This is a genomic window from Hymenobacter nivis, from assembly GCF_006439025.1.
Taxonomy (GTDB): domain Bacteria; phylum Bacteroidota; class Bacteroidia; order Cytophagales; family Hymenobacteraceae; genus Hymenobacter; species Hymenobacter nivis_A.
In genome coordinates this window covers 565,835-623,505 of sequence record NZ_RCYZ01000002.1, presented here as the reverse complement: position 1 = coordinate 623,505, position 57,671 = coordinate 565,835, and the positions used below count along the sequence as shown (strand labels likewise).

General features: G+C 64.1%; 44 protein-coding genes (2 of these 44 running past the window's edge). 30 read left to right on the top strand and 14 right to left on the bottom strand.

The window, feature by feature from the left end; genetic code table 11:
• From truB to EAH73_RS07075, 18 genes are all read left to right on the top strand, one after another.
• Window positions 1-135, top strand: partial view of a tRNA pseudouridine(55) synthase TruB gene (gene truB, locus EAH73_RS07160; RefSeq protein ID WP_140465788.1) — the final stretch only. Its footprint begins 666 nt before the window's first position; only the last 135 of its 801 coding nucleotides appear in the window; the start codon falls outside the window, past its left edge; it ends in the stop codon at window positions 133-135.
• Window positions 136-211: 76 nt separating this feature from the next.
• Window positions 212-1,159: a bifunctional riboflavin kinase/FAD synthetase gene (locus EAH73_RS07155; protein WP_140465787.1), complete on the top strand. Its 948-nt coding sequence runs from the start codon at window positions 212-214 to the stop codon at window positions 1,157-1,159.
• A 56-nt stretch (window positions 1,160-1,215) separates the two neighbouring features.
• Window positions 1,216-2,544: a carboxypeptidase-like regulatory domain-containing protein gene (locus EAH73_RS07150; RefSeq protein ID WP_140465786.1), complete on the top strand. Its 1,329-nt coding sequence runs from the start codon at window positions 1,216-1,218 to the stop codon at window positions 2,542-2,544.
• Window positions 2,541-3,236 (top strand): CoA transferase subunit A, encoded by a 696-nt coding sequence (locus EAH73_RS07145; RefSeq protein WP_140465785.1) that lies wholly within the window; start codon window positions 2,541-2,543, stop codon window positions 3,234-3,236. Before EAH73_RS07150 ends, EAH73_RS07145 begins: the two co-directional genes overlap by 4 nt.
• 57 nt (window positions 3,237-3,293) lie before the next feature.
• Window positions 3,294-4,427 carry an acyltransferase family protein gene (locus EAH73_RS07140; RefSeq protein ID WP_140465784.1) on the top strand — a complete coding sequence of 378 codons (1,134 nt, stop codon included), beginning with the start codon at window positions 3,294-3,296 and terminating at the stop codon, window positions 4,425-4,427.
• Between the two features lie 9 nt (window positions 4,428-4,436).
• A complete protein-coding gene (locus tag EAH73_RS07135) occupies window positions 4,437-5,102 on the top strand; it encodes a CoA transferase subunit B (protein ID WP_140465783.1) in 666 nt (221 codons plus the stop codon).
• 284 nt (window positions 5,103-5,386) lie between these two features.
• Entirely contained in the window at window positions 5,387-7,921 is a 2,535-nt protein-coding gene (locus tag EAH73_RS07130) for a BamA/TamA family outer membrane protein (RefSeq protein ID WP_140465782.1), read from the top strand.
• 282 nt (window positions 7,922-8,203) lie between these two features.
• Window positions 8,204-9,523: an inositol-3-phosphate synthase gene (locus tag EAH73_RS07125; RefSeq protein ID WP_140465781.1), complete on the top strand. Its 1,320-nt coding sequence runs from the start codon at window positions 8,204-8,206 to the stop codon at window positions 9,521-9,523.
• Between the two features lie 19 nt (window positions 9,524-9,542).
• Window positions 9,543-9,992: a phosphatidylglycerophosphatase A gene (locus tag EAH73_RS07120; RefSeq protein WP_140465780.1), complete on the top strand. Its 450-nt coding sequence runs from the start codon at window positions 9,543-9,545 to the stop codon at window positions 9,990-9,992.
• Window positions 9,993-9,997: 5 nt separating this feature from the next.
• On the top strand, window positions 9,998-10,381 hold the full coding sequence (locus EAH73_RS07115; RefSeq protein ID WP_161599466.1) for a GtrA family protein: 384 nt from the start codon (window positions 9,998-10,000) through the stop codon (window positions 10,379-10,381).
• Window positions 10,378-12,948 (top strand): DUF5686 and carboxypeptidase-like regulatory domain-containing protein, encoded by a 2,571-nt coding sequence (locus EAH73_RS07110; protein WP_140465778.1) that lies wholly within the window; start codon window positions 10,378-10,380, stop codon window positions 12,946-12,948. The genes EAH73_RS07115 and EAH73_RS07110 overlap by 4 nt, the downstream gene beginning before the upstream one ends.
• An 11-nt stretch (window positions 12,949-12,959) precedes the next feature.
• A complete protein-coding gene (locus tag EAH73_RS07105) occupies window positions 12,960-14,252 on the top strand; it encodes a DUF4833 domain-containing protein (RefSeq protein WP_140465777.1) in 1,293 nt (430 codons plus the stop codon).
• 66 nt (window positions 14,253-14,318) lie between these two features.
• Window positions 14,319-15,272, top strand: a complete 954-nt coding sequence (locus EAH73_RS07100; RefSeq protein ID WP_140465776.1) for a phosphatase PAP2 family protein — start codon at window positions 14,319-14,321, stop codon at window positions 15,270-15,272.
• A gap of 181 nt (window positions 15,273-15,453) precedes the next feature.
• Entirely contained in the window at window positions 15,454-17,157 is a 1,704-nt protein-coding gene (locus EAH73_RS07095; RefSeq protein ID WP_140465775.1) for a bifunctional GNAT family N-acetyltransferase/carbon-nitrogen hydrolase family protein, read from the top strand.
• A 192-nt stretch (window positions 17,158-17,349) separates the two neighbouring features.
• The gene (locus EAH73_RS07090; RefSeq protein ID WP_140465774.1) at window positions 17,350-18,693 is read left to right on the top strand and encodes a gluconate:H+ symporter; all 1,344 of its coding nucleotides are present in this window, start codon (window positions 17,350-17,352) and stop codon (window positions 18,691-18,693) included.
• 152 nt (window positions 18,694-18,845) lie between these two features.
• The gene (locus tag EAH73_RS07085; protein WP_140465773.1) at window positions 18,846-19,553 is read left to right on the top strand and encodes an SDR family oxidoreductase; all 708 of its coding nucleotides are present in this window, start codon (window positions 18,846-18,848) and stop codon (window positions 19,551-19,553) included.
• A 459-nt stretch (window positions 19,554-20,012) separates the two neighbouring features.
• Complete coding sequence (locus EAH73_RS07080; protein ID WP_140465772.1) at window positions 20,013-23,231, top strand: SusC/RagA family TonB-linked outer membrane protein; 3,219 nt, start codon at window positions 20,013-20,015, stop codon at window positions 23,229-23,231.
• A gap of 22 nt (window positions 23,232-23,253) precedes the next feature.
• Window positions 23,254-24,750, top strand: coding sequence for a RagB/SusD family nutrient uptake outer membrane protein (locus EAH73_RS07075; protein ID WP_140465771.1), 1,497 nt, complete (start codon window positions 23,254-23,256; stop codon window positions 24,748-24,750).
• A gap of 149 nt (window positions 24,751-24,899) precedes the next feature.
• Here the strand turns inward: EAH73_RS07075 and EAH73_RS07070 are convergent, their stop codons facing one another.
• A complete protein-coding gene (locus EAH73_RS07070; RefSeq protein WP_140465770.1) occupies window positions 24,900-25,613 on the bottom strand; it encodes an RDD family protein in 714 nt (237 codons plus the stop codon).
• Between the two features lie 130 nt (window positions 25,614-25,743).
• On the opposite strand from EAH73_RS07070, the gene EAH73_RS07065 reads away from it, so the two are divergent.
• The 9 genes from EAH73_RS07065 to EAH73_RS07025 all read left to right on the top strand — a co-directional run bounded on the left by EAH73_RS07065 (window position 25,744) and on the right by EAH73_RS07025 (window position 36,612).
• Entirely contained in the window at window positions 25,744-26,706 is a 963-nt protein-coding gene (locus tag EAH73_RS07065) for a stage II sporulation protein M (protein ID WP_140465769.1), read from the top strand.
• 60 nt (window positions 26,707-26,766) lie between these two features.
• Window positions 26,767-27,708 (top strand): hypothetical protein, encoded by a 942-nt coding sequence (locus EAH73_RS07060; RefSeq protein WP_140465768.1) that lies wholly within the window; start codon window positions 26,767-26,769, stop codon window positions 27,706-27,708.
• Window positions 27,709-27,929: 221 nt separating this feature from the next.
• Window positions 27,930-28,757, top strand: a complete 828-nt coding sequence (locus tag EAH73_RS07055) for a DUF4129 domain-containing protein (protein ID WP_161599465.1) — start codon at window positions 27,930-27,932, stop codon at window positions 28,755-28,757.
• 19 nt (window positions 28,758-28,776) lie between these two features.
• Window positions 28,777-30,150 (top strand): DUF4350 domain-containing protein, encoded by a 1,374-nt coding sequence (locus EAH73_RS23370; RefSeq protein ID WP_193560189.1) that lies wholly within the window; start codon window positions 28,777-28,779, stop codon window positions 30,148-30,150.
• Window positions 30,151-30,279: 129 nt separating this feature from the next.
• On the top strand, window positions 30,280-31,356 hold the full coding sequence (locus EAH73_RS07045; protein WP_140465766.1) for an AAA family ATPase: 1,077 nt from the start codon (window positions 30,280-30,282) through the stop codon (window positions 31,354-31,356).
• 20 nt (window positions 31,357-31,376) lie between these two features.
• Entirely contained in the window at window positions 31,377-31,907 is a 531-nt protein-coding gene (locus EAH73_RS07040) for an NADAR family protein (protein WP_240047169.1), read from the top strand.
• Window positions 31,904-33,253: a DUF58 domain-containing protein gene (locus EAH73_RS07035; protein WP_140465764.1), complete on the top strand. Its 1,350-nt coding sequence runs from the start codon at window positions 31,904-31,906 to the stop codon at window positions 33,251-33,253. Before EAH73_RS07040 ends, EAH73_RS07035 begins: the two co-directional genes overlap by 4 nt.
• A 95-nt stretch (window positions 33,254-33,348) precedes the next feature.
• Window positions 33,349-35,385, top strand: a complete 2,037-nt coding sequence (locus EAH73_RS07030; protein WP_161599464.1) for a beta-N-acetylhexosaminidase — start codon at window positions 33,349-33,351, stop codon at window positions 35,383-35,385.
• A gap of 102 nt (window positions 35,386-35,487) precedes the next feature.
• Window positions 35,488-36,612, top strand: coding sequence for a TlpA disulfide reductase family protein (locus EAH73_RS07025; RefSeq protein ID WP_140465762.1), 1,125 nt, complete (start codon window positions 35,488-35,490; stop codon window positions 36,610-36,612).
• A 113-nt stretch (window positions 36,613-36,725) separates the two neighbouring features.
• Here the strand turns inward: EAH73_RS07025 and EAH73_RS07020 are convergent, their stop codons facing one another.
• Together EAH73_RS07020 and EAH73_RS07015 are read right to left on the bottom strand one after the other, a co-directional pair.
• On the bottom strand, window positions 36,726-37,943 hold the full coding sequence (locus EAH73_RS07020; protein WP_140465761.1) for a Gfo/Idh/MocA family protein: 1,218 nt from the start codon (window positions 37,941-37,943) through the stop codon (window positions 36,726-36,728).
• Window positions 37,940-38,944: an FAD:protein FMN transferase gene (locus EAH73_RS07015; RefSeq protein WP_205012966.1), complete on the bottom strand. Its 1,005-nt coding sequence runs from the start codon at window positions 38,942-38,944 to the stop codon at window positions 37,940-37,942. The genes EAH73_RS07020 and EAH73_RS07015 overlap by 4 nt, the downstream gene beginning before the upstream one ends.
• A gap of 287 nt (window positions 38,945-39,231) precedes the next feature.
• On the opposite strand from EAH73_RS07015, the gene EAH73_RS07010 reads away from it, so the two are divergent.
• From EAH73_RS07010 to EAH73_RS07000, 3 genes are read left to right on the top strand one after another with little or no spacing between them, the layout of a single operon-like run.
• Entirely contained in the window at window positions 39,232-40,611 is a 1,380-nt protein-coding gene (locus tag EAH73_RS07010) for a DUF1080 domain-containing protein (protein WP_240047168.1), read from the top strand.
• A gap of 34 nt (window positions 40,612-40,645) precedes the next feature.
• Entirely contained in the window at window positions 40,646-42,010 is a 1,365-nt protein-coding gene (locus EAH73_RS07005; protein WP_140465760.1) for a Gfo/Idh/MocA family protein, read from the top strand.
• A gap of 15 nt (window positions 42,011-42,025) precedes the next feature.
• Complete coding sequence (locus EAH73_RS07000; RefSeq protein WP_140465759.1) at window positions 42,026-43,090, top strand: PmoA family protein; 1,065 nt, start codon at window positions 42,026-42,028, stop codon at window positions 43,088-43,090.
• A gap of 125 nt (window positions 43,091-43,215) precedes the next feature.
• On the opposite strand, the gene EAH73_RS06995 is transcribed toward EAH73_RS07000, so the two are convergent.
• From EAH73_RS06995 to cyoE, 11 genes are all read right to left on the bottom strand, one after another.
• Window positions 43,216-43,722: a phosphoheptose isomerase gene (locus EAH73_RS06995; protein ID WP_140465758.1), complete on the bottom strand. Its 507-nt coding sequence runs from the start codon at window positions 43,720-43,722 to the stop codon at window positions 43,216-43,218.
• Between the two features lie 134 nt (window positions 43,723-43,856).
• Window positions 43,857-45,551 carry a sodium/sugar symporter gene (locus EAH73_RS06990; RefSeq protein WP_140465757.1) on the bottom strand — a complete coding sequence of 565 codons (1,695 nt, stop codon included), beginning with the start codon at window positions 45,549-45,551 and terminating at the stop codon, window positions 43,857-43,859.
• A 216-nt stretch (window positions 45,552-45,767) separates the two neighbouring features.
• Window positions 45,768-49,730, bottom strand: coding sequence for a hypothetical protein (locus tag EAH73_RS06985; protein WP_140465756.1), 3,963 nt, complete (start codon window positions 49,728-49,730; stop codon window positions 45,768-45,770).
• A gap of 67 nt (window positions 49,731-49,797) precedes the next feature.
• Window positions 49,798-53,622, bottom strand: a complete 3,825-nt coding sequence (locus tag EAH73_RS06980; protein ID WP_140465755.1) for a sensor histidine kinase — start codon at window positions 53,620-53,622, stop codon at window positions 49,798-49,800.
• Between the two features lie 103 nt (window positions 53,623-53,725).
• Complete coding sequence (locus tag EAH73_RS06975) at window positions 53,726-53,983, bottom strand: hypothetical protein (protein ID WP_140465754.1); 258 nt, start codon at window positions 53,981-53,983, stop codon at window positions 53,726-53,728.
• Between the two features lie 62 nt (window positions 53,984-54,045).
• Entirely contained in the window at window positions 54,046-54,615 is a 570-nt protein-coding gene (locus EAH73_RS06970) for a DUF420 domain-containing protein (RefSeq protein WP_140465753.1), read from the bottom strand.
• Window positions 54,599-55,270 (bottom strand): hypothetical protein, encoded by a 672-nt coding sequence (locus EAH73_RS06965; RefSeq protein WP_140465752.1) that lies wholly within the window; start codon window positions 55,268-55,270, stop codon window positions 54,599-54,601. The genes EAH73_RS06970 and EAH73_RS06965 overlap by 17 nt, the downstream gene beginning before the upstream one ends.
• 3 nt (window positions 55,271-55,273) lie before the next feature.
• On the bottom strand, window positions 55,274-55,624 hold the full coding sequence (locus tag EAH73_RS06960) for a cytochrome C oxidase subunit IV family protein (RefSeq protein ID WP_140465751.1): 351 nt from the start codon (window positions 55,622-55,624) through the stop codon (window positions 55,274-55,276).
• Window positions 55,625-55,718: 94 nt separating this feature from the next.
• Window positions 55,719-56,489, bottom strand: coding sequence for a cytochrome c oxidase subunit 3 (locus tag EAH73_RS06955; protein ID WP_140465954.1), 771 nt, complete (start codon window positions 56,487-56,489; stop codon window positions 55,719-55,721).
• A gap of 21 nt (window positions 56,490-56,510) precedes the next feature.
• Entirely contained in the window at window positions 56,511-57,098 is a 588-nt protein-coding gene (locus tag EAH73_RS06950) for a heme-copper oxidase subunit III (protein ID WP_140465750.1), read from the bottom strand.
• 80 nt (window positions 57,099-57,178) lie between these two features.
• Window positions 57,179-57,671 carry the 3' portion of a heme o synthase gene (gene cyoE / locus EAH73_RS06945; protein WP_140465749.1) on the bottom strand. It continues 380 nt past the right edge of the window, so the window shows 493 of its 873 coding nt (coding positions 381-873); its start codon lies beyond the right edge, outside the window — the gene reads right to left on this strand; it ends in the stop codon at window positions 57,179-57,181.

The following is a 57,671-nucleotide window of genomic DNA, read 5'->3' as shown; positions in this document are numbered from 1 at the left end:
CTGGCCCCGCCCCGCCCCGAGGGCCCCGTGGCCGAGGCGCGCCCCCGCCGCGGGGGCCCCCGCCCGGCCCGCGCCGGCCTCGATTTTTACGCCGCCCAGCAAGCCGCTGGGGCCCCCACCGACGGCCCGGCGTAGCCCGCCGGAAAAAAACGCGGCGCATTGCCGATTACGGGCGAATTTTGCAGCTTCGTTACCACGCCGCCCGGTTTATATGCTTGTTATCCGCGACCCCGCCGACTTCCCCCGCTTGCAAAACGCCGTCGTCACGTGCGGTACCTTCGACGGGGTGCACCGCGGGCACCAGCGCATTCTGGCGCGGCTGCGCGAGGCGGCCGACGCGGCGGGCGGGCCGGCAGTGGTCATCACTTACTGGCCGCACCCGCGCTTGGTGCTGGGGCCCCCACCCTCGCACCCCGAGCTACTGGAGCTGCAACTGCTCAACACCTTAGACGAGCGCATTGCCCGCCTGGCCGCGTTCGGCGTCGACTACTTGTTGATCGTGCCCTTCACCCGCGAATTCGCGCAGTGGACGTCGGAAGAATACGTGCAGCAGCTGCTGCTCGACACCGTGGGCACCCGGCACCTGGTCATCGGCTACGACCACCGCTTTGGCAAGGACCGGGCGGGCGGCTTTGATTACCTCAGCCAGCACGCGGCCCGCTTCGGCTTCAGCGTGGAAGAGATTCCGCGGGCCGACATTGATGCCGTGGGCGTGAGCAGCACCCGCATCCGGGCGGCGCTGCGCGGGCGCGACGTGGCCACCGCCACCCGCTACCTGGGCTACGAGTACCCCGTGACCGGCCGCGTGGTGACGGGCCAGCAGCTGGGCCGCACCATCGGCTACCCCACTGCCAATCTGCACGTTGAGGAACCACTGAAGCTGGTGCCGGCCCAGGGCATCTACGCGGTGTGGGCCACCACGGCGGCTGGCACCCGGCACCAAGGCATGCTCAGCATCGGGGTGCGGCCCACCATCGGGGCGGGCCTGGCCCAAACCGTTGAGGTGAACCTGCTCGACTTCAGCGGCGACCTCTACGGACAATTACTGACCCTAGAATTCGTTGCCTGGCTGCGCGGTGAGGAGAAATACAACGGCCTCGACGCCCTCAAGGCCCAACTCGCCCTGGACGCCGAGGCCACCCGGGCGGCGCTGGCATAGTCGTTGTTTTGTCGCTTTAATTACTCTTCCCTTATCTACCACCTATTCTTTTGACGATGAATATTTTGCGGTTATTCCTAATTTCCTGCTTGTGCCTGGGGGCCCTGGGCGCGGCCCGGGCCCAGGGCAAGCTCAGCGGCGTGGTGCAGGATTCGGTGACGCACGAGCCGCTGGCGTTTTCGAGCGTGTTTCTGGCCAATACCACTCTGGGCGTCACCACCAACGAGCTGGGCAAGTTTGAGTTTGCCAAAGTGCCGACGGGTACTTACAGCGTGGTGGGCTCGTACGTGGGCTACCGCTTGGCTAAGCAGGTGATAACCATTACCAATGCTCCCCAGCAGATTACGCTGGCCCTGGCCGCCACCGGCAACCAACTGGCCGAAGTGGTGGTCGAATCGACGCCCAACGACCCCAAGGAGTACCAAAAATTCACAGACCAATTCCTGGGCCGCACCGCGTTTTCGGACCAGTCGCACATCGTGAACCCCAAGGACGTCATCGTGAGCTACAACGACTCGACGAAGGACCTGACGGCCCGCTCGCGCAAGTTTGTGCAGATCGACAACGACGCGCTGGGCTACCACGTGAAGTATTACGGCATGCGCTTCAGCAGCAACGACGAGGACGGCTCGCTGAGCTTTTATGGCGAGCCAGTGTTTGAAGAAATGACCCCGCGCGACGAGCGCCAGCAGCGCCAGTGGGCCGCCAACCGCGCCGCGGCCTACAACGGCTCGTTCAACCACTTCCTGAAAAGCGTGTACGACAACCGCGTGGTGGCCGAGGGCTTCCTCACCCAGCAGGTGCGCGTGGTGGTGAATAACCGCTTCGACCTGACCGACAGCCTGCGCCGCACCCTGCTCACCCAGCGCCCCAACGGCCCGTTCAGCAAGCCCGAGCAGGACTCGCTGCGGAAGTGGAGCCGGGCGCAGCCCGTTACGGCCACGGTGTACCCCGAAGCGCGGCCCATCGACAGCATCCGCCAGGTATCGGCCGACGGCCGGCACGTGTACCTGCGCTTCACGGGCGAGCTGCAAGTGGCCCACTTCGGCGAGGCCCCCGACCCCAAGTACGGCCGGCCGATGTCGCCGCTGGGGGCCACGGCCAAGCCCTACCCGGCCCTGCGGCAGGTATCGCGGCTGCGGCTGCAAGGGCAGGAGGCCGAAATTCAGGCCAACGGCTCGCTGGTGAACCCGTTCGACGTGTCGGCCGGTGAGTACTGGGCTTTCGAGAAAATCGGTGAATTTTTGCCCCTCAACTACGTACCGCCCGTGACGTTGGCCCCTGCGCCCGCGCCGGCCCCCGCCCGCGCCGCGGCCCCCGCTCGTACCGCGGCTCCCACTCGTTCTACTCCTCCCACCCGCGCTTCCGCTTCCGCCCGCCCATGATTAATAAAGTAGTTGAGGGCCCCCAGGCCGCCCTCCAGGGACTGGCCGACGGCATGACCCTGATGCTGGGCGGCTTCGGCCTGTGCGGCATCCCCGAAAATTCCATTCAGGAGATTTTGCGCCTGGGCGTGAAGGACTTGACCTGTATCAGCAACAACGCGGGCGTCGATGACTTTGGCATCGGGCGGCTGCTGCAAACGCGGCAGGTGCGCAAGATGATTGCCAGCTACGTGGGCGAAAACGCCGAGTTTGAGCGCCAGCTGCTGAGCGGCGAGCTGGCCGTGGACCTGGTGCCGCAGGGCACGCTGGCCGAGCGCATTCGGGCCGGCGGAGCGGGCATCCCGGCCTTTTACACGCCGGCGGGCTACGGCACGGAGGTGGGCGAGGGCAAGGAAAGCCGCGAGTTCGGCACCAAAATGTACCTACTCGAAACTGGCCTGACGGCCGATTTTGCCTTTGTGAAAGCTTGGAAAGGCGACACCGCTGGTAACCTTATTTACAAGGGTACGGCCCGCAACTTCAACCCGATGATGGCCACGGCCGGCAAAATCACGGTGGCCGAAGTGGAGGAATTGGTGCCCGCCGGGGCCCTCGACCCCAACCAAATCCACACGCCGGGCATCTTCGTGCAGCGCATTTTCGAAGGCCGCGGCTACGAGAAGCGCATCGAGCAGCGCACGGTGCGCAGCTGAGCCGGTAAGTAGCACCCGCGTGCGCCAGTATTTTGCAGCTGACTTTACTCCCTAATAATGGCGAAAAGCAACGCTTCGGCTGCGTTCGCAGACACCAAGCCCCATTACCACATCCTGGACGGGCTACGCGGCGTTGCGGCCATTACGGTGGTGTGTTTTCATTTATTTGAAGCCTACGCAACCAGTCATTTAGACCAGAGAATTAACCACGGATATCTAGCCGTTGACTTTTTCTTTATCCTGTCCGGCTTCGTAGTGGGGTATGCTTACGACGACCGTTGGAAAACGCTGGCGGTAAAAGAATTTCTCAAACGCCGGCTTATTCGCTTGCACCCCTTGGTGGTTATCGGGGCCATTATCGGGGCCGCGGTGTTTTATTTTCAGGGCTGCGCCGCCTGGGATGTTTCCCAAGTATCAGGGGCCCGGCTGTTGGGGGCTACGCTCCTCAACGCTGGCCTTATTCCGGCAACCCCCGGGGCTGAGATTAGGGGAGTTGGCGAAATGTTCCCGCTGAATGGCCCGAGCTGGTCGTTGCTGTTTGAGTACGTTGGCACCCTGCTGTACGCCTTCTTTATCCGCAGGCTCTCGACCAAAGCACTGGCGGCCTTGGTGTTGCTGGCTGGATTTGGGTTGGCGGCCTTTGCCATCTGGGGGCCCTACGGCGATATCTGCGTGGGATTTTCGTTGACCGGGGACAACGTACTTGGCGGCACTTTGCGCATGTTGTTCTCCTTTTCGGCAGGCTTGCTGCTGGCGCGCGTGTTCAAGCCCGTTCCGGTAAAAGGAGCTTTTTGGCTGGGCAGCTTGACCATTATTATTTTATCTGCAATGCCTCGCCTCGGCGGCAGTGAAAATTTGTGGCTGAACGGGTTGTACGAAACGGTCTGCTTTGCTATTGTTTTTCCGGCACTTGTTTGCCTCGGCGCTTCCGGGAAAATAACGGATAAAATAACGGCCCGGGTATGCCATTTTCTGGGCGATATTTCTTACCCGCTGTACATGGTACACTACCCTTTTATTTATCTCTACTATGCTTGGGTTAAAAACCAAAACCTCACCTTTACCCAGTCGTTGCCCGGCGCTTTCGCCCTGGTTGTTGGCTCGGTGCTGCTGGCTTATTTGTGCTTAAAATTATATGACGAACCTGTGCGCAGGTTTTTAACGCGGCAGTTTTTACAAGTACCCCATTAATTCCTGTTTATGCTCGACAAACACGGCATTGCCCGGCGCATTGCGCAAGAAGTGCAGGACGGCTCCTATGTCAACCTTGGCATCGGCATTCCGACGCTGGTGGCCAACTACATCCCGGCCGGCATCCAGGTCGAGCTACAATCCGAGAACGGGCTGCTCGGCATGGGGCCCTTCCCCACCGAGGCTGAGGTGGACCCCGACCTCATCAACGCCGGCAAGCAGACGGTGACCACGCTGCCGGGCTCCAGCCTGTTTTCGTCGGCCGACTCGTTTGCCATGATCCGCGGCGAACACGTGGACCTGACCATCCTCGGGGCGATGGAGGTGAGCGAAAACGGCGACATTGCCAATTGGAAAATTCCGGGCAAGATGGTGAAGGGCATGGGCGGCGCCATGGACCTGGTGGCGTCGGCCAAAAACATCATCGTGGCCATGCAGCACGTGGCCCGCGACGGCTCCAGCAAGCTGCTCCCCGCCTGCACCCTGCCCCTGACGGGCCTGCGGTGCGTGAAGAAAATCGTGACCGAGCTGGCCGTGCTCGACGTGACGCCCGACGGCTTTGTGCTGCGCGAGCGGGCCCCCGGCGTGAGCGTGGCCGCCATCCGAGCCGCCACCGCGGGCCGGCTGGTGGTGCACGGCCCCGACGCCGACGTGCCGGAAATGGTGCTGCACTAGGGCCCCGGGGGCCCAGGCGCGGCACTACTGCCGGGCTTACCGGGGCCCTGGTGCTTGAAATATATCTATTATCTTAGTTTATACTCTTTCCAGTTAGCGCCTGGGTTTTGCTGGCCCGCAGGGGCCGCGCTGGAAATATAATTACCAATTCTGAGCGAAATTTGTATCAGCAGTGGTGGCCTTTTATTTTATTAACACTTATCGAAGGCTAATAAATTGCCTTTATTCAATTGATTACTAAATACTTACTTCTTGATAAGAAGCACATATTAGCGGCGGCACTTATGGGGCTGTCGGGTGGGGCCTTGGCACAAGCGCCGGCCCGGCCCGACAGCATTACGGTGGCCATCGAGCCTACTTACAACGACGTGACGGCCGTGCACCGCTGGCTGCTGGGCTCGAGCTACCGGCAGCAGTGGGCGGCTCCGGTGAAGATGCGCGTGTTTCACCTGGCTGCCGAGAAGGGCGGGCTGAAAATACTGGAGCGCGGCGGCGGACTGCAAACCAAGTCGCTGCGGATGCAGGACGCCACCGGGCAGCAGTGGGTGCTGCGCACCCTGCAGAAGTACCCCGAGCGGGGCCTGCCGCCCGCGCTGCGGCCCACCATCGCCAAGGATATTTTGCAGGACCAGGTATCGGCCTCGCACCCTTACGCGGCCGTGGTGGTGCCTCCGCTGGCCGCTGCCCTGGGCATTCCGCACGCCAACCCAGAAATCGTGTACGTGCCCGACGACCCCGCCCTGGGGCCCTACCGCGCCGATTTTGCCAACCAAGTGTTTCTGTTTGAGGAGCGCGAGCCGCTGGATGCCGACAAAACGGACAACACCGTGAAGGCCCAGGGCCGCCTGCAAAAAGACAACGACAACCGCGTGGACCAGGCCACCGTGCTCCGCGCCCGCCTGCTCGACATGCTGCTCGGCGACTACGACCGCCACGAGGACCAGTGGCGCTGGGAGCGCCGCGCCACCGCCAAAGGCAGCGTGTACGAGCCCGTGCCCCGCGACCGCGACCACGTGTTTTACAAGCCCACCGGCCTGCTGCCCTCCACCCTCTCGCTGCACTTGCTGAAGGCCAACGTGCAGGGCTACAACAGCCACATCCGCTCCATCAACCGCTGGAACGACAAGGCGCGCGACTTTGACCGCTACTTTTTGAACGGGCTGGGCGAGGCCGACTGGCGGGCGCAAGTGGCCTACGTGCAGCAGCACCTGCCCGACAGCCTGCTGGTGCGGGCGGTGCAGCAGCTGCCGCCCAACATTTACCAAATGGGGGGCCCCCAGCTGGTTCGCAACCTGATCGGGCGCCGCAACGACCTCACCAAGCAGGCCCTGAAGTACTACCGCTTCCTGGCCCGCACGGTGTCCATCCCGGCCTCCGACAAGCGCGAGCGCCTGGAGGTGGCCCACGAGGCCGGCGGCCGGCTGCACGTCACGAGTACCAAAATCAAGCAGGACGGCACCGCCGGGGCCCTGCTCTACGACCGCACCTTCGACCCGGCCGTGACCCGTGAGCTGCGCCTCTACGGGCAGGGCGGGGCCGACAGCTTTGCCGTGACGGGCACGGCGCACTCCCCCATCCGGGTGCGCCTGATTGGCGGCACAGGCGACGACACGTTTGCCGTGGACGAGGGCCTGCACCAGCGCAGCAAGCTCCTGATTTACGACCGTTCCGACGAGCCCAACACGCTGCCGGCCGCCAGCCGCGCCCGCATCCACACCGCGGCCGACAGCGCCGTAAACCGCTTTGAGCCGCTGGGCTTCAAGTACGATTTCTTGCAGCCGCTGTTCTTGGCTGGCTACAGCAAGGACTACGGGGTGCAGCTGATTGGCAACTTCATCTACCAAAAGCAGGGCTTCCGCCGGGCCCCTTACGCCTCGCGGCAGAACCTGCTGGTCAATTACGGCTTCGGCAACAACTCGCTGCTGCTCAGCTACACCGGCGAGTTCAAGCGGGCCGTGGGGCGGCACGACCTGCTGGTGAACGTGGTATCCAAGGGCCCCAACTACACCAGCAACTTCTTCGGCGTCGGCAACGAAACCGAGTTCATCAACGAGGGCAACCGGCGCATTCGCTACTACCGCAGCGTGTACAACCTGGTGACGGCCGACGTGCGCCTGAGCCAAGTCTACGGGCGCTGGCACGTAAGCGCCGGCCTGCTTGGCCAGTATTATTCGAGCAGCCGCGAGAAAAACGAGGACCGTTTTCTGAGCCGCTACGACGCGCAGCACCCCGCCGACGAAGTGTTTGCGCCCCAGCTCTACGGGGGCCTCGACGCTACCGTCACCTTCGACACCCGCGACAAGGGGCTGGTAGCCCGCCGGGGCGTGTACTGGACCACCGCCCTGAGCGGGCTGCGCCGGCTCGACGCCGACGTGCACGCGCTGGGGCAGGCCCTCACCGAGTTCACCTTCTACGCCAGCCCCACGCGCGACTCCAGCCTGGTCATCGCCAACCGCACCGGGGCGGGCATCACGCTGGGCAAGGCCACTTACTTCCAGCAGCTCAAGCTGGGGGGCCCCCAGAGCCTGCGCGGCTTCTACCTGTGGCGCTTCACGGGCAACAACATGGTGTACAACAACCTGGAGCTGCGCCTGAAGCTGCTCGACTTCACCTCCTACCTGCTGCCCGGCACGCTGGGCCTGGTCGCGTTCAACGACGTGGGGCGGGTGTGGTCGCCGGGCGAAACGTCCAGCAAGTGGCACGACGGGTACGGCGGCGGCCTCTATTTTCTGCCCGCGCAACTCCTGCTGGTGCAGGCCGTTGTTGGCTTTTCCAACGAAGGCACCTACCCCTACATCTCCGCCGGGTTCCGGTTTTAGCGCCGCGGGGCCGCGGGGCTAGGCTGGCCGGGGCCTCCAGGGGCTCCGGCCAGCCTTTTTTTTGGCCGTACTAAAATATCTCACTTCGCCGTTCGTCACCGACCTTTGCCGGCCCTTTGCGCGGGCAGCAAGTGCGCCCCGCCCTGGGCATAACTTTTTGCTCGCTCCTTGTTATACCTTTCCCGTGCGAATGAAGGCGGCCTGAATTCCTTGCCAAGCAACCGGATTTTGCCAGGCCCCGCAGCCGCCACTTCCCCCATACCCACCGCTTACCCTTTTCCAATGAACAACCAACAAGGGCCACTTGCCCCCGCTGAAGGCAAACTAGGCATCCTGCTCCCCGGCATGGGTGCTGTGGCCACTACCCTCATCGCCGGCGTGCTGGCAGCGCGCAAAGGCACCGCGCAGCCCATCGGCTCGCTCACGCAGATGGGCAAGCTCCGCACGTCGACGGGCAACCCCCTGATCAAGGACTACGCTCCCCTCACCCCCCTCGACGACATCGAGTTTGGCGGCTGGGACGTATACGAGGACAACGTGTACGAGGCGGCCCTGAACGCCGGCGTGCTGGATTACAAGACGTTGAAGGGCGTGCGCGCCGAGATGGAAGCCATTGTGCCGATGAAGGCCGCCTTCGACCTCCACTACGTGAAGAACCTGGATGGCACGCACATCAAGACCTACACCACCAAGGAAGACCTGGCCCAGCAGGTAATCGACGACATCCGCAACTTCAAGGCCGAGCGCGGGTGCAGCCGCTTGGTGATGGTGTGGTGCGGCTCGACGGAGATTTACCACCAGCCCACCGAAACGCACCGTACCCTGGCGGCCTTTGAGGAAGGACTGCGCAACAACGCGTCCAACATTGCCCCGAGCATGATTTACGCCTACGCCGCCCTCAAGGAAGGCGTGCCGTTCGTGAACGGGGCCCCCAACCTGACCGTGGACGTGCCCGCCCTGCTGGAGTTGGCCGCCACTACCCAGACGCCCGTAGCCGGCAAAGACTTCAAAACGGGCCAGACCCTGATGAAGACCATCGTGGCCCCCGGCCTCAGCGCCCGCTCGCTGGGCGTGCGGGGCTGGTTCTCGACCAACATTCTGGGCAACCGCGACGGCCTCGTGCTCGACGACCCGGACAACTTCCGCACCAAGGAGGTATCGAAGTTGAGCGTACTCGACAGCGTGTTCCACCCCGAGGAAAACCCGGAGCTGTACGGCAACATGTACCACAAGGTGCGCATCAACTACTACCCGCCCGCCGGCGACAACAAGGAGAGCTGGGACAACATCGACATCTTCGGGTGGATGGGCTACCCGATGCAGATCAAAATCAACTTCCTCTGCCGCGATTCCATCCTGGCCGCGCCGCTGGTGCTCGACCTGGCCCTGTTCATCGACTTGGCCAAGCGCGCCGGCTGGTCAGGCATTCAGGAGTGGCTCTCGTTCTACCTGAAGGCCCCGCAAACCGAACCCAATATTCGTCCCGAGCACGATATCTTCAAGCAACTCGTGACGCTGCACAACACCCTGCGCCTGCTGATGGGCGAAGAGCCTGTGGCCGCCGCCAGCCAGGAGGTTTACCAAGACGGGCCCCAGGCTTAGGTAACGACCACTTTTAGTCGTGTTTAAGCTAATTGCCTCCGTCCTGGGCATCGGGTACTCGAAGGGCGGGGGCACGGTGGCGGCCGCCGCCACCTGCCTCGCGCTGTACCTGGCCCGGGCCGGGGGCCCCACGGTGCGGCCCTGGCCAGCGGTTCTGCTCACGGCGGGGCTGCTGGCTGGGGGCACCCTGGCCGCCCAGCGCGTGGAGGCCGAGTGGGGCAAAGACAGCTACCGCGTCGTCATCGACGAGGTGGCGGGCATGTGGGTGGGCCTGCTGCTGGTGCCCATCACGGGGCCCCGGCTGCTGCTGGGGCTGGTGCTGTTTCGGTTTTTTGATATTGTCAAGCCCCTGTTCATCAAGGATATGGAACGCCTGCCAGGCGGGGTAGGCGTGATGATGGACGATGTGCTGGCGGGCGTTTATACCAACCTGCTACTGCAAACCGCCGTGCAACTCGGCTACGTATAAAGGCCGTGCGCTACCCGACAATCCTCAAGGCGCAGGCGGCTTCGGCGGTCAGCACGGCCGTCGATTTCTTGGTCACCATCGGCTGCGTGGAGGGGCTGCACGCTTGGTATTTGCTGGGCACTGTGCTGGGCAACGCGGCGGGCGGTGCTACTAATTTTTACCTCGGCCGGCACTTCGTTTTTAGGGCCCCGGAGCAGGGCGCACCGGCCCAGGGTGTGCGGTACTTTATTGTGTGGCTGGGCAGTATGGCATTGAACGCCGCTGGGGTTTATCTGTTTACCCAGCTATTGCACCTCAATTATGTGTACAGCAAAGTGGTGGTTTCGCTGCTCGTAGGCGTGGGCTTCAACTACTTTTTGCAGCTGCACTTCGTCTTTAGAAAGCCATGAAACCTCTGTTTAGCCAGCCCCGCGGCTTTGCCGTGCCTTATTGGCTGGTGCTGCTACTGCTGCTGGGGGCCCCAGCCGGGGCGCGGGCCCAGACCCTGCTGCGGGGCGTGGTGACCGACGCCAAGACCAAGGAGAAGCTCCCCTTCGTCAGCGTGTCGGTGCCGCAGGCCGCCATTGGCACCAACACCGACGAGAACGGGCGCTTTACGCTGCAAGTACCGGCCCAGTACACGTCGGTGGCCTTCACGTACTTGGGCTACCGCACGGTGGTCAAAACCTTCGCCGCCGGCCAGGCCCAGGACCTCAACGTGCAGCTGGCCACCAACACGGCGCTGCTCAACGAGGTAGTAGTGAAGGGCACAAAGGGGCCCCGCTACAAGAACAAAGACAACCCGGCCGTGGCCCTCATCCGCCAGGTAATCGAGCACAAGGAGCAAAACCGCCCCGAAAGCTACAACTACGTCGAGTACGAGAAGTACGAGAAGATGACCTTCTCGTTCAGCAACTTATCCGACAAATTCAAGGACCGCAAGATTTTCCGCAACTACCAGTTCCTGTTCAAAAAGCAGGACTCGCTGGCGGCCGGCGGGGTCAACATTTTGCCCATCTACATCGAGGAAAAGCTCGCCCGGGAGTACTACCGCAAAGACCCCGAGGCGCGGAAAACCATCGAGCTGGGCAACAAGCAGGTGGAGTTCGACAAGCATTTTATTGACAATGAGGGCCTCAGCACTTATTTCAATCGGATGTACCAGGACATCGACATCTACGCCAACAACGTGGCGCTGCTCGGCAACCAGCTCCTGAGCCCCATCGCCAACAACGCGCCCACCTTCTACCAGTTCTACATTTCCGACACGCTACGCCAGCACGTGCCGCAGCTCGTGGAGCTAAGCTTTTTCCCGCGCAACAAGGGCGACATGCTCTTTGCCGGGAAGCTCTACGTGACGCTCGACGGCAACTACGCCGTGCAGCAGGCCAACCTGTCGGTGGACAAGCGCATCAACCTGAACTTTGTCAAGAGCCTGAACGCCAACCTCCAGTTTGCCGAAAACCCCGACAAGCGCTACCACCTGAGCAAGAGCTTTTTGGGCATTGACTTCGGCCTGTCGGACAAAGGCTCGGGCTTTTACGGCGAGCGCACCGTGTCGTTCGACAAGTACCGGGTGGACCAGCCGGGCCCCGCCGGCGTGTACGAGGGCCCCGCGCGCGTGCCCGTGGACAGCCTAGCCCTGCGCGACCCCAACTTCTGGCAACTCAACCGGCCCGACAGCCTGACGCTGAACGAGCGCGCCATCTACAAAAACGTTGATACTCTTCAGACCATCAAGTCGTTCCAGCGCACGCTCACGCTGTTCACGTTCCTCATCTCGGGCTACAAATCGTTCGGGCCCTTCGAGGTGGGGCCCTCCAACACGTTCTACAGCTTCAACCCCGTGGAGGGCTTTCGGCTGCGCGTGGGCGGCCGCAGCACCCCCGAGCTCAGCAAGCGCATCTACTTCGAAACGTACTCGGCCTACGGCTTCAAAGACGAGAAGTGGAAGTACTTTCTGAGCTCCACCTACGCCCTCAACGGCAAGTCCATCTACACGTTTCCGCAGCACTTTGTGCGGGCCAGCTTCCAGCGCGACACCCGCATTCCGGGGCAGGAGCTGGAGTTTGTGCAGGAAGACAACTTCCTGCTCTCCTTCAAGCGTGGCGTCAACGACCGCTACCTCTACAACGACGTGTACCGGCTCGACTATATCCGCGAGTTCCGCAACCACTTCTCCTACACCCTGGGCTTTAAGAAGTTGCAGCAGTCACCGGCCGGGGGTCTGTACTTCCGCAACGTTGTGGGCGACCAGCCCAACCTGGTCACTACCCTGGCCACCGCCGAGCTGTCGGTGCTGTTGCGCTGGGCCCCCAACGAGAAGTTTTACCAGGGCAAGCTCTACCGCTCGCCTATTATCGGGCCCTATCCCATCTTCACGGCGCGGCTGGCCACGGGCATCAAGGGCTTTTTTGGGGGCGAGTACAACTACCAGAACCTGGCCGCCAACGCTACCAAGCGCTTCTACCTCTCGCAGCTGGGCCATGCCGACGTGACGCTGGAGGGCGGCTACGTGGTGGGGCAGGTGCCGTTTCCGCTGCTCGACGTGCACCGGGCCAACCAAACGTACTCGTACCAGTTGAATTCGTATAATTTGATGAATTTTCTGGAGTTTTCGAGTGACCACTACGCCAGCCTATTCATCGATCAAAATTTCAACGGGTTCTTTTTCAATAAATTGCCCCTTATCAAGACCCTCAAGCTGCGCGAAACCGCTTCGCTGAAGCTGCTCTACGGCGGCATTCGCGCCGAAAACGACCCGGCCCTGCACCCCGCGCTCTACCAGTTTTTGCGCGATGCCCAGGGCCAGCCCACTGCCTTCGCCCTCGGCGCAATGCCCTACGCGGAAGCCAGCGTGGGCATTGCCAACATTTTCAAGCTGTTCCGGCTCGACATCGTGAAGCGCCTCACCTACCTCAATAACCCGAACGTATCGGAGTGGGGCCTGCGGGGCCGCTTCAAAGTCGACTTTTAACCTCCCCTCGCATGACTTTCGACGCCCTCCGCAACGCCCTGCAAGCCGGGATTTATACCGTCATCAACCCGTTTGTTCGCCTGCTCATCAAAATCGGCTTCACCCCCAACGGCGTGACCCTTACTGGCTTGGCCCTGAACGTGGGCGTGGCCGTGCTGTTCATCGTCGGCGGCGAAGAGGGCAACCGGGGCGACCTGCGCTACGTGGGCTGGGGCGGGGCCCTGATTTTGTTCGCCGGGCTGTTTGACATGCTGGATGGGCAAGTGGCGCGCCTCGGCAACATGAAAAGCGACTACGGCGCCATGTTCGACTCGGTGCTGGACCGCTACAGCGAGCTGTTCACCTTTATGGGCATCTGCTACTACCTGGTGGCGCACCACTACCTGCTGAGTTCGCTCTTCACCTTCATCGCCCTCATCGGCTCGATGATGGTGAGCTACACCCGCGCCCGTGCCGAGGGCCTGGGCGTGGAGTGCAAGGGCGGCCTGATGCAGCGACCCGAGCGCGTAGTACTCATGGGCGTCAGTGCGTTAGCTTGCGGCGTTGCTTCGGCGTTCATCGGCGGCGACTACAAGCTGTTTGTGCCCGGCGTGCCGTTCCACGTCTTCGAAACCATGTCCATCCTCACCTTGCCGCTCGCGGTGCTGGCCGTGCTTTCCAACATTACGGCCGTGTCGCGGCTGCTGCAAGCCAAGCGCGCCTTCGCGCTACGGGCGGCCCCGGTGGGGGCCCCAGCGGCCGCCCCCGCCCCCAAGGTGGCCGCGCCGGCCGCACTGCTGCTGGCCGCGGCGCTGTTCTTCAGCAACCCGTCGGTGGCGGGGGCCCCGGAGCCGCGCCTGGTGTTCCCCACGCCCAGCGGCGTGGCCAACCAGCTGTTTTATTTGCAGCGCGAGCCCAACACCAACACCGTCATCTACCAGCTGAACGTGAATAGTGCGGGCCAGCTCGACGAAGACGAGCCCATCAACGTGTTCTGGATTCGATACCCCGAAGGCGGCCAGCGCAAAGACCTGAACTTCATCCAACGCAAGTTTGCCTACGGCCTCAGCGCCAAGCATGTGGGCCCCAACAAGTTCGAGCTGAAGTTTGCCGCCTACGACAAGGTGCCGTTCTACCTGATGAAATCCGGCGTGGACAACGCCTACCACGTGTTTACGGTGGTGGGCAACAAGCAAATTGCCCTCACGCGCGTGTACCTGCACATCGAGGGCGGCACCTTTTGGGTGCCCAACGTCAAGTACATTGAATTCAAAGGCTGGAACGCGGCCACCCGCGAGCCCACCGTGGCCCGGGTAGACGTGTAGCGCCGCTCCCATTCCGTTTCGCCCGGGGCCCTACCGATGCCCCGGCCAGCCCGCATTTATTACCGCATGCTCCATTCTTCCTCCGCCCCGGCCGCCGGGCCAGCGTCCCGCCAAGGGGCCCTGCTCGTGCTAGGGCTGTCGCTGGCGTACCTGCTGCTTTCCTATTTATTGATTGGCTTCCGGCCCGAGCAGTTGGTGCTGGTGGGGCTGTGCAACGCTTGCTACTTCCTCTCGGCTACCACGCGCCGGTTCATCACCGGGTTTTCGATTTTCGTGGTGTTCTGGGTGCTCTACGATTACCTGCGGGCCTTCCCCAACTACACGTTCCGGGCCGTGGACGTGGCGCCCATCTACCACGCCGAAAAGGCGCTCTTCGGCATCGGTTACCACAGCCAGCTGCTCACACCCAACGAGTTCTGGTTGCGCCACCACACGGCGTTCCTCGACGTGCTGTGCGGCATTTTTTACCTCTGCTGGGTGCCCATTCCGCTGGGCTTTGCCGCCTACCTGTTCTTCCGCAACCGCCGGCTATTCTTCGAGTTTTCGCTCACCTTCTTGCTGGTCAACCTGTTGGGCTTCGTCATTTATTACCTGCACCCGGCCGCGCCACCGTGGTACGTGCAGCAGCACGGCCTCACGTTTCAGCCCCTGGCGATGGGCAGCACGGCGGGCCTGGCCCGGTTCGATGCCTTTTTCGGGGTGAGCATTTTCAAGTCCATCTACGCCAAAAACGCCAACGTTTTTGCGGCTATGCCCTCGCTGCACTCGGCCTACCCGGTCATCGTCATGTTTTACGCCGTGAAGAACCGGTCTGGCGTATTCAACCTGGTATTCTTCACCATTATGCTGGGAATCTGGTTCGCGGCGGTGTACACCAGCCACCACTATGTGCTGGACGTGCTGGCCGGCATTTGCACCGCCCTAGTGGGCATTACCCTGCTGCGCCTGCTGCTGGCCAAAAGCGCAGCCTTCAACCGTTTTCTGGCCGCTTTTATGCGGGCCACGGCGCCGGCCGCCTAGGCCCCCCGGGGCCCCACCGGCCAGCGCGGGCCGCGGGAAAATGGCCTTGCCCCCGCACCTTGTGGCGCTGGCCTGCGTTAAAGTAGGCGGTTGGCTTCGGCCGGCCTTTGGTTACGGGTAACTTTTGGGGCCCCGGCCCGCCCGGTTTTCGGGGCCCGCTCACGCATTTCCATTCGATTCTATGGCTGTTATTTCCAACGGCAAAGCCACGCCTGGCGGCACCCACCACAAGAAAATTGGCAAGCCCGTGCTCGACGAGCGCCTCACCCCCACCGCCATTCCGGCCCACAAGCTGGTGTTGCGCCAGCTGCGCCGCTCCGATTTCAAGGCCATTAAGGGCATCATGGACAAGGTGTACTCCGGCATGGAGGGCTCGTGGGCGGCCGACGAGTTTTCGGCCCTGCTGCGCAAGTTCCCCGAAGGCCAGATCGGCATCGAGGACAACGGCACGCTGATTGCCGCCGCCCTGGCCATCATCGTGGATTACAGCAAGTTTGGTGACAAGCACACCTACGCCAAAATCACCGGCAACGGCAAATTTGACACCCACGACGAGGGCGGCGACACGCTCTACGGCGTGGACGTGTTTGTGGACCCCGAGTACCGCAACCTGCGCCTGGGCCGCCGCCTCTACGACGCCCGCAAGGAACTGTGCGAGAACCTGAACCTGCGCGCCATGGTGGCCGGGGGCCGCATTCCCGGCTACGCCGCTTACGCCAACGAGATGACGCCCGCCAAGTACGTGGAGATGGTGCGCAACATGGAAATCAAGGACCCCATCCTCACCTTCCAGCTGAGCAACGACTTCTACGTCCGCAAAATTATCCGCGGCTACCTGCCTTACGACTCGGAATCAAAGGCTTACGCGACGCTGCTGGAGTGGATCAACGTGTACTACGACGAGGACTTCGACAAGCTGATTGGCAACCAGAAGTCGAACGTGCGCATCGGCATTGTGCAGTGGCAGATGCGCGCCACGGCCAGCCTGGAAGATTTTTACCAGCAAATTGAGTTTTTTGTGGACACGGTGAGCGGCTACAAAGCCGACTGCGTGCTGTTCCCCGAGTTCTTCAACGCCCCGATGATGGCCCTGACCAACGAGGAATCGGCGGCGGCGGCCATCCGCGGCATGGCGGCCTTCACCGAGCCCATCAAGGTGCGGATGATGGAGCTGGCCGTGAGCCACAACATCAACGTGATTGCCGGCTCGATGCCGGTGTACGAAGATGGCAAGCTCTACAACGTGAGCTACTTGTGCCGCCGCGACGGCACCGTGGACGAGCAGTACAAGCTGCACGTGACGCCCGACGAGGCCAGCTACTGGGGCATGCGCGGCGGCGACAAGCTGAAGTGCTTCGACACGGATTTCGGCAAAATCGGCATCCTGGTGTGCTACGACGTGGAATTCCCCGAGCTGAGCCGCCTGCTGAGCGACGAGGGCATGAAAATTCTGTTTGTGCCCTTCTGGACCGACACCAAGAACGCATACCAGCGCGTGCGCATCTGCGCCCAGGCCCGCGCCATTGAAAACGAGTGCTACGTGGCCATCACCGGCTCGGTGGGCAACCTGCCGCGCGTCGAGAACATGGACATCCAGTACTCGCAGTCGGCCGTGTTCAGCCCCTCCGACTTCGCCTTCCCCCACGACGCCATCGTGGCCGAGGCCACCCCGAACACGGAGATGACCCTCATCGCTGACCTCGACCTGGACTTGCTCAAAGACTTGAACACCAGCGGCGCCGTGCGCAACCTGCGCGACCGCCGCAAGGACCTGTTCTCGCTAAGCTGGAGCAAGAAAGCCGCCGAGCGCGACGAGGAGCTGCTGGCCCAGGGCGAGGAGCGCGCCCCCAAAACCAGCCGCCGCAAGGCCGTATCCGCCGGTTAGGCCCGGGGCCCCATTAATGCAACGACCAGAAGCGGTCGGGCCCAGCGTGGCCCGACCGCTTTTTTGTGGGGCCCCACCGCCGTGCGCCGGCCGGCGCGTGTCCCGCGGCCGGCTCCTACCTTCACCCCTCCCAACTGCTGCGGGGCCCTGGGGCCCCCGGTGGTTTTTCCCGTCTTCGCCCTTGCCGTCTGTATGACTTTGCTCGTGATTTTGCTGGCCGTGCTGGGCCTGGTGGTGCTCATCAACTGGGGCAAGGTGAATGCATTTCTGGCGTTTTTGCTCGTGACGCTGCCCGTGGGCTTTGCCCTGGGCCTCCCCGCCGACCGCCTGCTGGCCGCCGTGTACCAGGGGCTGGGCGACACGCTGGGCTCGGTGGTGGTCATCATCGTGCTGGGGGCCATGCTGGGCAAACTGGTGGCCGATAGCGGCGCTGCCCAGCAGATTGCGGCCGTGATGATCCGGGCCTTCGGCACCAACAACATCCAGTGGACGCTGATGGCGGCGGGCTTCATCATCGGCATTCCGCTCTTTTATAATGTCGGTTTTTTGCTGATGGTGCCGCTGATTTTTTCGGTGGTGTACAAGTACAAGCTGCCGGCGGTGTACGTGGGCCTGCCCATGTTGGCCTCGCTCTCGGTGATGCACGGCTTCCTGCCGCCGCACCCCGCGCCCACGGTGCTCGTGGCGCAGTTCCACGCCAACATGGGCCTCACCTTTGTTTACGGGCTGCTGGTGGCGGTGCCGGCTATTATTTTGGCGGGGCCCCTGTATTCGCGCACGCTCAAGGGCATCGTGTCGCGGCCGCTGGCGGGGTTCGTGGCCGACGACCTGCCCGAGAGCGCGCTGCCGGGGCGCGTCAATAGCTTCGTGTCGTCGCTGCTGCCGGTGCTACTGCTGCTGGGCGTGGCGGGATTGCGGCTGCTGCTGCCGGCGGGCAGCGCCTGGGGCCCCGCGCTGGCCTTCCTCGCCGAGCCCACCGTTATCCTGTTAGTATCGGTGTGCGTGGCCACTTGCACGCTGGGCCTGGCCCGGGGCAAAACCATGCCTGCCATCATGGAGGCCTACGGCAGCGCCGTGAAGGACATTGCCATGATTCTGCTCATCATCGGCGGCGCGGGGGCCCTCAAGCAAGTGCTGGTGGCCAGCGGCGCGAGCACCGAAATTGCCGCCGGCCTGCAGGGCACCGGCCTGCCGCCGCTGCTGCTGGGCTGGCTCATTGCGGCCGTCATCCGCGTCAGCCTGGGCTCGGCCACCATTGCCGGCCTCACCGCCGCGGGCATGATGCTGCCCACCATGGCCCAGTCGCACGCCGACCCCAACCTGATGGTGCTGGCCATCGGGGCGGGCAGCCTGCTGCTCTCGCATTTCAACGACGGCGGTTTCTGGCTGTTCAAGGAGTATTTCAACCTCTCAGTGAAAGACACCCTGCGCTCGTGGACGGCCATGGAAAGCATCGTGTCGGTGGCGGGCCTGGCCGGTGTGCTGCTCCTGAACTGGGCCCTGCCGCTGGTGGCGCCCGGGCTGGCCCACCACTAGGGGCCCCGGCGCAGCAAGTTTCCCACAAGCCGGGGCCCTAATTCCTTGGCTACGTTGGGTTTTTTGCCCAACTTTCCGGGCCGGCCGTCCGTTTCAGCGGCCCGGCTTTGCCGGGGCCCGGTTGCCGGGCTTTTCACCCTTCTTTTATTTCCATGCAACGCATTCTCATCACCGGGGCCAATCGCGGCCTGGGCCTCGAGCTTACCCGTCAATACCTTGAGCGCGGCGCCCACGTGCTGGCCGCCAGCCGCCAGCCCGACGCCGCCCGCGAGCTGCAAGCCCTGCGCCGGCAGTACGCCGAGCGCCTGACGCTCATCACGCTCGACGTGACCGACGACGCCTCCATTGCCGCCGCCGCCCAGGCCGCCGCCCAGGCCGTGGATGGCCTCGACGTGCTCATCAACAACGCCGGCGTGTACCAGCCCGGCGGCAAGGGCCAGCCCCTGGGCCAGCTCTCGGCCGCCGCCGCCGTCGAAACCTTCCGCATCAACGCCGTGGGGCCCCTGCTGGTGGCGCAGGCGCTGCTGCCGCTGCTGCGGGCCGGCGGCAAGGCCCGCATCGTGAGCATCTCCTCGGGCCTGGGCTCGCTCACCTGGAAAGCCTCCGGCGACCCTTACCACTACAGCGCCAGCAAGGCCGCCCTGAACATGTACATGCGCAGCCTGGCCGCCGAAGTGGGCCACCAGGGCATCCTTTCCGTGGTGGTGGACCCCGGCTGGATGCGCACCGGCATGGGCGGCGACCACGCCACCCAGGAGCCCGCCGACTCGGCCCGCGGCATCATCCGCCTGGCCGAGCAGCTCCACGCCGAAGAGAACGGCAGCTTCGTGACCTGGCAGAACCAGCCCGTGCCGTGGTAGGCCGCCGCTGCTGCGCTGCCAAAGCAATGTTTAGCCACTGATTTGCGCAATATCACGCAGCATATCACGCAAAATAATTAAATAGTGCGCTCTCCATTGCATTATATATGCTAACGTGTCGCACCCTATGCCGAGAGGGTGGTTGGCCGAAATAATGACTGTTTAGCGCCAGCAGCCCTTCCTGTGAAAGGGCAGAATCGGAATACAGTGTACTATTTAGCGCAGGGGCCCTGTTGGCCGAAATCCGCTGGGCGCGGGATTCGGCCAACAGGGCCTTTTTTATTTTAAATTAATCACTCGGTGTATTCAATAAAAATAACGACTTAATTTACTGTAAAACAATTATTTATACTAATCCTATGAATATATTATGATTTAATTGTGAAGGAAAGGTGTAGTGGTTCAGCTTGCGCAACTATATTCGCAAGCTTAGTCACCATTTATCACACAATTAAACTCATGAGAAGACTACTACTGTTGTTTTTTTCCCTGCTCCTGGTCTTCGTGGCGCAGGACCTCCGGGCCCAGGGGCGCGTTGTATCGGGCACCGTATCGGGCAACGACGGGGCCGCCATTCCGGGCGTGACGGTGGTGGCGAAAGGCACTTCGCAGGGGGCCTCCACGGACGCCGAAGGCAAGTACAGCTTTTCGGTGCCGGCCGCGGCCACGTCGCTGGTGTTCTCCTTTGTGGGCTACGACAGCCAGGAGGCGCGCATCGGCGACCGGTCAATCATTAACGTTAAGCTGGTGGCCAACCCCACCGGCCTCGACGAGGTAGTGGTGGTGGGCTACGGCACGCAGAGCCGCCGCGACCTAACGGGCAGCGTGGCCACCATCGCGGGCAAGGAAATTGCCAACCTGCCGGTGCAGAGCTTCGACCAGGCCCTGCAAGGCCGGGCCGCGGGCGTGAGCATCACCACCCCCAACGGCGTGCTGAACAACCCGCCCGTGATCCGCATCCGCGGGGTAAACTCCATCTCGCTGAGCGGGGGGCCCCTGATCGTGATTGACGGCATTCCGGCCTTCAGCGGCAACAACTCGGCGGTGGGCAGCGTGCCCAACAACCCGCTGAGCAACCTGAACCCCAACGACATCGAGAGCACGGAGGTGCTGAAAGACGCCTCGGCCACGGCCATCTACGGCTCGCGGGCCGCGGGCGGCGTCATCCTCATCACCACCAAGCAGGGCAAGCGCGGCCAGAGCAAAATCAGCTACGACGGCTGGGCCGGCTGGGTGAAGCCCGTGCGCCTCTACGACGTGCTGGGGGCCCAGGACTACATGATGATCAAGAACGAGGCGGTGCGCAACCTGAACGCCAACCGCGCCGCCATTATGCAGCCCGCCACCAACGTGGAGGGCTTCCGGCCCACGCTCGACGCCAACGGCAACACCGTGGATACGCGCTGGTACGACTACATCTACCGCACGGGCTTCTCGCAGAGCCACAACGTGAACTTCTCGGGCGGCACCGACAAAACCACCTACTACACATCCGTCGGCTACACCAAACAGAAGGGCATGCTGAGCCAGAACCAGTTCCAGCGCCTGTCGGGCCGCCTGAACGTGGACCACAAGGTGTACAAGAACTTTACGGTGGGCGTGCGCTTCGGCTACTCCAACACCCAGAACGCCTCGCCCAACTCGGGCTCGGTGGCCGACGCCGCCTTCGGTACGGCCGGCCTGGGCCGCCTGCCGCTGGTGCTGCCGCCCAACATTCCGGCCCGCAACCCCGACGGCACTTACAGCGTGAGCGGTGCGGGTGTTGGGCCGGGTGCCAACGTCAACCCCACCTCGACCACCGGGGCCCCCTTGCTGCCCGGCTACTACAACCCGCTGGTGGATTTGGAGAACAACTACTTTAATTCGGACGGCAGCGAAATCCAGGGCAGCGCCTATGCCAACTGGGAGGTGGTGAAGGGCCTGAGCCTGCGCACGAGCTACGGCATCAACAACATCTCGTTCGAGGACAAGTCGTTTCAGACGGCCTTGGCCGGCGACGGCTACTCCACGGGCGGCGCGGCCAGCAACTACTACCGCACCAACAAGCGCTGGAACTGGCAGAACACGGCCCAGTACGACCGCACGTTTGGCGAGAAGCATAACTTCTCGCTGCTGGCCGGCAACGAGCAGCAGGTAACCAACACCCAGCGCTGGGGCGCCACCCGTACCACGGTGGCCGACCCGTTCTTCACCAACTTCCAGGGCAACTACACCAACATTGCCGCGTCGGGCAACTTTGTGGGCACCAACTACTTGGTGTCATTCTTCGGCCGGATGAACTACAACTACGACCGCAAGTACCTGCTGTCGGCCAGCTTCCGGCGCGACGGCTACTCGGCCTGGGGCGACCAGAAGTGGGGCAACTTCTACGGCTTATCGGCAGGCTACGCCATTTCGGAGGAGAATTTCTGGAAGAACGCTTCTTTTGCGCAAGCCTTTAGCTTCCTGAAGATTACGGCCAGTTACGGCAGCGTGGGCAACAACCAGGGCATCGACGACTTCGTGACGCTCTCGACCTACGGCTCGGGCCTGTACGCTTCCAACGCCTCGCTGGGCTACTCCAACGCCGGCAACCGGGGCCTGACCTGGGAAGTGAGCAAGAAAACCGACATCGGCCTCTCGTTCGGCTTCCTGCAGGACCGCTTGCAGGGCGACCTGGCCTACTACCGCAACCTGGTGGACGGCCTGATCCTGAACGTGCCCCAGGCCCCTTCCAAGGGCATCCCCAACAACTCCATCGCTGCCAACATTGGCTCGATGCGGAACGAGGGCGTTGAATTCAGCCTGCGCTTCAACGCCATTCAGAACAAGCCCTTTACCTGGACGGTGAGCGGCAACGTGACGACGCTGAAGAACCGCGTGCTGGCCCTGGCCACCGAAGGCCAGCGCATCGGCACGGCCACCTCAGGCCTCGAAACGGTGAACTACACCCAGGTAGACCACTCGGCCGGCGAGCTGCTGGCGGTGAAGTCGCTGGGCGTGAACCCGGCCAACGGCCAGCGCATGATCCAGAAGGCCGACGGCACCGTGGTGCAGTACAACCACCAGGGCACCACCGGCGCCGGCTCGACGGGCTGGACCCTTGTATCGGATCCCCGGGTAAACGTTTCGGCCCCCACGCAGCTGGCCGACGGCCAGTACTACGGCCCCGTGCTGCCCACCTGGTACGGCGGGTTTGACAACACGTTCCGCTACAAGGGCATCGACCTGGGCGTGTTCGTCCAGTTCTCGGGCGGCAACTACATCTACAACGGCACGAAGGCCGGCCTGCACGACCAGCGCTTCTGGAACAACCAGACCGACATCCTGAACCGCTGGACCTCGGCCACCGAAACCCCCAACGCCGAATGGCCCCGGGTGGTGTACGGCGACAACGTGTCGAACGGCTCGGCCCTCATCATGTCGTCGAACGTGGAGAAGGGCGACTTCGCCCGCCTGCGCAACGTGTCGCTGGGCTACTCCTTCACCCCCAACACCATCACCCGCCTGGGCATTGCCAGCGCCCGCGTGTACGTGCAGGTGCAGAACGCCGCGCTGCTGACGAAGTACTCGGGCATCGACCCGGAGATTTCCTCCAACAGCACCTCGGGCCAGAGCAGCAACACCGGCGCGGGCGTCGACCGCAACTCCGTGGGCCAGGCCCGCACCTACACCGTCGGCTTCAACATCGGTTTCTAAACGTCCTTTTCATTACTTACGAATGAAACTATCTATAAAGAACAAGGCAACCGCGGCGGCCTGCGCAGCTTTTCTGGCCCTGGGCACCTTTTCCTGCCAGAACGACCTGCTGAGCCCCGTGCCCACCACGGCGTTTTCTGACCAGGTGGTGTTCAGCACCCCGGCCCGCATCGCGCTGCAAGTCAACAACCTGTATGCCTACGTGAAGACGGGCAGCTTCCTGGGGGGCCGCTACCAGATTTACGGCGACATCCGGGCCAACGACTTCGTGAACCGCACCTCGAACGGCGTGACCGGGCTGGGGGTGTGGAACCACACGCTGACCGAAGCCTCGCAGAACGACGTCATCAACACCTGGGGCGCGGCCTACGCGGCCATCAACCAGGCCAACGTATTCCTGGCGGGCCTCGACAATAACGCGGCGCTGTTCGTGGCCCCCACGTTTGCGGCTGATTATGCCACCACGGCCAACAACTACCGCGGCGAGGCCCGGCTGCTGCGCGCCCTGAGCTACTACTCGCTGCTGCAATTGTACGCCCGGCCCTACACCGACGGCAACGGCAGCAAGCCCGGCCTGCCCCTGCGCATATTGGCCGAAACGGGGCCCCAGAACAACGACCTGGCCCGCAGCACGGTGGCCGAGGTGTACGCCCAGATTCTGAGTGACCTCAACTTTGCCGAAACCAACCTGCCCCTGACCTACGGCAGCGCCACCCTGAACGTGACGCGGGCCCACCGCAACACGGCCATCGCCCTGAAAACGCGCGTGTACCTGAGCATGGGCCGCTACGCCGACGTCATCACCGAAGCCAACAAGCTGGTGCCCACCGCGGCGCCCTTCGCGGCATCGAGCGGCGTGGCCAACGCCCTGAACGCCTCGGTAACGGCCGTATTTGCCGCGCCCCAGGAAACGGCCGAGAGCATCCTCTCCTTCCCCTTCACGGCCCAGGACCCGCCCGGCACGCAGAACCAGCTGGCTTTCTACTACCTGCCCGCCTCACTAGGCGGCGGCGGTGAGTACGGCCTGAACACGGGTGCGGGCAGCATCTACGCCAACACCAACTGGGCCGCCACCGACGCCCGCCGCGTCAACTTCGTGGCCAAGTCGGGCACCGAGTACTTCCTCACCAAGTACCCCAACGGCACGCCATTCATCGACAAGGCCCCCGTCATCCGCTACGCCGAGGTGCTGCTGAACCTGGCCGAGGCCCGCGTGCGCTCCACCAACACCGTGGACGCCCAGGCCCTGGTGCTGCTGAACGCCGTGCGCAGCCGCTCCAGCGCCACGCCCTACACCGCCGCCGGCCTGGGCACCGTGGCCGCCACCACCGACGCGCTGCTGCTCGAGCGCCGCATCGAGTTCCTGGGCGAGGGCCTGCGCAACATGGACCTGATGCGCCTCGGGGCCACCATCCCCGGCAAGGGCTCCATCGGCGCCGTCGAGCCCACCAACGTGCTCTACGTGTGGCCCATCCCGTCCACCGAGCTGGCCACCAACGCCCTGATGACCCGCAACTAGGGCCCCCAGCGGGTGCGCTAAACGCAAAAAGGCTTGCCCCACTGGGCAAGCCTTTTTTTTATGATAGGACTTACGCAAGCAGGCCGACGGGCCGCTCCCTCGGGGCTATAAGTGCGTACGTAATACGTAAGTTGGGGCCCCCGGGGGCCCTATTCCTGGGTGGCCAGGTAGGCGTGGTCGCGCAGCACGGTTTGCAGGAAGGGCAGGTCGGGCAGGTCGGTAGCGATGCCGGTGAGGGCCTTCACTTTGTTAGCCGTTTCGTGCATCAGGGCAATGTCGCCGCGGGCGTTGGCCTGGTGCACCAGCTGGCGCAGCAGGGCCGCGTCGTGGTCGGCGAGGTGGGCGGCTTGCGCAAACACGGGCCGGTAATCGGCCGGCACGGGGGCCGGGCCGGGGGCCCCGGCGGGCACCGCGCGCGGGCGCAGGCTGATGACGGCCGTGCCGGCGGCCAGGTCGCCCAGGCGCTGGCCCTTGCCGTTGATGAGGACGGTGAGCAGCGCCGGGGCCCCAAAAAAGAACAGCACCTCGAAGGGGCGCAGCAGCCAGCGCAGGCAGTAGTCGCCGAGGCTGGGGGCTGTGCCGTCGCGGCGCACCACGCGCAGGTGGCGCGCCTTTTTGCCCAGCGTCTGGCCGTTGAAAAACACCTCGCACACCAGGAAATAAAACATGGTGGGCAGCAGCATCAGCGTCAGGGCCACCCGGTCTTCGCGGGCCCCCAGCTTGTAGAGCAGCACGCCGCACAGGGCAAACCACGCCAGGTAGAGGGCGTAGTCGATGAGCGTGGCCAGCACGCGCTCGCCCACGCTGGCGACCTCGTATTCCAGGCTGACGTTTTGGGTGGTGTGGATGCGCAGGGTACTCATGAGCGGGCGGGGTGCGAAAGGACCCGCCGAAAATACGGCCCGCCGCCAAGATGTTTACGCCACGGGCGGTTGGTGAATAAATAATGATGCTTCGGCGCCGGCTGCTACCTTTAAGGCCCACTACCCCGTCATGCGCGAAGCCCTTTTCCTCCGCCAAAACCAGGCCCGCTGGCAGCAGTACGACGCCAGCCCCGCCGCTGGCCCCGACGAGCTGGCGGCCCGCTTCGTGGCCCTGACCGACGACCTGGCCTTTGCCCAAACCTTTTACCCCGCCTCGCCCACCACGGCCTACCTCAACGCCCTGGCCGCCCGGCAGCACCAGGCCCTGTACCGCAACAAGCGGGAGGCCGGCGGGCGCTTCGGGCAGTTTTGGGCCCGCGAGGTGCCGCTGGTGGTGGGCCGCCACCACCGCACGCTGGCCTGGGCGCTGGCCGTGTTCCTGCTCTTCACGGCGCTGGGGGCCCTGTCGGCGGCCTACGACGACACCTTTGTGCGGGCCGTGCTCGGCGACGGCTACGTGGACCAGACCCTGGAAAACATCCGCCGCGGCGACCCAATGGCCATCTACAAGAGCGCCGGGGAAACGGCGATGTTCCTGCAAATCACGGCCAACAACGTGCGGGTGGCGCTGCTCACCTTCGCGGCGGGCATCACCGGGGGCGTGGGCACGGCCTACATGCTGTTCAAAAACGGGGTGATGCTGGGCTCGTTCCAGTACTTTTTTTACCAGCAGCACGTGCTGCGGCAGTCGCTGCTCACCATCTGGATCCACGGCACGCTCGAAATCTCGTCCATCGTGCTGGCCGGCGGGGCGGGCTTCGTCATGGCCCGGGGCCTGCTGTTTCCGGGCACCTACAGCCGGGCCGCGGCCTTCCGGCACGCGGCCCGCGAGGGCCTGAAGCTGGCCATGGGCCTGGTGCCGCTGTTCTTCGTGGCGGGCTTTCTGGAGAGCTTCGTGACGCGCCACACCGAGATGCCGCTGGCCGCCAGCCTGGCCATCATCGGCGGGTCGGCGGCGTTTCTGGGGTGGTACTTCGTGTGGTACCCCATCCGGCTGCGGCGGCAGCTGGGGGCCCCACCGGCCGCCGCCTAGCCCGCCGCTTGGCTTATTACCCATACCATATTTCCTCTTATCCTTCTCTTTTACAATGCTATGGCCAACACTTACTCGCAAGAATCCGATTTCCGCCAGGAGCGGGACTTTGGGCAAAAAATCAGCGCCACGTTTGAGTTCATCGGCGTGCATTTCCGGCCCCTGGGCCGGGTGCTGCTCTACATTGCCCTGCCCGCCGCCCTGGTGCGGGCCGTGCTGGCCGGCCTGCTGCAAAGCCGGCTCCTGACCACTGTGCAAACGGCGTCCAACACGGCCGGCGGCAGCGTGTGGCGGCGGCAAAATGCCCTGTACAGCTCCATGTTTTCCTCGCCCACTTACTACCTCAACATGGTGGTGAGCCAGGTTTTCATCACCCTAATCATTCTCAGCGTGTACGGCTACCTGCTGCACTGCCTGACGGCCCCCGCCGGCCCCCGCCGCGAAATCACCGTGGCCGACGTGTGGGCGGTGGTGAAGCGCGAATTTGTGGGCACGTTTTTTTCGCTTTGGGGCCTGGGCTTCATCGTTGTGCTGGGCTTCGTGGTATTTTTCCTGCCGGGCATGTACTTGTCGGTGGCGCTGGGCTTATTCTTTGTGGTGCGGCTGGTGGAGGGCACCGATTTCGGGGCTACCGTCAGCCGCTGCCTGTTCCTGACGCGGGGCAAGTGGTGGTCCACGTTCGGCGTGCTTTTCATCATGGTGCTGCTGCTGTACGTGCTGCTGGCGGCCGCCGGCAGCGTGGCCACGCTGCTGGCGGGCGGCCTCACGGCGGTGGTGCAGTCAGTTAGGTCACCGCTGTTCGTCATTACCGTCACGGCCATCACCACGCTGCTCACGCTGCTGGCGTACCCGCCCATCCTGCTGGTGCTGGCGTTCCAGTACTTCAACCTGGTAGAGCGCAAGGAGAGCCGCGGCCTGCACGCCTTGGTGAACCAGCTGGGCCAGGCCCCGGCCGCCGCCGTGCCCCACGCCTACCGCCCCGACGAGGAAGGGGAATATTAGGTTTTTAGTTGTTCGTTGCTCAGGAAATCGTCAGGCTGTCATGCTCATCTGGCGTCCACGCGGTCGAAGCATCTCCACCGCAGCAGTAGCCGCCAAATAGTGCGCGGTAGAGATGCTTCGGCCACACTTCGATCCGCTCAGCATGACGGCCTGATGGCTTCCCTGAAAACTGACAACCAACTACTAAGCCGCCGCCCCTGTCCACCCACCATGCTTTGCTATTGAAAACGCCCCGCCTCCTCGCCCTGCTTCCGCTGCCGTGGCTGCGCCCCGCGGTGCTGGCCGGGGCCCTGCTGGCTGCATCGGCTAGCGTCGTGGGGGCCCCAGCCCCCCCCGCGGCGCGCCCACCGGCGCCCGTGCCGGCGCTGGCCGACACGGCCACCCGCCCGCTGCCCGCCGACCGCGCCACGGCGCTGCCCACCCGCCGGCCCGACGCGGCGCGGTTGCAGGAGCTGCGCGGCCAGCGCGAGTTTGACTACGCCGAGGCAGCGCCACGGCTCAGCGCCTGGGATTTGTTTTGGGCGCGGCTCTGGCAGCGGGTGCAGGATTGGTTGCAGCAGCGGAGCTACACGCACTTTTGGCGTTGGGTATTTTACGCCCTGTTTGTGGCGGCGGGGGTGTTTGTGGTGCTCAAGCTGTTGCAAGTGGACCTCACCGGCGTGTTTGGCCGGGGGCCCCGCCGGGCCCCGCTGGCCTACGAAGCGGCCGCCGAGAACATCCACGAAGTCGATTTCACCGCCCGCCTGGCTGAGGCCGAGGCCACCGGCAACTTCCGGCTGGCCGTGCGCCTGGGCTACTTGCAGCTGCTCAAGCAGCTCGCCGACGGCGGCTTCATCGACTGGCAGCCCAACAAAACCAACCACGCCTACCTGGCCGAGCTACCCGCCCAGGGCCCCCTGCGCACCGATTTCCGCGAAATCACCCGGCAGTTTGAGTACGTGTGGTACGGCGAGCTGGGGCTGACGGCCGGGCAGTACGCGCACGTGCGCACCGGGCACCGGGCCCTGGCCGGCCAGCTGGCGGGGGCCCCGGCCCGCCGCCCCGCCTAATTTTTTTCGCTGCGCCCATATGACGACGTTTCGCTGGTATGTGCTCGGGTTGCTGGCCTTATTCGGGGCCTACGTGGCCCTGGAATACTACCGCCCCAAGCCCCTGGACTGGTCGCCGACCTACATCAACAAGGACAAGATTCCCTACGGCACCTTCGTGCTGTTTGACCAGCTGCCGCGCTTGCTCGGCACCGATTCAGTGGCCGTCGTGCGCCAATCGGCCTACGTCCAGCTCACCGGGGCCCCGGAGCCGGACGACGACGCGGCCGCGGCGGAGAGCTCCGACGAGCCGGCCACCGCCCCCGACTCGGCCGCGGCGCAAGTGGGCAGCCTCGGCGAACAAGCCAGCCCCGTTTCCTACGATTCGACCGAAGTGGAAACGGCTCCGCCGCCCGCCGCCGGGCCTGACGTGCGGGCGGCCCGGGCCAACTACCTGTTCGTCAACGACGGCTTTGGGGCCTCGGAGGCCGACGCCAGGGCCCTGCTGCGCTTCGTGGCCCAGGGCAGCGACGTGTTCATCGCGGCCGACGGTTTCCGGGGCCGGGTGCTGCGCGATTCGCTGGGCTTTGATACCGACGACGTGGCCGGGGCCGCCCGCCCGGGGCCCCGCAGCCTGCTCGCCCCCGATTCGGTGGTGCTGCGCTTCACCCACCCGGCGCTGGCCGGCGCGCGCTACCGGCTACCGGCCCTGCTGGCCCGGGCGCGCCTAGTGGTGAAGGCCGGGCGGGCCGGCCACACCCTGGCCACCGATGCCCAGGGCCGCGCCGTGCTCATCCGCCTCGACCACGGCGCGGGCCACTTCTACCTGTGTTCGGTGCCGCTGGCCTTCACCAACTACTACCTGCTGCGGCCCCGCACCGCGGGCTTTGCCGCCGGGGCCCTGGCCTACCTGCCCGCCCGCGCCGCCTGGTGGGACGAGTACCAGAAGCAGGGGCCCCTGGGCGACCAGTCGCTGCTGCGGGTGCTGCTGGCCCACCCGGCCCTGCGCGCCGCCTACTACCTCACGCTGCTGGGGGCCCTGCTGTTTGTGCTAGTGGAGGCGCGCCGCCGCCAGCGCATCATCCCCATCCTCAAGCCCTTACCCAACACCACGCTGCTCTTCACGCGCACCGTGGCGGGGCTCTACCGCCAGGGCCGCAACCACGCGCTCATTGCCGAGAAGCGGGTGGCCCTGTTCCTCGATTACCTGCGGGTGCGCTTCAACGAAGCCAGCCCCGACCTGGGCGACCACGACTTCCGCGAGCGGCTGAGCCAGAAGGCCGGCCTGCCCCGCGCCCGCGTCGACGAGCTGCTGCGGCTCGTAAATTTCGCCCGCACCGCCCCCCAAATCGACGACCGGGCCCTGCTCCAGCTCAGCCGCGCCATCACCGATTTCCGGCGCGAAGCCGGCTAACGCGAGTTTTTGCACTGAACCCAGAAACACCATTTTTACCCAATTGTACTATTCCGCTATAATGCCCTGAGTGCGTGGAAACAGCCTTTTTTTGGCCTGTTTCGCCTCCTGGGGCCCCTTTCTTACCGCATGGAACCCACCGACTTCACGCCTGAATCCGCTCCGCTGACGCCGCCAACCCCAGCCGTTGGCAATGATACGCCAGCCGCCGAATCTGCGCCCGCCCCCGAAGCAGCCGCCGGCTTCGCGCCCCGCACCGACTTTGCCCAGCTCGCGGCCCGCGCCGAGGCCGTGCGCGCCGAGATTGGCAAAATCATCGTTGGCCAAACCGATTTGCTGGAGTTGCTGCTCACGGCCGTGCTGGCCGACGGCCACGTGCTGCTGGAAGGCGTGCCGGGCGTGGCCAAAACCCTCATGGCCAAGCTACTGGCCCGCACGCTGGCCGTGCCCTTCAGCCGCATCCAGTTCACGCCCGACCTGATGCCGGCCGATGTGTTGGGCACGTCCATTTTCCGGCAGAACACCGGCGAGTTCGAGTTTCGCCGGGGCCCTATTTTCGCCAGCGTGGTGCTGATTGACGAGATAAACCGGGCTCCGGCCAAGACGCAATCGGCCCTGTTCGAGGTGATGGAGGAGCGCACCGTGACGCAGGACGGCACCACCTACGCCATGCAGGAGCCCTTTTTGGTACTGGCCACCCAAAACCCCGTGGAGCAGGAAGGCACCTACCGCCTGCCCGAGGCCCAGCTCGACCGCTTCCTTTTTAAGCTGCGCGTGGGCTACCCCACCCTGGCCGAAGAAGTGCAGATTTTGCAGGGCCACCACGCCGGCTTCGGCGGCGCTTCGCTGGAAAGCGTGCAGCCCATCCTGTCGGCCGCCGACCTGGGGGCCCTGCGCGCGCAAGTGCGCCAGCAGCGCGTCGAGCCCAACATTCTGGAGTACATCGCCAAGCTCGTGGGCCAAACACGCGCCCACAAAGCGCTGTACCTGGGCGCCTCGCCCCGCGCCTCGCTGGCCCTGCTCAATGGCGCCAAAGCCCTGGCCGCCCTGCGCGGCCGCGACTTCGTGACGCCCGAAGACGTGCAGTTTTTGGCCCCCAGCGTGCTGCGCCACCGCATCCTGCTCACCCCCGAGCGCGAAATGGAAGGCGGCACGCCGGATGAGGTAGTGCAGCAGATTGTGCAAAGCATCGAAGTGCCGCGGTGATGGCGTATTCCACCGATTGGTTGCTCGCCCAACTCGCCGCGGGCCACCGCGTCAAGTACCTGTTCTTTTGGGGGCACCAGCCCAGCAAGGACGGCAGCGTTACCAAAGCGTGCCTTAGCCAGTGGTGGCCGGCCGATTTTATGGTCGCCAGCGTTACGTACCGCTCCACCGAGCACTGGATGATGGCCGAAAAGGCCCGGCTATTTGCTGACGACGAGCTGCGGAACCGCATTCTGGCCGTCAAAAGCCCGGCGGAAGCCAAGAAGCTGGGGCGCCAAATCCGTGGTTTTGAGCCCACTTTGTGGGAGGCGCACAAGTACGAAATCGTCAAGGCTGGCAACCTCCACAAATTTGGCCAGCACCCCGACCTGGCCGAATTTTTACTCGCCACCAACAACCGGGTGCTAGTGGAGGCCAGTCCGGTTGACACTATATGGGGCATTGGCCTGGCCGCCGACGCAGCCGACGCTGAGCACCCGGCCCGCTGGCGGGGCCCCAATCTGCTGGGCTTTGCGCTGATGGAAGTTCGGGACCAATTGCAAAACCGATGAGCTTTTTCCTGACGCGCCGCTTCTTTCTGCTCCTTGTGGCCCTCATCACGGGGTTCGCGGTGGCGTTTTTTCTGCCGTGGCTGCTGGGGCCGGTGCGGGTGGTGGGGCTGCTGCTGGGGGCCCTGGTGGGGCTGGATGCGCTGCTGCTGTACGCGCCGGCCAAGGGCCAGGGGGCCCCGGTGTTTGGGCGGCGGGTGCTGGGCGACAAGCTGGCCAACGGCTCGGACAACGACGTGGAGTTGTACCTCGAAAACCGTTACCGCTTTGCTATTCAGACGGAAACGATTGACGAGATTCCGCACCAGTTTCAGCGGCGCGACGTGCTGTTTAGGGCCCCCATCCGACCGGGCGAAACGCAGGTCATTCGCTACCAGCTGCGGCCCACCAAGCGCGGCGAATACGAGTTTGGGGCCCTGAACATCTACGCCGCCTCGCCGCTGGGGCTGGTGCGCCGCCGGTTTCGCTACGACGCGCAGCGGGTGGTGCCGGTGTACCCGTCGTTTTTGCAGATGCGGCAGTACGAGCTGCTGGCCAGCCACAACCGCCTCACGGAAGTGGGCGTGAAGCGCATTCGGCGGGTGGGCCACAGCCAGGAGTTCGAGCAAATACGGCCCTACGCGCCCGGCGACGACCCACGCACCATTAACTGGAAAGCCACGGCCCGCCGCGCCGGCACCGGCGCGGCCGACGCGCTGGTGGTGAACCACTTCCAGGACGAGCGCGCCCAGCCCGTGTACTGCCTCATCGACAAGGGCCGCGTGATGCGCATGCCCTTCGAGGGCCTCAGCCTGCTCGACTACGCCATCAACGCCACGCTGGTGCTCAGCAACATCGCCCTGCTCAAGCACGACAAGGCGGGGCTCATCACGTTTTCCAACAAGCCCGGGGCCGCCCTGCTGGCCGACCGCCGGCCCGGCCACCTACTGAAGATTTTGGAGGTGCTGTACCGTCAGAAAACGCAGTACTTGGAGTCGGATTATGCGCTGCTGTACGCCACGGTGCGGGCCCGCGTGCGGCAGCGCAGCCTGCTGGTGCTGTTCACCAACTTCGAAACCCTGCACGGCATGCAGCGCCAGCTGCCGTACCTGCGCCGCCTCGCCCAGGACCACCTGCTGCTGGTCGTGTTTTTCGAAAATACCGAGCTGCGCGCCTACCTGGGGGCCCCGGCCGAAACAACCGAGGACGTGTACAACCAGACCATCGCCGAAAAATTTGCTCAGGAAAAGCGCCAAATTGTGCTCGAATTGCAGCGCTACGGCATCCAGGCGCTGCTGACGGCCCCGAAGGATTTGAACGTCAACACCATTAACAAGTACCTAGAATTTAAAGCACGCGGACTACTATGAAGCAACCAACGGCCCCACGCCCCGAAAAAACCAGCGCCGCGAACCAAGGCGGCGCCCCGCACATTTTTCGGCCCTGGGCGTTAGTCGTCGTTGTTTTGCTGCTGGCAATTATGGGGGCCCCCAGCGCCCGGGGCCAGGTGCCCGGGGCCCCCTCGCCCCTGCTGCCCCAGCCCACCGAGCTGCACTGGGGCACCGGCCGCCTGCCCCTGAAATCGGCGCTGCACCTGCAAATTGCCGCCCCTGCCGTGCCCGACCCGGCCGTGCGGCCCGCCGCGCTGCGCACTCTGGCCCGCCTGCACCGCGGGGCCCCCGCCCGCCCCGCCAAAACGCCGGGCCCGGTGCTGCAAATCCGCTACGGGCGGGCGGGCCAGCTGGCCCAGCCCGGCGAGGAGCGCTACAGCCTGCGCGTGACGCCCGGCGGCGTGCTCATCGACGCGCCCACCGGCCTGGGGGTGCTGCGGGCCTTGGCCACGCTCGAGCAGCTGCCGCATGCTGGCCCGGCCGGCCGCTACCTGCCCGAGGCCGACGTAGCGGACCAGCCGCGCTTTGCCTGGCGCGGGCTGCTGATTGACCCCGCCCGGCACTTTTTGCCGGTGGCCGTCGTCAAGCGCAACATCGACGGCATGGCGGCCGTGAAGCTGAACGTGCTGCACTGGCATTTGTGTGACGACGAGGGCTTTCGGGTGGAAAGCAAGCTGCTGCCGCGCTTGCAGCAGGTGGCCGGCGCCACCGGCTACTACACCCAGGCGCAGGTGCGCGAGGTGGTGGCCTACGCCGCGGCGCGCGGCATCCGGGTGGTGCCCGAGTTCGACCTGCCGGGCCACACCGGGGCCCTGGTGGCAGCCTACCCGCGGCTGGCGTCCAACGATTCCATCAAGGAAGTGCCCGTGCGCTGGGGCCTGCTCAACATCGCCATCGACCCCACCAAGCCCGGCACCTACCCCTTCCTCGACTCGCTGCTGACGGAGATGAGCGGGCTGTTTCCCGACCCGTACTTCCACATCGGGGGAGATGAAAACGACGGGCGGCAGTGGCGGCACAACCCGCGCATTGTGGCCTTCATGCGCGACAACAAGATGCTGAAAGCCGGCACCACCGACGTGGACAAGCACCAGCTCCAGACCTACTTCAACCGCAAAATGCTGGCCCTGCTCACGGCCCGGGGCAAAACGATGGTGGGCTGGGACGAGATTTTGGGCCCCGACCTGCCCAAAGAGGTCGTCATCCAGAGCTGGCGCGGGGCCAAGGGCCTAAACGAAGCCGTGCGCCTGGGCCACCGCGCCCTGCTCTCCAACGGCTACTACCTCGACCTGAACTACCCCGCCGCCGCTCACTACGCCGCCGACCCGCTGCCCGCCGCCACGCCCTTGAGCGCGGCCCAGCAGCAGCTGGTGCTGGGCGGCGAAGTGGCCATGTGGAGCGAATTCGCCGACTCCGTCATCTACGACTCGCGGGTATGGCCCCGGGCCGCGGCGGTGGCCGAGCGGCTATGGTCGCCCCAGGCCACCACCCAAAACGTGCCCGACCTGTACCGTCGCCTAGCCCTGGTATCGACTCAATTGGAGGCCTTGGGCCTGCAACACCGCCGGGCCCCGGCGCAGCTGCTGCGCCAAATGGCGCCGGCCGGGACCCTGGGGCCCCTCACCACGCTGGCCGACGTACTGGAACCGGTGAAGGACTACAAGCGCCATTTCCAGGGCTTTAAGTACACCACCCAGACGCCCCTGACCCGCCTCGTGGACGCCGCCCCGGCCGAATCGGACGTGGCCCGGCAGTTTGGCGCCACCGTAGACAGCGTGCTGGCCGGCCTGGGGGCCCCCGTGCGCCCGCCCGCCCTGGCCCGGCAGCTGCTGCAGCTGCGGGCCCAGCTGCTGCGCTGGCAAGCCGCCGATGCCACCCTGCGCCCGCTGCTGCTGGCCAGCCCCGCTCTCAGCGAGTACGCTCCGCTCTCGACGCGGCTGGGGGCCCTGGCCGCAGTGCTGCTCGAGCGCCTCACGCAGCTCGAAGCCAACCAACCTGCCCTGCCCGTGTGGCAGATGACGGCCCGCGCCATCCTCGACGAGGCCCAGCTGCCCGCCGGCCAGGCCGAGCTGGCCGTGGTGAAAGCCGCCCGCCGGCTAGCCGGTCTTTAGGGTCGGTTAGGGAATGGTAATGCGTTTAGTTACCTTACCGAGGCACTTTGCTTGACTGGCTTTACAGGCCATTCTTAACGATAAGATTAATTGCCTGAAAACATGCTAAAGTCCGCATTATTTTTAAGCTCGTTCATACTATTTTTATTTATTACTGGCTGCAATAGCAACAAATTACCAGATAATATTATTGTTGAAGGGTTTGTTGAAAACTTGCCAGATGGCAAAATATATTTAACCGATGCTTACGATTGGAAAATAGTTTTCGATTCTACAAAAACGATAAACGGACACTTTAAATTTAATTTGAAGCGCGATACTTCCTTTGTTTCTTTCTTGGCTAGTGTTCGCTATCCTGACAGCACTTTTAAAGCGCATCATCAAATCAGAAATTTATATTACTCAAATGTGTATGAATCTAAAGGCAAACTCACAAACAGTACAAGTGGGTTCTTTCTTAGCCCAGAAGGTGCCGTTATTAGAGGAAGAATAGGTTTGAATTCATTTGGAGAAATACGGGTATCCGCTGGTAAAGACAATGAGCTTTATCAAAGTTTATCAAGCACTGGGTTTGGCTACATGAAGCATATTGACTCAACTAAAAGAGCTAGCAGAATACAATATTTTAAAAGAACAATAAATAAACATCCTGCTTCTTACTTTCTTTTTAAAGAGATTATTTACGATAAAGAGAATTATACCGAGAAGGAATTAGAAGAGCTATTACCTCTTTTTGATGAGGAAATACAAAAATCAAAGCCAGGAAGATATTTAAAAAAATATTTGGCAAATAGAACGGACGTAAATACGCCTTATCCCAATCTCGTTCTTTCAGATAGCAAAAACGAGCAACATAGCATTATAGACCCAAAAGCCAAAATAAATATGCTGGTCTTTTGGGCGAGCTGGTGCGGGCCCTGCCGCCAAGAAATACCTGCATTGAAAAAAGTATATCAAGCATTTCAAAACAAGGGCTTACGCATGGCTAGTATTTCCATAGACGAAGACCATAATGCCTGGCACAAAGCACTCACGAAGGAGAATATGGGCTGGCAGCAATTTATTATTCAGAAAGACCAGATGATAAATACGAAGCAGCAATTTAATGTTAATGCAATCCCATATATTATATTAACTGATAGTTTGGGTAATAAAATTGTGGAAACAACTGGTTCCGGTGAGGATAACATAGCAATTCTCAATGGCGCTATTTATAAACAGCTGTAGCAGTTTCGTAAAATCTTTATTCTGTTTTCGGCCTTATTGCAGCTGCGGGAAATCCCTTTATACTTAGCAGCCACGCAGGGGGCCCTAAACCTGACCCTGGCCCGCCGGGGCCCCTACGCGAGGTTGTACTCGGGGCGCCACTTCTCGATGGTGTGGTTGTAGATGGCCTGGTTGGCCATGTGCACGGTGCAGGCCGCCCGCGCGCCGGTTAACACGTTGGAATCGGGCACTTTGCGCTCGATGATGGCTTGGTGGAAGTCGCGCAGCGAGTACCACGAGCCGTCCTTCAGCGGCTCGGCGCCGGTGGTGATGGCCATGCCGCCGTCCTTGTTCCAAGTGATTTTCGTGGCGCCGGTCACGCCGTCCACGGTGCCGTACTGCTTCCGGGTTTCCTGCTCCGGGTAGTACATGCCCTGGTCCACGAGCAGCGAAATGGTGCCCTTGGTGCCCTTTAGCTTGAAGAGGTAGCCGTCGCGGGCGTTGCCACAGGTGGCGCCAAAGTTGCCCACCATGCCTTCCTGGGCGTAGCGCACCATCACCTGCACGTTGTCGTAGGTTTCGCGGCCGTCCTTGTAGAAGTCAATGCCGCCAGTGCCGAACACCTCGTCGGCGTGCGTTTCGAAGGCCCAGTTGATGAAGTCCATCTGGTGCGAGAGCAGCTCGGCGGCCAGCCCGCCCGAGTACTCGCGGTACATGCGCCAGTTGATTTTGCGCTCCAGGCCCGGCTCCGGCACCGGGCGGCGCCAGCTGCCGTTGCGGTCCCAGCGGCAGTCAATCTGCGTCACCTTGCCCAGGTAGCCCTGCTTGATCATCTCCTTCACCCGGTAGTACAGCGGCGAGTAGCGGTACTGGTGGCCCACTTGCAGCGTTTGGGCAGGCCGCTGCTGGGCCAGCCGCACCAGCTCCAGGGCCTGCGGAATGTCGTAGGTCATTGTTTTTTCGAGGTACACCTGCTTGCCGGCGGCCAGCGCGTCCTTGGCCACCTGGAAGTGCAGGTGGAGCGGCACGGCGATGATGACGGCCTCCACCGCCCGCGCGTCGAGCAGGGCGTGGTAGTCGGCGTAGGTTTTGGCGTGGCCGGCGCTTTTCAGCGCGTTTTGCAGCCGAAACGGCAGCTCGTCGCACACGGCCACTACTTCAAATTGGTCGGGCAAATCCTGCAAAATCTTGAGCAGCCCCGTGCCACGGTCGCCGCAGCCAATGACGCCGAGTTTGATTTTGCGCATTGGCGCGGGGGCCCCCAGCGCGTCGGCCAGGGCCCCGGGCAGCCACAGCCCACCGGTCAGCAGGCCCGTTTGCTTAATAAAGTCACGTCTGGGAAGGTTCGTCATGGGTGCACTATTAGTCGTTGAAAGCCGCGGGTGGCCGTGTCGGCCACGGTGCCGTCGGGCCGTTGGTAAAGCAAGTAGGCCTGGAGGTGCCGGTGGCGCCGCAAAAACGCCAGCGCGTCGGCCAAGCCCATGCCCATCAGGGCGTTGTCGTAGGCGTCGGCGGTCAGCGCGTCGCGCGCCACCACCGTGGCGCTCACCAGCTCGTTGCGGAACGCGTAGCCGGTTTTGGGATCAATGAGGTGGGCGCTCTTCACGGGGCCCCAGCGCTTGAACTTGCGGTAGTTGCCCGACGTGGTGATGCCGCCCGCGCGCAGCTGCACCACTTGCTGCAGGCCCGCCGGGGGCGCGTCGGTGGTGTCGGGCCGCTCCACGCCCACGCGCATCGGCGCGCCGCCGGGCCACTTGCGGCCCCGCACCCTGATTTCGCCGCCCACCTCCACCAGGTAGTTGCGGATGCGGTGGCGCTCGAGCAGCGCGGCCAGCACGTCCACGGTGTAGCCCTGGGCGATGCCGTTCAGGTCGAGGTGCACGCCGGGCACGTCCTTCACCAGCGAGTCGCCGCGCAGGTGCACTTTGTCGGAGCCCACCAGCGGCAGCAGCGCCGCAATGGCCGCCGCCGATGGGGGCCTCGCCACCGGCCGGGGCCCAAAGCCCCAGGCCTGCACCAGCGGCTCCACCGTGGCGTCGAAGCGGCCGCCGGTATCGCGGTACACGGCCAGCGCCTTGCGCACCACTAGCCGCAGGTGGCGGTCGGCCACCACGCCCCGGGCCGCTTGGTTGAAGCGGTTGATGAGCGAGCCGGGCGCGTAGAGCGAGAGCGAGGCGTCAATTTCGGCCAGCTGGCGGGCCACGTCCGCCCCCGCCACGGCGCTGTCGGCCGCGTAGTAGGTCACCGCGTACGTCGTGCCCTGGGCGTAACCACTGAGGTGGTACGCCCGCCGGGGCGCCGGGGCCCCAGCCGCGAGCCCGAGGCCAATGGCCAGCAGAAAACAGTGTAGCACGCGCTTAAAAATTAAGTGGCGGCCGCGCCTGCCGGCCGGCCCGGCAGCACAATCGATTCGGTTAGCTGCCGCAAAATAGGCAACAAAACCCACCTTGGGGCCACTACCACTAGGGCACCGGCGGCGGCGACCCCAGGCCAGGGCCCCGGTACCATTGCCCGGTTTTTTTATACTTTAGCCGGGCCCGGGCCGGCAGAAGCTGGTCATTACCAGCCCAGGCCGGCTAGCCGGTCGGCGGCCCGTGCCTTACTTTAGGGCCCCTACCCTTCCACTTCACCCCCACTTTCTTGAAACGATTCCCAACAATTGCCACCCGCGTGGTAGCCGCTGCGCTAACGTTTGCTTACCCCCACGCGAGCCACGCCCAGGGCCCCGGCCCGTGGCAAAACCTGTTCGACGGCAAAACCCTGACGGGCTGGAAACGCCTGGCCGGCACGGCCGATTACAAAGTGGAAAACGGCGCCATTGTGGGCACCACCGTGATGAACTCCGGCAACACCTTCTTGGTGACGGAGAAGGAATACGGCGACTTCGCCCTGGAGCTGGACCTGATGATTGAGAGCCCGGTGAGCAACTCGGGCGTGCAAACCCGCAGCCACTTCGACACGCCCGAGCACAAGGGCGTGGTGTTCGGGCGGCAGCTGGAAATTGACCCGTCGGAGCGCGCCTGGTCGGGCGGGATTTACGACGAGGCCCGCCGCCAGTGGCTCTACCCGCTCGACTTGCACCCGGCGGCCAAAACGGCCTTCAAGGTGGGGCAGTACAACCACCTGCGGGTGGAGTGCATCGGCAACGAGATGCGCACGTGGGTCAACAACATCCCGGTGGCTTACGTGGTGGACCCCGTGGACCCCAAGGGCTTCATCGGCTTGCAGGTGCACGGCATCACCACCCAGGAGCAAGCGGGCAAGAAGGTCTACTTCAAAAACATCAAGATTCAGACGGCCAACCTAAAGCCCAGCGCGTTCCCGGCCGACATCTACGTGGTCAACTTCGTGCCCAACTACCTGACGGCGTACGAAAAGCAGCACGGCTGGAAGCTGCTCTTCGACGGCAAATCTTCGGCGGGCTGGCGCAGCGCCAAGGGCCCCGCGTTCCCGGCCAAGGGCTGGCAGGTGGACGCGGGCACGATGACCGTGCAGCCCTCGGCCGGCAAAGAGGCGGCCAACGGCGGCGACATCGTGACGAACGACCAGTACAAGGCCTTTGACCTGTCGTTCGAGTTCAAGCTCACGCCGGGCGCCAACAGCGGCGTGAAGTACTTCGTGACGCTGGACGAGAAAACCGAGGGCTCGGCTATCGGCCTGGAGTACCAGGTGCTCGACGACGCGCTGCACCCCGACGCCAAGCTCGGGCGCGACGGCGACCGGACGCTGGCCTCGCTCTACGACCTGAAAACGTCGCTCAAGAACCCGCGCTTCATCCACCCCATCGGCGAGTGGAACGTGGGCCGCGTGGTGGTGCACCCCGACAACCGCGTGGAGCATTACCTCAACGGCTTGAAAGTGCTGGAGTACACCCGCGGCTCGAAGGAATACCTGGACCTGGTGGCCCAGAGCAAGTACCACATCTGGCCCAACTTCGGCATGGCGCCCCAGGGCCGCATTTTGCTTCAAGACCACGGCAACGAGGTGTCGTTCCGGAGCATCAAAATCAAGCAGTTGTAAGCTTTTCCTTTCGCCTTCCCACCCACTTTTCCACATGCTCAACGAACCCAATGCCCGCCGTCTTTTCCTTAAGCAAGCGGCCCTGGTCGGCGCCGGGGCCCTGGTGGCGCCCACGGCCTGGTCGGCCAGCAGCTACAAGCGCATCATCGGGGCCAACGACCGGGTGCGGGTCGGCGTGGTCGGCTTCTCCGACCGCCACCGGGGCTCGCACATGCCCAGCTTTCTCAACCACTACAAGGAGTTGAACTTCGACATCGTGGGCGTGTCCGACATCTGGAGCAAGCGCCGGGCGGAGGGCGCGGCCCTCTGGAAGGAAAAGCTGGGCCACGACGTGGCCGCCTACCGCAACAACGACGAGCTGTACGCCAGCAAAAGCGTGGACGCGGTGTTCATCGGCACCGCCGACTTTCAGCACGCGCTGCACGCCATCGAGGCCGTGCAGGCCGGCTGCGACGCCTACGTGGAGAAGCCCTTTGCCGAAACCATGGCCGACAACCGGGCCGCCCTCAAGGCCATCAAGGGCGCGAAGCAGATTGTGCAGATCGGCTCGCAGCGCCGGAGCGGCGACAACTACATGGCGGCCGAGCGGTTCATCAAGTCGGGCAAGTTTGGCCCCATCAAAATGGTGGAGCTGACCTGGAACGTGAACCAGCCCGGCCGCTGGCGGCGGCCCGAGCTGGTGGCCCAGCTCCGCGAAGCCGATGTGGACTGGAAGCGCTACCTCATGAACCGCCCCGCCGAAGCCTACGACCCGCGCAAGTACCTAGAATACCGCCTGTTCTGGCCCTACTCGTCGGGCCTGCCGGGCCAGTGGATGAGCCACCAGATTGACACCGTGCACTGGTTTACGGGCCTGCCCCACCCGCGCAGCGTGGTGGCCAACGGCGGGATTTACATGTGGAAGGACGGCCGCCGCAACTGGGACACCCTCACGGCGGTGTTCGACTACGGGCCCCTGGACAACCCGGCCGAGGGCTTCCAGGTCACGTTCGGCTCGCGGATGGACAACGGCGACGAGCACCCGGCGGAAATCTACTACTCCAACGGCGGCGAGCTGAACCTGAACACCAACACCGTGTCGCCCCGCGGGGGCCTCCTCAAGCAGCACGCCGACGCCATGCACATGGCCCCCAACTTGCTGGCCGAGTTCAGCCTGGCCAACACCGCCGCCGTGGTGGCGTCGGCCAACACCGGCGGCGACGTGCTCACCTCCAACCACGTGCGCAACTGGATGGAGTGCGTGCGCAGCCGCCAGCAGCCCCACGCCCCCGTGGAGGCCGGCTACAGCCACTCCATCGCCAACATCATGACCACCGCCGCCGCCCACACGGGCATGAAGGCCACCTTCGACGACAAAACGCAGGAGGTGATGGTGGGCGGCAAAGTGTTCAAGTACTGACCCTGCCCCGCACCCATGAACCGATTCGCACTATCCGGCGCCGGCGTCGTGCTGCTGGCGCTGGGGGCCCTGGCCGAAGCCAGGGCCCAACAGGCCGCGCCGGTGCGCGTCGTTCAGGACGCCAAGGCCCAAAAGGTGGACGTATTCGTGGGCGCCCGGCTGTTTACCAGCTTTTTGTATCCCGACTCGCTGGAGAAGCCTGTGCTCTACCCGCTGCGCGCCGCCAACGGCACGGTCGTCACCCGGGGCTTTCCGCTCGACCCGCAGCCGGGCGACCCCACCGACCACCCGCACCACCTCGGCACGTGGTTCAACTTCGAGAACGTGAACGGGCTCGACTTTTGGAACAACTCTTACGCCATTCCGAAGGAGAAGAAAAGCCGCTACGGCTGGATCAAAACCGACCGGATTCTGGCCACCGCCAGCGGCCCCACCGGCGCGCTGGCTTACCACGCCAACTGGACCAACCAGCAAAACGAGGTGCTGCTGCAGGAAACCACCCGCTTTGAGTTCAGCGGCACCGGCCGGGCGCGCACCATCGACCGGGCCACGACGCTGACCGCGGCCGTGGACGTGGCCTTCGCCGACGCCAAGGACGGGCTACTGGGCCTGCGCCTGGCCCACGCGCTGCAAATGCCGTCGGACAAGGACGAGCAGTACACCGACAGCAAGGGCCTGGTAACCGTAGTGAAGGCCGGCACCGACCGCACGGCCACCGGCACCTACCTCACCAGCGCTGGCAAGCGCGGCAACGACGCCTGGAGCACGCGCGGCGTGTGGTGCAAGGCGTACGGCAAGATGGGCGCCGATTCGGTCAGCGTGGCAATCATCGACCACCCCAAAAACCCGAACTACCCTACCTTCTGGCACGCCCGCGGCTACGGCCTGTTTGCCACCAACCCGCTGGGCGAGAAGATTTTCACCGAAGGCAAAACCGCCAATAACCTGGCCCTCAAAAAGGGCGAGTCCGTCACGTTCCGCTACCGCATCCTCATCGACGAGGGCCCCCAGACGCTGTCAGCCCAGCAGTTGAACGCCGCGGCCGCGGACTTCGCCAAGCGCCCCGTGGCCAGCAAGTAGCCGCTGGGGCCCCACGGGGCGCTGGGGGCCCCCGCCAAGTAGCGCGCAGCCTTGGTGGGGCCCCCGGGCACAAAAAAAACCGGCCTCATGCGAGGCCGGTTTTTTTTGTGCCCGGGGGCCCTGGCCTAGCGGCCGAAGTCGTCCTGCACGCGGATAATGTCGTCCTCGTCGGAGGGCTGGTCGGCGTCGGTGTGCTGCCAGATTTCAGCCACAATGCCCCAGCCGTCGAGGCCGATAAGGCGGTGGCGCTCGCCCTGCTTGAGGGTGATTTGCTCGCCCGGGCCGTAGTGCTGGGGCTCGTTTTGCTCGTCGGTTTCGCTGGTGGCCACGGCGATGGGGCCCTGCACCACGCGCCAGATTTCGGCGCGGCGGTGGTGGTACTGCCACGAAAGGCGCTGCAACGGGGCCACGATCAGGATTTTGGGGCTGAGCTTGCCCGAAATCTTCAGGCCTTCGATGGAGAGGCCGTCGAAGTACTTGTCGGCAAACTGCTGGGCCTGGGTTTCGTCAATCACGAAGAAACCGCCCCAGGGGCGCGTTTCGTCCTGCTTGTCGATGCCGAAGCCTTCGCCGCGCAGGCGCTGGGCCACTTCCTCGAACACGAGGTGCTTTTGGGGGTCGGGGGTGCTCATTCAGAAAGAAAAAAGGTGAGGGAAGACGCAACGAAACGGGCCGCCCGCCCGCGCTACGCGCAGGCCAGCGGCCCGTAAAGATGGCAGAAATTAGAAACTCTTGCCAGCAAGCTGGCCTTAAAGCCGCGCTGTGATTACCAGAAGTAGACGTACAAGCAGGTGATGATCGACAGCACGATGGCCGAGCCAATGGCAAAGCTGCGGTTGGGGCGGAACATGCTCGAGTCGATTTCGAGGCCTTTGGGGCTGGCGAGGCCTTTGCCCTGAATTAGGCTGATCAGCAACATGCCCACGATGCAGAACACGAACACGAAGCCCATGCGGTCGAGGAACGGAATCTCGTAGATGTTGGAGCCTTCGGGCTTCACAGCAAAGCCGAACGGCGCCAAGAACGAGAGGTCCGTCATGCCGGGCAGAAACTTGAGCACAATCGAGAACAGGAAGCCGCCGATGGTGGCAAACAGCGCCGCGCCCGATGTGGCTTTCTTCCAGAAAAAGCCCAGGATGAACATGGCGAAAATACCCGGCGACACGAAGCCGGTGTATTCCTGGATGAACTGGAAGCCGCCCTTCTTATCAATGCCCAGGTGCGGCGCGATGAGGATGCCCAGCAGCATGGCCACCACCACCGTGATTTTGCCCACGGCCACCATCTTCTTCTCCGACGCATTCACGTTCAGCGCCTTCTTGTACACGTCGAGCGTGAAGATGGTCGCAATTGAGTTGGCCTTGCCGGCCAGCGAGGCCACCACGGCCGCCGTGAGGGCGGCAAACGACAAGCCTTTCAAACCGATCGGCAGGATGTTGAGCAGCACCGGGTAGGCGCGGTCAGGGTTCAGGTCGGCGCCCGAGCCAAACTCCGCGGCGCCAAACACGTTTTCCCGGTAGAGCACGAACGCGGCGATGCCGGGCAGCACCACAATCACGGGCATCAGCATTTTGAGGAACGCGGCGAAGAGCAGGCCGCCGCGGGCGGTGGGCAGGTCGGCGCCCAGGGCGCGCTGCGTGATGTACTGGTTGCAGCCCCAGTAGTTGAGGTTCACGATCCAGAGGCCGCCAAGCAGCACCGTCAGGCCGGGCAGGTCGATGTAGTTGGGGTCGTCGCGCTTCACAATCATGTGGAAGTGCTCGTTGGCTTTGCCCATCAGGATGTTAAAGCCGTTGACCACGCCCGTGGTGCCGAAGTGCTCCGACACCAAGTTGAGGGCCAGGTAGGTGGTGGCCAGGCCGCCCAGGATGAGGAAGAACACCTGGATTACGTCGGTGAAGCCGATAACTTTCATGCCGCCCAGCGTGATGATGACGGCGGCCACGGCCAGCGCGTACATGCAAAACGTGAGGTTGAGGCCCGACACGCTGCTCACGGCAATGGCGCCCAGGTACAGGATCGAGGTCAGGTTCACGACCACGTACAGCGCCAGCCAGAAAATGGCCATGATCATGGCCACCGTGCCGTTGTAGCGCTGGTGCAAAAACTGCGGCATCGTGAAGATGCGGTTTTTGAGGTACACCGGGATGAAGAACGTGGCCACGATGATGAGCGTGACGGACGCCATCCACTCGTAGGCCGAGATGGCCAGGCCAATTTTGAAGCCCGAGCCGGCCATGCCCACGAACTGCTCGGCCGAGATGTTGCTGGCAATCAGCGAGGAGCCGATGGCCCACCACGTGAGCGAGCCCTCGGCCAGGAAGTAGTCCTTGGAGTCGCCCTCAAGGGTGCCGTCGTGGCCCGTTTTGCGGTTATAAATCCAGATGCCGTACCCGGCTACTATGAGGAAGTAAACGAAAAAGACGACGTAGTCTAACGTAGCGAGTTGGTGTTGCTGCATATAAAAGTGGGTGGGCGGCCCGCGCGGGCAGTGGAGGTGGGACGAAACGAAAGCCAAAGACGCGCAAGCGTGGCCCAATTTGGCCAACTCGCCCGCCATCTAAAAGGCGAAGGTGCTCATATTTTGTAAGAATCCTCCCACAAACCGGTATTTTTCTCGCATTTTACGCGGCAATCGTTTCCGATAGCTGGGCCGAATTTAGGGGCCCCGGGGGCCCTAAAACAGCACCGCCACCTGCATGCGCCCGGTGTGCACCACGTTGAGGCCGTTGGCTTTGCGGCCGTCGTAGGCCAGCGTCAGGTTCAGGCCGTTGCTCAGGCGCTGCTCCACGTTCAGGTTCCAGGTGAAGTTGGCGCCGCGGCGCAGGGCGTTGAGGATTTCGATGCCCACGGCCGAGGTGGGGTCGCCGTCGAAGGCCACGCGGGTGAAGCGGGTGGCGGCGGTGAGGGTGCGCTTGCTGACCTGGCTGACGCGGGTTTCGAGGCCCAGCTCGTCGAACACGCCGGCCGTGCCGAAGTAGGCGTCGTCGCGCACGTTGCGCCGGCTGGTGCGCAGGTAGGTGGCGGTGAGGCGCAGGGCGGGCGAGGGCTGATAGCTGATTTCGGGCTGCACGGCGTAGTTCAGCAGGCGGAAGTTGCGGCTGGTGGTGGCCGTGGTGAGGTAGTCGCTCTGGGCCTCGCGGATGTCGCGCGTGAGGGTGAGGCGGCCGGTGAAGAACTGGGCCAGTGTGCGGCGCACCAGCAGGCTTTGGGTGGCCAAGTTGCGCAGGTCGAAGCCTTGGGTGAGCAAGGTTTTCTGCTGGGTTTGCTGCACCGTAAACTCGGCTCCGAAGATGGGGTTGGAGCGGTTGAAGTACACCGTGTTGCGCATCAGCTGGTTGAAGGCCAGCAGCTGCTCATCGTCGGGGCCGTAGCCGAAAGGGCTTAGGCGCTGGCCCAGGTTGGGGTTGGCGGTGCGGCGGTCCACGGTCACGCTGCTGAGGGTGGCGAAGCGCGCCGCCACGGCCCGCCAGCCGCCGGCCTCGCGCCAGCCCCGCGGCGCGGCCGTGGTGAGGCGGTAGCTGAGGCGGTTGGTGAAGGCGGTGAGGTAATCGGCCGTGGGCAGGTACACCTTGATGTAGGTGCGGTACTGGGCATCGGCGGTTTGGGCCTCGAAGAACTCGTTCTTCTGCTGGATGCCGTCGTAGGGAGGCGCGTCCTGCCAATAGTGGGTGCCCTGGCCGGCGGGCACGGCCAGGTAGGAGTAGTCGCGGCGCAGCTCGCGGCCGGTGGCCACGCTGTAGCTCAGCTCCGAGCGCACCTGGTTCTGGAACAGACCCACGTTGTAGTCGATTTTGCCCAGCGCCGTGCGGCTCAGGGCGCTGTCGCGCTGGGCCAGGCTGCGGTAGGTGGCCACGATGCGCAGGTCCTGGGTGCGGCCGGGGCGGGCGGCCAGGCTGCCCTGCCAGGTTTGGGCGGCGCTGCGCTCGGCCAGGGCCCGGCGGTCGGCGGTGGGGCCCTGGTCGCGGCGGTAGCTGTAATCGAGCCGGAACTTGGTGCGGGCCGAGTCGCGGCTTTGCAAAAACACGTTGTGCTCGTCGAAGTAGTTCACCGTGCTGGTGCTGTCGCCGCCGGGCAGGGCCACCCGATTTTTGTCGAAACGGTAGGCGTAGCCCGGCACCAGGGCCCCGCCCACGAAGCGGGCCGTGCCCTCGCCCCGCGCCCAGCTCGAGCGGAAGCGCCCGGCCTCGGAGTTCAGCAAAAACAGCGAGCCGCGCAGCTCCAAGCCCCCAAACTTCTGGGCCCCGTCGAGCCAGTGCTGGGTGCCGTTCACCTCGCCCGGCCGGTAGCGGTGGCTGACGCGGTAGCTGAAATTGTTGTTCACGTTTTTCGTTAGCCCCACGCTGAAGTTCAAGATGTTGTCTTCGCGCGGCACGCCGCCCACGGCGTTGCCCTGCACGGTGCTGGCCGTGCTCCAGTTGCGGTCGAACTCGATGTCGCGGTAGCGGTCAATCGGCGCGAAGCGCGGGGCCGTGTACTCGTAGTCGAGGGCTGAGCGCACGCGGTAGTCGCGCAGGCCGGGCAGGTTCAGGCGGCGGTCCTGCACCACGTAGCCCACGTGCACGGCCCCGCCGCGGTCGCTCTCGGGTGAAAAGCGGTTGCGGTCGAGCCGCGAGCTGGCCGCGTCTACAAACACGGTGGCTCCGCGCGCCACCTCGTAGCTGGCCCCGGCGCTCACCAGCTGCTTGAGCTGGGGCGTGGGCAGGCGGCGCACCGGCTGGTAGCGCCCCTGGCGCACGCCGCCCACGGGCGCCACGTACTCGTACACGCGCCCGTTGGCGGCCACAAACCGGGTGCTGGCCACGTAGTCGCCGTTGCCCTGGCCCAGGTCGGTGAAGCGCACGGTGTACACGCCGCGCACGGAATCAATGGGCGACGTGGCCCCCACGTAGGTGAACACGGCTACTGGCGCCAGGGCCCCGGGCGGCAGCACCACGTCGCGGTGGTACTGCACGATGGTGCGGTTGAAGGCTGCGGAGTCGGCGCCGGGCGCGTCCACGGCGGCCACGTTGCCGGCGGCGCGCAGGCGCAGGCGGTCGGCGGGGCCCAGCTCCAGGTTGGCGGCGTTGTCGGGGTTATCGGCTTCCTGGTAGTAGTTGGCGTGCAGGCTCAGCTTGCCGATTTGCTGGTAGTGGCTCAGGGCGTAGAGCGAGCGGGAATAGTTGAGGTCGGAGTATTCGAAGTCAATCTTGATCCGCGAATTGCGGGTGATGAGGTGGCGCGGCGTGAAGGTGACCTCGGCCAGGTTGTAGTCGATGGTGTAGTCGGCGTCGTAGCCCCGCACCTGCAGGCGGCCGTCCAGGTACACGCGCTCCGAGTTGGCCAGCACGATGATGTACTGCTCGCCGTTGGGCCCCGTGAGGCGGTAGGGCCCCTGCACGTTTTCGAGCGGGGCCACGTCGAGGCTGGCAAATTTGCCCTTGGCCACCCCGCCCGCGATGGCCGTGGACGACTGCCAAGCCAGGCCCTTGGCGGTGCGCCCGCTGGCCGTGGCCACGGTGCCCGCCAGCGGCACCTGGCGGTTGGGGTCGGCCAGCTGGGGCTGGCTAATGGTGGCGGGGTTGAGGGTGGGCACCGCGCCGCCCGGGGCCACCGGCAGCTGCCCGGCCTGCCCGTTCAAAAACACCGTGTTGGCCACGCCCTGGGCCGCGGGGCCGCTGGTGAGGCCCGGCAGCGGGGGCCCAAAATTGGCCTCCAGCGCCGCGCCCTGAATGTTTTTGTAGTAGCGCAGGAAGTAGTCGGGCTTATTGCGCAGCACCACGTCGCCGGCCGTCAGGCTGCCCTGCTGGCTGGTGAGGGTGATGTAAATCTTGTCGAACTGCTGGAGCTGCTGGGTGTTGCCCTCGGGCTGAAACGGCACGTTCTGGTCGGAAATGGCCGCCGTGAGGTGGATGCCGTCCGTGAGCTGGCCTTCGAGCTGCAGGTTCAAGGCCGAGTTCACGAACACGTTCTGGGTGTTGCCGAAGCTCACGCCGCGCGCCAAGTTGCCGGTTTTGCTGATGCCCGGTGTGTTGAGGATCTGCTCCTTCACCGAAAAGTCCTCGTACCCAATCGGCGCCCGCCGGAAGTCCAGGCTGTCCATCAGCCGCAGCGGGCGGCGGTAGCGGGCCGCCTCCAGCCGCAGCGGCAGCACCCGGTAGCAGAGCAGCACCGAATCGGGCCGGGGGGCCCCGGCGCTGTCGCGCGGGGCGGGGCGCACCCAGCGGTAGCGGTTGGTGCGCGCGTCGTAGGGCACGGCGCGGCCGTCGGCGGCCGTCACCGAGGCGGGCACAATGGTCAGCGTGTCGGCTAGGGCAAAGTCGGTGGTGTCGCGGCCCGGGGCCAAGCGCAGGTAGCGGCAGCGGCGGCTGCTGGGCGGCGGCACCGCCGTGGCGGCCGGGCGCGGGGCCCCCACAGCTGGCGCGGCGGTGGCCGGGGCCCCCAGGGCTGGGACGCCTAGGACTGGGATTCCCAGTGCCGGGGGCCCCACGGCCGGGGCTCCTAGCCCTGGGGCCCCCAGCGCCGGCGGGGCAGGTACCCCCACCGGGGCCCCGGGCAGGACCGGTTTTTCCTGGGCACAGGCCCCCAGCGCGCTCAGCACGGCCCATACCGCCGCGAGCAGGCCCAGCCAGGGGAAGCGCGTACGGTAGAGTTGGGCCATGCAGTAAAGGTCGGAACGCGGCCGTAACGCGGCGCGGCCCCGTTTCGTGTCATCCGGCGCCGCGGCCTCAGCCCGCCAGCGGCAGCTCGATGAAAAACTGCGTGCCCTCTCCCACCACCGTCTCGAACCAGATGCGGCCCCCGGCGCTCTCGATGCCGCGCTTGGCCACGGCCAGCCCAATGCCCGAGCCGGTTTCCTTGGTGGTGAAGTTGGGCACGAACACCTTGGCCCGCACGTCGTCGGCGATGCCCGTGCCGTTGTCGGCGATGGTAATGAGCACCTTGTGGGGGCCCTCGGCGCGCAGGGCCACGGTTTGGCGGGCCGGGCGTCCGGGTGGCACGGCCTGCTTGGCGTTCAGCAGCAAGTTGTTGAATGTGCGCACCAACAGGCTCTCGTCGGCAAACACGGTGAAGGTGGTACCGTCGGGCGGCAGTTCCAAGCGCAACTCGCCGTCGTCGTCGCCGCTCTGCCGGAACAAGTCGGTGGACTGCCGCAGCACGGCCCCCACGTCGAGGCGCTCGGGGCGCATGGCGGGCAGGTTGGTGAAGGTGCTGAACGAGGTGGCAATGTCGCTTAGCACGTCCACCTGCGTGATGAGTGTCTGGCTGATGCGGCCGATGAGCTCCTCGGCGTTGGGGCGGCGCTCGGCAATGGCTTTCTGCAAAAATTGCAGGCTGAGCTTCATCGGCGTGAGCGGGTTCTTGATTTCGTGGGCCACCTGGCGGGCCATTTCGCGCCAGGCCACTTCTTTTTCCTGGGCGGCCAGCTCGCGGCGGCTGGCTTCGAGCTTGCCGATCATGGCGTTGTACTCGCGCACGAGCAAGCCAATCTCGTCGTCGCTGCTGCGGTACGGAATGGGCTCGTTCTGGCCCGTGAGCGTGGTACGCGTGAGGCGCTCGGTGATGCGCTTGAGCGGGGCCGTGAGCTGGCGCGCCGCCACAAATGCCAACCCCAGAAACAGCAAGAACATGAGCGTCACGATGTTGAGCAGCGTCGTGAACAGCCCCGTGAGCTTGGTGTCGAGGTTCTTAGCCGAGTCGAAAAACGGAATGCCCACGTAGCCCACGATGGGCCCCGCCGCGTCGTCGGGCAGCAGCGCGTCGTCGGCGGGGGCGCGGCGGCGGGCCCCGGCCAGCAGGTAGCCGGCGCTGTCGGCCGCCTCGCCCGCGCTGGCCCGCACCGGCAAGTACAGGGCCGTGAAGGACAGCGAGCCGGCCTGCTCGGTGAGCAGCGCCCGCGGGGCCCCGCGCTCGCGCAGGGTAGCCACGGCCTCGGGGTTCAGCAGGGGCCCCAGCAGCCCGGCCTCGAAGATGAGGGGCTGGCTGCTGGCCAGCAGCTCGCCGCGGGCGTTGTAAAGGTTGACGTCGGTTTCGGTGAGGGCGGCCACGTTGCGGGCCAATTCGGCCAGCACGGGCCGGGCCGTGGAGTCGGCCAGCAAGCGGCGGCGGACGCGCACGCTGTTCAGGGCCAGGCGGCCGCGCCGCTCGTAGGTGCGGATGAGGTCGAGGCGGTAGGAGGCGATGAGCTGGCTGGCCGTGGCGATGCTCACCACCACCAGCGGCACCACAATGCCCATGTTCAGCAGCAGCTGAATTCGCCCGCTGAAGTTGAGCCGGAGCCGGGCCCCGGCGCGCCGGCGCAGCAGCAGCCACGCCCCGCCCACGGCCAGCCAAAACCCAGCCGAGAGCAAAAACTGAAACGAGAAGTTGGCCAGCCCGTCGGCCAGCGAGTAGCGGGTGGTGGTCATCACCACGGCCCGCTGCCGGGCCCCGCGCACGGCCAGGTGCTGGAAGCCGCCGAGCTCCAGGCCGTTGGCATACAGTTCTGGGTCGCGCAGGCGGGTAGCGGGCAGGCGGTTGGCGTAGTCAAACTCGCCCTCGCTATACACGAGCCGGCCGTGGTCGTAGCCGGCGTAGCTGAACTGGCTCACCACGCTGGACTGGAAGAACTTCTGGTCGACGAGCAGCTCGGGCAGCACGCTGTAGGACGAGAGTTTTTTCAGCGTCAGATCGACGCGCACCGCGCCCAGCGCCGGCCCGGCCCGGCCCGGCCCAGGGGCCCCCACCGCGGCCAGCGCCACGTAGTGCCGCGAGCTAAACGAATTATCCGAGCGTAGTAGAAACACGCCGCGCTGGTCGGTGCGGGTGGCGTTGCGCCGGATGGCCCGCCGGACGCTGGCCAGGCTGGGGGCCCCGGCCGGGGCGTCGAGCGGCTGGCCGGCGGCGTCGTAGAGCGTCACCTGGCTCTCGTACTTGTCGAAGTAGTCGCCCAAGTACTGGCGGTCGGCGCGCCGCTCGGCGTCGCTGGCCTGGCCAAACGCCCCGGCTAGCGCCTGCCGCACAAAGGGGTCGGCCGCAATCTTGTGGATGCGCTCTTCGAGCAAAAACTCGCCCTGGAAGTCGTTGTCTACCAACAAGCTGCTGGCCAGACGCTGCTTGTCGGCCAGCAGCTGTTGCTCAAACTGCTGGTGCAGCACCAGGGCCCCGGTGGCGGCGGCCAGGGCCCCCAGCAGCACGCCCAAGGCCCCCAGCTGGTAGCCGCCCAGGGCCCCGGCGCGTAGCCGCGCCAGCCGCACCAGGGCCCCAAAGGTGGCCAGCACGCCCAGCAGCTGCCACTGCACCGAATCGGTGGCCACGCCCACGGCCAGCACCACCGCCGCCGTGCCAGCCGTGGCGGGCAGCAGAAACGATTCGGACACGTGCCGCATGGCCGCATCGGCGAGCTGCGTGAGCAGGAAAAATCCAATCAGGTAAGCCCCCGTCTGCACTACCAGGGCCAGGGCCAGCGCCAGCCGGAAGCCGGTTACGGGCAGGCCCCGCGTCACGTCCAGGCTCAACTGGCTGCTGTTCATCATGTTGGTGTAGGTGCCGTAGAGCAGCTGCAGCAGGACCCAGTACAGCAAAGCCAGCCCGGCCACCACCAGCACCTGCCCCCGCAGGGTGCGCGGGGCGCGCACCCGCGCCACTACCCGGCCCCGCACCCACAGCACGCCCAGGGCCCCCGCCGCCCCGAAGGCCAGCACGGCGTTCAGCAGCAAGTCGCCCAGCGAGGGCGACAGCCGCGAGGCGGCGTACACCCGCGGGTCGAATAGGGGTAACTCGATCAGCGAAAACGGCAGGCCCCAGTACAGCAGGGCCCCGCGCAGCAGCAGCAGCGGCCCGGCCAGCACGGCCAGGGCGGCTCCCACTCGCCCGGCCCGGTAGTAGCGCAGCGCCAGCCACCCCCACCCGGCCGCGTAGCACAGCACGCCCAACAGCAGCAGCGCCAGCGGCACGTACTGCCCCGTGAGCCGGTACGGGGCTTGCTGCCGGATGGAAAACAGGTACCGCCCGCTCTGGTCGCGGAACGCCGGCAGTTGCCGGTTCACGCTGTCGAGCACCACCCGCAGGCGCAGGCCCTGGAATACGTCGGCGCCGCCGCCCTCGCGCAGGTAGCGGTTGCTGATGCCGTAGTGGCGCTCCAGTGGCACGTAGGCCAGCACTTGCCAGGGCCCCACGCGGCGGCGCACCAGCAAAAACTGGCCAAACGTGGTCTCGACCGCCATTTCCGGCTGGGCCCGCACTAGGTCGTCTGGGTCGGGCCGCAGCGCCGCCGACGACCAGTAGCGCAGCTTTCCGTTCCGAAAAACGAACGTGGGGTAATAAGTCTGGCGCAGGAGCCGGGCAAAACTGTAGCTGCTGCGCTGCACCTGCGCGGCCACCGTGTCGGCGTCGCGGCCAGCCACGGTTTCAGCGGCGCGCACCAACTGGTGCAGGCGGCGCAAATCGGTGCGGCGCACCACGCCCGGCAGCTGCCCGTAGCGGCTGGCCAGATAGCCACCCGCAAAGAACACCACCGCCAGCACCAGCAGCGCCGCCGGGCCCGGGCGCAGGGCGGCCAACAATTTTCTCACGGGCAAAGGGCTGGTACGAAATCCATTTTCAACAAAAATGCCGCCAATTGGCGGCATTCTCGCAAAACTGTCTCACTGCGGTGGTCGTCCAAGCCCAGGCTGCTTACGCCTTGGTGGGCTTGGGGTGCGTGCGCCGGTACCAGAAGTAGCCCACGGCCCCCATCAGCAGGTAAGGCACGGTCATCATGTACACGATGCCTTTGTTGAGGCCCGTCACGTCGTAGTCATCACGCTCGGCCTTGGCGGCTTCTACCTGCGCCTTACACATAATGCATTGGGCCCCAGCTACCAGCGGTGCCACGCCCAACAAAAAGGCCAGCGCCAGCGCCGCCACTCCCCGGAAAAATGCTTTCGTTTTCATATAGTTAACCAACAGGTTTTTAAGGAGAAAGTTTCTACTACCTCGGGCCCCAGGGGCCCTAATTAGGTATAGTAGGGAGAAATCATAAAGTACACCACCACGCCCGTCACAGATACGTAAAGCCACACGGGAAACGTCCACCGGGCAATGGCCTTGTGCTTGGTATACTGGCCCGTCAGGGCGAAGTACAGGGTGAAAAGCACCAGGCCCACCGTTACCACGGCCAGGCTAATGTGGGTGAGCAGCAGGAAAAAATACACATAGCGCGCCGCCCCCACGCCGCCAAACTTGGTGCTGTCCACCTGCGAGTGATAGGCCACGTACGAGAGCAGAAACAGGGCCCCCAGCCCAAAGGCGGTGCCCATTGCGGCGCGGTGGGCCAGCACGTTTTTCTGCTTGATGAAGTAAAAACCGGTCAGCAATGCCACCGCCGTCAGGGAGTTCAGCCCCGCGTTCACGGCGGGCAAAAACTTCACCTGGGCCCCCGGAATGCGGAACAGGTTGGGAAACGAGAACAGCACGGCCACCAGCAGCGGCACCACCACGCCCAACGTGCCCAGGATTATTTTGTAGCGTGTGTAGTTGCCGGCGGACAGCACGGGCGGGTGCAGTTGGTCAGTGGGTGTGGGCATATTCGTAAAGTTGCACGTTGATTTCGGTGAGCAGCCGGTCGATTTCCCGGGGCTTGGTCCCGTCGTAAATACCCCGCACCCGGCGGTCCCGGTCCACTAATAACAACGTACCGGGCGGTAGGTTAGAGCCCGCCACGGGCGGCAACTGATGTGGCTGGGCAGCGCGGCCCAACTCCTGCTGCGCTACTTGCTTCAGCACATCGGCCGCCCCCGTGGCAAACATCCACTTGCCGGCGATTGTGCCGTATTGCTCAGCCAATTGGGCCAGCGTGGCGGCCGGCGCGGGCCCCGGCTCCAGCACCACAGACACCAAGCGCACCAGCGGTTCCTGCCGGAATTTTTCCTGCACTTGCAGCAGCTCGCGCGCTACGCGGGCGCTGGTTTCGTCGGGGCCAAATAGCTGCGCCACCCACACGCCCCGGCCGAGGCCCTGGCTGGTCAGTTCGCGCCCATTGGAAGCCAGCAGCTGAAACGGCTGGATTTGGTGGAAAACAGTATCGCGCTGCCACTTACCGCCAACCTGCGTGGAATCCACGCGGTCGGGCAAGTAAGATGGCAGCGCGTAACGGTTGGCGCCGAAGCGGTACAGGAACAAAAAAGCCAGTACCGGCACCAGCAGCAGAAGGCCCAGCAACAGGGTTTGGCGGGGCCGCATTCGCTAGCTGAACATATTGCTCAGCGTTTCGCCGATGAACGAGCCTTCAGTAACTAGGGCCACTAGCAACCATACCAGCAGCACGCTCGGCACCAAGATGGTCCAGATCAAGCCCTTGGTTTCGTGCTTCAAGTGCATGAATTCGCCCACAATGAAGAACGCTTTCAGGATGGTAAGGCCAATCAGGATGCTATTGCGCAGGGTGCGCACGCTCTGGGCTTCCATGGCAAACGTGACGGCAAACTCAACGGCCGTAATTGCGACCAGTACGAAGAAGATTTTCCAAATCCCGGCCGTGTTGGGTTTGGCAATTTCGCCAGTGAAGGCATTGTCGGTAGCAGCGGGAGCAGACATAATTCGCTAGTAAGAGAGGAAGTGAATAGCATTCAGCAACGTGGGCAGCCGGGCGGGTTCAATCGCCTTGGCTGCCCACGCGCTCAATTCACCATTAAACCAGGTAGAAGAAGGTGAAGACAAACACCCACACCAAGTCAACAAAGTGCCAATAGAGGCCAATTTTCTCCACCATTTCATAGTGGCCACGCTTCTCAAACGTGCCGTTGGTGGTGGCGATGAAGCACCACACGAGCAAGCACACGCCCGACAGCACGTGGGTGCCGTGGAAGCCAGTGATGAAGAAGAACAAATCGGCAAAGAGCACCGGGCCGTACTGGTTCATCGACAAATTGGCGCCGTGAAATACCGTACCGTCAGCCATCAGCGTACCCTCTTCGTGGCCGCGGATGAAGTGACCCCACTCCCAAGCCTGGCTGAGCAGGAAGATCGTGCCGAAAAGAATGGTCCAGAGCAGCCACTTCTGTACATCTTTCTTGTCCATGCGGTGGCCGGCCTCTACGGCCAGTACCATCGTCACGGAACTGAAGATGAGGATCATCGTCATCAAAGCCACAAATCCCAAGGGCACGTTGGCGTGGCCCATTCCGGGAAAGGCGTTGAACACATGGTCAGGAATAGGCCACCATTTTGTGCTAAAATGGAACGCCGATGCCTCGCCGGTAAACACTTCGTGTTTATGGCGAATCATGCCGTAGGTCGTCAGGAAGGCCCCAAACGTGAAAGCATCCGACAGCAAGAAAAACCACATCATCAGCTTGCCGTAGCTCGCCTTAAATGGTTCGTTGCCGCCGTCCCAGTTGCCAGTACGGGGAGCGTCGAGGGTGGAGGCCGCAGTGGGCTGCAAGGTGGTGGTTTGGGCCATAGCGGACACAAATAGGGCGTTTTAGTGATTCAAAAGTAAGAACAAATACAGGTACAGCCAAAGGGCCCCCAAGAAGTGCCACAGAATGGAGGCGTTGCCGATAGACAGCAAAGCCCGCGAATGCACCTGATAGTTAAAGGTTCGGCGCAGCACAACTGCTAGGAAAATTAGCCCTGCCAGCAGGTGAAAGGCGTGCATGCCCATGAGCACGTATACGAACGAGCCCGACACGTTGGCGTCGATTCCGCCGAAAAAAGTGCGGCCTGCTACCAAGTCGCCCCAGCACAGCCACTGCCCTACCAAGAACACCAGCCCGAGCCCCAAAGTAATGGCTAAGCCAATCTTAACCCGGCCAATCTCGTCCTTTTTAGCCGAGCTATAGGCCCACTGCAACGCGATGCTGCTCAAGGCAATCACGATGGTGTTGAGCAACATTATAGTGGGTAGGTCGAACTCACGCCAGTTGCCTTCATCGCGCCGTACGATAAAGCCGCTGGTAAGAGAGGCAAAAATCATGGTGCTTGACACCATGAGCAAAATCAGCAGCACGCGCTTTGGGTGCCAGCCCAGGCCGACTTCCTTTTCTGAGAAGGTTTCGATGGGATTCATAATGTTATTTGGCGGATTGCTAAATGCGGCCGACAACTGCGCCGGCAAGAGCAATTTGCCCTCGGGTATACAACAAGAAACTACTGGATTTTGTCCAACACCAACGCAATTTGCACGATGGGTAAATACAGAAAAGAGGCAAACATGATGCGCAGCGCGGCCTTGCGGTCTTGGGTGCGCATGAGCTGAAACGTGAGCAGCAGAAACAATACGCCGCATACCACCGCCACCCCCGCCGAAATGCGACCGGCAATATTAAATTCGAGCGGCAGCAGGCTCAGCGGGATGAGCAGCAGCGTGTAGGTCATTATCTGGAAGGCCGTGCGCAGGTCGCGTTTGCCCGGCGAGGGGAGCATCTTGAAGCCGGCCCGCTTGTAGTCGTCGTCGGCCACCCAGGCAATGGCCCAGAAGTGCGGAAACTGCCACATAAACTGGATGCCGAATAGCACCCATGGCTGGGGCCCCATGGCCGCAAATGTGGCTGCGTGCCCCATGCCTGCTACCCAACCAATGAGCGGCGGCAGCCCACCCGGGATAGCCCCTACGGCCACGCAAACGGGCGAAATTGTCTTT

Coding starts and splice junctions, on each gene's coding strand:
- EAH73_RS07155 (WP_140465787.1), top strand. CDS start 212: ATGCTTGTTATCCGCGACCCCGCCGACTTCCCCCGCTTGCAAAACGCC.
- EAH73_RS07150 (WP_140465786.1), top strand. CDS start 1,216: ATGAATATTTTGCGGTTATTCCTAATTTCCTGCTTGTGCCTGGGGGCC.
- EAH73_RS07145 (WP_140465785.1), top strand. CDS start 2,541: ATGATTAATAAAGTAGTTGAGGGCCCCCAGGCCGCCCTCCAGGGACTG.
- EAH73_RS07140 (WP_140465784.1), top strand. CDS start 3,294: ATGGCGAAAAGCAACGCTTCGGCTGCGTTCGCAGACACCAAGCCCCAT.
- EAH73_RS07135 (WP_140465783.1), top strand. CDS start 4,437: ATGCTCGACAAACACGGCATTGCCCGGCGCATTGCGCAAGAAGTGCAG.
- EAH73_RS07130 (WP_140465782.1), top strand. CDS start 5,387: ATGGGGCTGTCGGGTGGGGCCTTGGCACAAGCGCCGGCCCGGCCCGAC.
- EAH73_RS07125 (WP_140465781.1), top strand. CDS start 8,204: ATGAACAACCAACAAGGGCCACTTGCCCCCGCTGAAGGCAAACTAGGC.
- EAH73_RS07110 (WP_140465778.1), top strand. CDS start 10,378: ATGAAACCTCTGTTTAGCCAGCCCCGCGGCTTTGCCGTGCCTTATTGG.
- EAH73_RS07105 (WP_140465777.1), top strand. CDS start 12,960: ATGACTTTCGACGCCCTCCGCAACGCCCTGCAAGCCGGGATTTATACC.
- EAH73_RS07100 (WP_140465776.1), top strand. CDS start 14,319: ATGCTCCATTCTTCCTCCGCCCCGGCCGCCGGGCCAGCGTCCCGCCAA.
- EAH73_RS07095 (WP_140465775.1), top strand. CDS start 15,454: ATGGCTGTTATTTCCAACGGCAAAGCCACGCCTGGCGGCACCCACCAC.
- EAH73_RS07090 (WP_140465774.1), top strand. CDS start 17,350: ATGACTTTGCTCGTGATTTTGCTGGCCGTGCTGGGCCTGGTGGTGCTC.
- EAH73_RS07085 (WP_140465773.1), top strand. CDS start 18,846: ATGCAACGCATTCTCATCACCGGGGCCAATCGCGGCCTGGGCCTCGAG.
- EAH73_RS07080 (WP_140465772.1), top strand. CDS start 20,013: ATGAGAAGACTACTACTGTTGTTTTTTTCCCTGCTCCTGGTCTTCGTG.
- EAH73_RS07075 (WP_140465771.1), top strand. CDS start 23,254: ATGAAACTATCTATAAAGAACAAGGCAACCGCGGCGGCCTGCGCAGCT.
- EAH73_RS07070 (WP_140465770.1), bottom strand. CDS start 25,613: ATGAGTACCCTGCGCATCCACACCACCCAAAACGTCAGCCTGGAATAC.
- EAH73_RS07065 (WP_140465769.1), top strand. CDS start 25,744: ATGCGCGAAGCCCTTTTCCTCCGCCAAAACCAGGCCCGCTGGCAGCAG.
- EAH73_RS07060 (WP_140465768.1), top strand. CDS start 26,767: ATGGCCAACACTTACTCGCAAGAATCCGATTTCCGCCAGGAGCGGGAC.
- EAH73_RS23370 (WP_193560189.1), top strand. CDS start 28,777: ATGACGACGTTTCGCTGGTATGTGCTCGGGTTGCTGGCCTTATTCGGG.
- EAH73_RS07045 (WP_140465766.1), top strand. CDS start 30,280: ATGGAACCCACCGACTTCACGCCTGAATCCGCTCCGCTGACGCCGCCA.
- EAH73_RS07035 (WP_140465764.1), top strand. CDS start 31,904: ATGAGCTTTTTCCTGACGCGCCGCTTCTTTCTGCTCCTTGTGGCCCTC.
- EAH73_RS07025 (WP_140465762.1), top strand. CDS start 35,488: ATGCTAAAGTCCGCATTATTTTTAAGCTCGTTCATACTATTTTTATTT.
- EAH73_RS07020 (WP_140465761.1), bottom strand. CDS start 37,943: ATGACGAACCTTCCCAGACGTGACTTTATTAAGCAAACGGGCCTGCTG.
- EAH73_RS07005 (WP_140465760.1), top strand. CDS start 40,646: ATGCTCAACGAACCCAATGCCCGCCGTCTTTTCCTTAAGCAAGCGGCC.
- EAH73_RS07000 (WP_140465759.1), top strand. CDS start 42,026: ATGAACCGATTCGCACTATCCGGCGCCGGCGTCGTGCTGCTGGCGCTG.
- EAH73_RS06995 (WP_140465758.1), bottom strand. CDS start 43,722: ATGAGCACCCCCGACCCCCAAAAGCACCTCGTGTTCGAGGAAGTGGCC.
- EAH73_RS06990 (WP_140465757.1), bottom strand. CDS start 45,551: ATGCAGCAACACCAACTCGCTACGTTAGACTACGTCGTCTTTTTCGTT.
- EAH73_RS06985 (WP_140465756.1), bottom strand. CDS start 49,730: ATGGCCCAACTCTACCGTACGCGCTTCCCCTGGCTGGGCCTGCTCGCG.
- EAH73_RS06975 (WP_140465754.1), bottom strand. CDS start 53,983: ATGAAAACGAAAGCATTTTTCCGGGGAGTGGCGGCGCTGGCGCTGGCC.
- EAH73_RS06970 (WP_140465753.1), bottom strand. CDS start 54,615: ATGCCCACACCCACTGACCAACTGCACCCGCCCGTGCTGTCCGCCGGC.
- EAH73_RS06965 (WP_140465752.1), bottom strand. CDS start 55,270: ATGCGGCCCCGCCAAACCCTGTTGCTGGGCCTTCTGCTGCTGGTGCCG.
- EAH73_RS06960 (WP_140465751.1), bottom strand. CDS start 55,624: ATGTCTGCTCCCGCTGCTACCGACAATGCCTTCACTGGCGAAATTGCC.
- EAH73_RS06955 (WP_140465954.1), bottom strand. CDS start 56,489: ATGGCCCAAACCACCACCTTGCAGCCCACTGCGGCCTCCACCCTCGAC.
- EAH73_RS06950 (WP_140465750.1), bottom strand. CDS start 57,098: ATGAATCCCATCGAAACCTTCTCAGAAAAGGAAGTCGGCCTGGGCTGG.